We start from the raw sequence: 55,464 nt of genomic DNA, 5'->3' as shown, positions 1-55,464 counted from the left end.
CAAATTCGACACAATCTTGTCGTCGGAGAGAAGCCCTTCTTTCGTCGGGGCTGTTGTGTCTTAAAAACGCACTATTTCCAACTTGAGCAAAACCCTGGGTTTTATCGAATGAAGCGAGCGCGGGTCAGTATAGGGGTGGCAGGGATGCTGGTGAGCATCGCCGCCGGCGTCGCGCTGTGGCCGTATGCCAGCGACGCGTATGCCATGCTGGCCGCACAGGACGAGCCGGCGCAATTGGCCGACCTGCAGATCAGTTCTGCTTTACGGAATGACGAGCGCCTGATCGAGCAGAATATCGAACAGGCGCTGGCTGCTGATGACGCCGATCTCGCCAACAGCTTTCTCGAACTCGCGCGTGAGAAGAATGTCGCAATCAGCGATGGACTGACCACGCGCGTGAACGATGCGGTTGCGGAAGCGAGCTCGACCTCGCATGTCGCCAAGCGCTTTGCCACGGGTCTCGTCACCGGCACCGCGGACGATCTCGCCAGCCTGTCCGGCACGGTCGCGGGTGATCTTTTTGTTTTCGGCGATGTCAGGGATGTCGTGCGCGAAGGCAAGCATCTGGCGATGGGCGAGGAGACCGATCATCTCATTCTTGGCCTCGCCGCCGCCGGCCTTGCAGTGACGGCTGCGACCTATGTTTCCGTCGGCGGTGTCGCGCCGGTGCGCGCCGGGCTGTCGCTGGTGAAGGATGCGCGCAAGGTCGGCCGGATCAGCGAGGGGCTCTCGGCCTGGGCCGGCCGCTCGGCGCGCCAGGTCGTGGATGCGCCGATGCTGCAGGAGGCGGTGGCCTCGGCTTCCGCGCTCCGTCCGGGCCAGACCATGACCGCGATCAAGGCGGCGTTCCGCGTGGAAAAGGCCGGGGCCCTGGTTCGCCTTGCCAAGGATGTCGGGCGCATCGGCGAAAAAGCCGGCACCCGCGGCGCGCTGGAGACGCTCAAGATCGCGGAGGGACCGAAAGATGTCGCGCGCGCCGCGCGGCTGGCGGAAGCGAAGGGCAGCCAGGCTCGCGCGATCCTGAAACTGTTCGGCCGCGGCGCGCTGCTGCTTGCCGCCGGCGCCTTCAACCTCACTATGTGGCTGTTCGGCGCGCTGCTGACGCTGTTCGGCTTCCTGTCCTCAATCAAGGCAACCACCGAACGCCTGACGCTGGCATGGCTGCGCCGCAGCAAGGCGCGGCGCTTGCGGAAACAACTCGCGATGGCACAAGCGCCATCCGAGGCTGCGGTGGCGGGCGCTACCGCCTGCCGCTAAGCTCTGCGATCGTTCGCCGGTCGTCAATTCAAGAAAATCCCTCAAACAACGGAAGGCGCGATGCCGAGTTTTCATCACGGCGCTGTTGAGATCGCCTATCTCGACGAAGGCGAGGGCGATCCGATTTTCCTCGTGCACGGCTTTGCCTCGAGCAAGAACGTGAACTGGGTCTATCCCGGCTGGGTCTCGGAACTGCGCAAGGATGGCCGCCGCGTGATCGCGCTCGACAATCGTGGCCACGGCGAATCTGCCAAGCTCTACGATCCCGCAGAGTACGACATCGCCGTCATGGCAAGCGACGTGATCGCGCTGATGGATCATCTCGGCATCCCGCGCGCGGATATCATGGGTTATTCGCTGGGCTCGCGGATGACGGCGGTGCTGGCGCACAACGAGCCGCAGCGGTTGCGCTCGGCAATTCTCGGCGGCATCGGCATCGGCCTGATCGAGGGCGGCGGTCCCGGGGAGAATGTCGCTGTCGCGCTGGAGGCGCCCTCGCTGGAGGATGTCACCGATCCGGTCGGTCGCACCTTCCGTGCCTTCGCCGATCAGACCCGCTCCGACCGCTCTGCGCTCGCCGCCTGCCTGCGCGGCTCGAGGCGGCTGATGACACGGCAGGAGGCCGCCGACATCGACGTGCCCGTCCTGATCGCGGTCGGCAGCAATGACGAGATCGCGGGCTCGGCCGAAGCGCTCGGCCGCGTCATCCCGCAGTCGCAAGTGCTTGCGATCCCGAACCGCGATCACATGCGGGCGGTGGGCGACAAGGTCTACAAGACCGGCGTGATCGACTTCCTGTCGCAAAGAGAATGATCTTCTACGCCAGGAGAATGTTCTTCTACGGAAATCGAACTTAAGCCTGCTTGATTTCCGGCAAATGCCGACCAATTGGATGTGACGTCTCCGCATAGCGGTTAAGCGAGGCTTATCCTTTGCCGAACCGCACCGGGACAAGCGTCGCTCAACCGTGCTATAGCGCACACCGAAACTGGGGCATGATCCGGAAAAGTGGGGACCGGTTCTCCAAGAAGATCATGCTCTGCAAAGATCACGCGAGGCCAGCCATGGCAGTGCATCAGGTCAATCCGCAAGGCGGCAAGCTCGCCGCGCTCGATCCGATCTGGGACCGGATCAGGAGCGAGGCCGAGGAGATCGTTCGCCGCGAGCCGGAGCTTGCCACCTTCATCTATTCCGCGGTGCTGCATCACGAGCGCCTGGAAGATTCGATCGTGCATCGGCTGGCCGAGCGGCTCGACCATTCGGCGCTGTCGGGCGATCTGATCCGCCAGACCTATGACGAGGCGTTGCGTGATGAGCCCGATATCGGCAACGCCTTCCGCGCCGATCTCGTCGCGGTCTACGACCGCGATCCCGCGACCTCGCGCTTCATCGACCCCTTGCTCTACTTCAAGGGCTTCCATGCGCTGCAGACGCATCGGCTCGCGCACTGGCTCCATGTAAAGGGCCGCAAGGATTTTGCTTCTTATCTGCAGAGCCGCTCGTCGGAAGTCTTCCAGACCGACATCAATCCAGCCGCCAAGATTGGCCGCGGTATCTTCCTCGACCACGCTACCGGTTTTGTCTGCGGCGAGACCGCCGTGATCGACGATGACGTTTCGATCCTGCATGGCGTCACCCTCGGCGGCACCGGCAAGGAGAACGAGGATCGCCATCCGAAGATTCGCCATGGCGTGATGATCGGCGCCGGCGCCAAGATCCTCGGCAATATCGAGGTTGGTCATTGCGCGCGCATCGCCGCGGGCTCGGTCGTCGTCAAGCCGGTACCGCACAACGTCACGGTTGCGGGCGTGCCGGCGAAGATCGTGGGGGAGGCCGGCTGCGCCGAGCCGTCGCGCACCATGGACCAGATGCTCAACGCGATCGGGCTTTGATTTCACTCGTGTTTCGCGATCGTTTCGACTGCAAATATTAGATTGTGCCAGAGCCGAAAAGGCTCTGGCGATTGCCGCCGTCCCGTCCTAAAACTCCGTCCCAAATCATCGATCCGATTGGAGACCGCCCGTGGACGTTCAGGAAGTCAGGAAACTTGACGCATATCTCAAACGCGTCTTCGGCAATCCGAAGATCCGCGTCGTGCCGCGGCCCAAGAAAGACGACTCCGCCGAAGTCTATATTGGCGAGGAGTTCGTCGGCGTCCTCTTCGTCGACGATGAAGACGACGATCGCTCGTTCCAATTCCAGATGGCGATCCTCGAAGAGGATCTGGCTGAGTAGGCCTGCGCCGGCCTGTAGTCCGTAGGGCGGGCAAAGCGCAGCGTGCCCACCATCCACGGGCGATGCAGAAAGGTGGGCACGCTTCGCTTTGCCCACCTTACAAGATTCTACGAAATCACCATTACCCTCTCGGGCCGCGCAATTGCGTCGTCAGGCGGTCCATGGCGGCGGCGACGTCGCGCCATTGTGAGAGCCAGCTTCGCGGAAAGCGATAAGTGAAGTCGGCGCCGTCGACGCGGTGTTCGCTCAGGCACATGCCGGGCGTCGGCGCGTCGCGCGTGCAGCGGGCGCTGAAGGTGGGCGACGTCGACGTGAATAAATCCTCGCCGCCATAGGGCGAACCGTCGCGGAACGCGCGCATCGTCAGGTCGTCGTCCGTGCTTGCCGCTTGATCGAGATAGCGCGGATAGATTGTGCGCAGGCGGGCGTCGGGCGCAAGTGAATCGTGATGTGCCGCGATCGAAAGAAAGATCCTGTCGATCGGCTGCACCTTGTCCTCCACCGTCTCGGCGGTGACATGCTTGCGCGCCGGCGGTTCGAGCGAGGGATAGGCAAAGCTGAGATCGACGCGCTCCTGCGCGCCCGAGTGGCGCTGGATCTTCATGCGCACCGCCGCCGTCGGCACGTTGAACAGCGTGCCGCCGACACTGACCGGCAGCCTCGACGGATCGCTCAAGGGTACGGTGGTCCAGGTCGGCCACAACAGGTAGGTGACCAGCGCGATCGCGCAGCAGGCGAGGGCGGCTGCAACCAGGATCGGCAGGATGTGCGCGCGCGGATTCCTGCGCGTGTCGCGCGCAAGGTGCTGGGCCGTCGAGAGCAATGTCATCGAACGAGAATGGATGGGTTCGCGTGATGCCGAATCATCCGGCGAATATGCCACGCGGCGGCCAATTTCCGTATGATTTCAGGGAATCCGGCGAGCGGTGAGCCATGCGTAAAGGTAGCAATGTAGCTTCCATGTTAACCCTTTCTTAAGGATGATGTGGCGGCGGAGCGGCAATTTTGCCAAAGGAAGCGCGCGGTCTGTTGAGTAGCGGAAGTTTGCCATGTCGCCCGATGCGCTGAACTCGTTCTTCGCCCTTTGCCTCGGCTTCGCGCTCGCCGGCGCACTTACCAGCGGCTATCAGGCGATGGCGCAGCGGCCGGCCGGCTTCGGCCTGTTGCAGGAAGGCGCGGCGCCAAGGACTTTCGCCGCGGTGCCGTTCCTGGTGTTCGCCGCGCCCTTCATCATCATGCGCAACACGCTGCGCGGGGCCAAGATCGAAAGCCGCCGCTTCGAATTCGTGATGATGGCGACCATCATCGCCGGCTTCTGGAGCCTGATGTCCGGCACCTTCTTCCTGATGACATTGCGCGCCGCCGGCGTTCTCGTCTGAGCGCTGCTTTACCGTTGTTCCCTAGAGCTTCGGCTCTGATGGAATCAGAACCGAAGCTCTGGATTTTTGTTTGACGCGTTTTCTTCACGCGAACCGGTATCCACTTCGCTCGAAAACGCCTTGGTCGCTCGCTTGAAAAGCCTTTGACCGCTGTGCCAATGTCGGCTCGAAAGAGGAGACATCCATGGCGATCTATGAACTGGACGGGCAGGGGCCCGATCTGCCGGCCGACGGCAACTATTTCATCGCGGACACCGCAACCGTAATCGGCAAGGTGCGCCTGCTCAGCGGGGCCAGCGTGTGGTTCGGCGCGGTGCTGCGCGGCGACAATGAGTGGATCGAAGTCGGCGAAGGCGCCAACGTCCAGGACAATTCCACCTGCCACACCGACCTCGGCTTTCCGCTCGTGATCGGCAAGAACGTCACCGTCGGCCACAATGTGATCCTGCACGGCTGCACTCTGGAAGAGGGCGCCCTGGTCGGCATGGGATCGATCGTGATGAACGGCGCACGCATCGGCCGCGAGAGCATCGTCGGCGCGGGCTCTGTGATCACCGAGGGCAAGGAATTTCCGCCGCACTCGCTGATCATCGGTTCGCCCGCGCGGGTGATCCGGGCGCTGGATCCTGCGCAGGTCGCGAAGATGGGAAGCGCGGCGAAGTTCTATCAGCTCAACGGGCCGCGCTTCAAAAAGGGCCTCCGCAAGATCGGTTAACGGTCCGAGCGGCGTCACGCTTCGGAACGTCCTTTCCTTGACTTCGGCGCTGCGGACTTGGCGGTATCTGTCTTCGACTTCGCGGCGCTTTTACGTAACGCGTCGCGCAGATCGATCGGAATGCCGTGCTTCTTGAGCAGGTCTGCGAACGCTTCATCGGCCAATTCCTGAAATGTCGCCATCCTGTCGCGCCCGAGCTGCTTGAGCTTGTCGAACGTATCCTCGTCGAAAGCGATCAGTTTGCGCATCCTCGCACCTTGCACTGCGCCGGGCCCAATGGCTCCCGGAGCGTTTGGTTCCGGTAAGGAACGGCCGGCTTATCCCATCGTTAGCACGACAGGATAAGGGAGACGCTCATGACCAGGAAATCGCTTGCGATCTTCATCACCGCTCTCGCGGTTCTCGCGGCGCCCGCGATGTCGCTTGCCCAAGGCGGAGGAGGCGGCGGGGGCGGGGGCGGTGGGGGCGGAGCAGGTGGTGGCGCCGGTGGCGCAAGCGCGGGAGGTGCGGCGGGCGGAGCTTCCGGAGGCACCGGCAGCGCCACAGGGACCACCGGCACCGGTGGCTCGCCGTCCGGTTCGGTCGGCGGCCAGAGCAACCAAGCCATCAACCCCGGCAACACCAACACCACTGCGAACCCGCCGCCAGGGACCAACAGCGCTGGCACTGCACAATCCTCCTCCGGTCCGGGGACCACGACCGGCTCTGCAGCCGGCCGGCAGAGGACCGGGGAAGATTCAGCGATCGATGCTGAGGACGCGCCGCTCGATCGCAAGATCAAGGGCATCTGCAAAGGCTGCTAGATCACTTCTGCCCGGCCTTTCGGTCGCGCAGAAGTGAGCGCATTGTTCAACCGCACTCCCGGAACTCGCTCTAGATTGTGGCGGGCGCTTGCGATGGCTGGCGCAGGCCGCGCCGGTATTGGCAGGCCGTGATGGAGGTGCAGTGATGTTGCGTAAAACGATGGTTGCCTTGCTGGCGGTAGCCTCGCTTGGAATTTTGACGATAGAGACGGCGTCCGCGCGCGGTGGGTTTGGCGGCGGCGGTGGCTTTCACGGAGGCGGCTTTGGCGGCGGTGGCTTTCGTGGTGGCGGTTTTGGCGGCGGTGGTTTCCGCGGCGGCAGTTTTGGTGGTGGAGGCTTCCGCGGCGCGGCCTTCGGCGGAGGCGGCTTCCGTTCGGCCGCGATCGGCGCCGGCGGCTTCCGTGCGGCCGGATTTCGTGGCGGCTTCTACCGGCCGGGCTGGGGGTATCGTTCCGGCTGGGGGTATCGTCGTGGATTTCCGTTCGCCGCCGCAGCGGTTGGTGTTGGCCTCGGCTACGGGCTCTATGGCGACTGGCCTTATGACTCTTACGACTACGGCGATCCCTACTACGGCTATTACGACAATTCCGGCTACGGCGGCTGCTACGTCGCCCAGCAGCGCGTCTTGACGTCATATGGCTGGCGCATCAGGTCGGTTGATGTCTGTGACTGAACCTGGCGCGCTGTAGCGAATTTATCGGGATGATGATTGCAGCCTCGGTGTTTTCCACATCGAGGCTGCATCGTTTCTGCATAGGGGCTGGAACGTCGATTGCCGCGATTTCGAAATGCTGAACACGCTCACCACCGCCGCCTTCACCTTCGTCTTCCTGGGCATCGTCATCGGCCTGGGCGCCGCCTTTGTCCTGATGTTCTGGGAAGTCGAACGGCAATTGACTAAGCCGCGCAACCGCGATCGTCTCGGCTAGAACTCGTCGAGGTGACGTTGTGGCGACCGCCAATTCCTACAGACTGCGTGTCGAGGGCATGGATTGCGCCGCGTGTGCGCTCAAGATCGAGAACGCGATGCGTCGGCTGCCTGGAGTCACCGACATAGAGGTCAGCTTTACGACCGGAACGCTCGCCTTCCGGCTCGACGAGGACCGCACTGCGCCGCGTCTCATAGAGGATAAGGTCAGGGCGCTGGGCTATACGCCGGCCGGCATGCCGTCCTCATTGGGAGGGAAGGCGCCGCGGAAGCAGGAACGGCAACCCCTGTGGCGGGGAGCCAAAAGCAGGCTCGTCCTCGGGACTGGCGTCCTGTTTGCTTTGGCATTCGTGCTTGCCAGCCTGTTCCCGGAGCTGGAGCGTTGGCTCTATTCGGCGGCGGCGGTTGTCAGTGTCCTGCCTTTTGCGCGGCGTGCGCTTGCCGGCGCCTTGTCCGGCTCGCCCTTCACCATTGAGACCCTCATGACGACAGCGGCGCTCGGCGCGGTTGCCATCGGCGAAGCCGAGGAGGCGGCTGTTGTCGTCTTCCTGTTCGCGGTGGGCGAGTTGCTCGAGACGGTCGCCGCCCGCCACGCGCGGGCCGGGATAGAAGCGTTGATCGATCTCGTGCCGCGCAATGCCAGACGTCAGCGCGCGGCTTCTCTCGATGTCGAGGAGGTTCCGGTCGATGATCTCGCGGTCGGCGATGTCGTGATGGTTCGCCCCGGTGATCGCGTGCCCTCGGACGGCACCGTGATCGACGGCTCCTCGGAGGTCGATGAGTCGCCGGTGACCGGCGAGTCCGTCCCCGTTCTCAAAGAAATCGGCGCCAACGTGTATGCCGGCAGCATCAATGCCAATGGCGAGCTGCGCGTCGAGATCGCGCGTGTCGCCACCGACAACACCATTGCCCGCATCATCCACATGGTGGAAGAAGCGCAGGAGTCGAAGGCGCCGACGGCACGCATGATCGATCGTTTCAGCCGGTGGTATACGCCCGCCGCCATGCTCGTCGCGCTGCTTGTCGTCCTGATCCCGCCGTTCGGCTTCGGTGGTGACTGGATGACCTGGATCTACCGTGGCCTTGCCACGCTGCTGATCGCCTGTCCCTGCGCATTGGTGATCTCCACCCCGGCCGCCATCGCGTCCGGCCTCGCCTCCGGTGCCCGGCAGGGATTGTTGATCAAGGGCGGAGCCGCGCTCGAGACGCTGGGCAAGGTCAGAACGATCGCCTTCGACAAGACGGGCACACTCACGCGTGGTCGTCCGCAGGTGACGGATGTCGTCGCGACGGTTGCGGACGAGCACACAGTTCTGGCCAGGGTCGCGGCGATCGAACGCAGCACCAATCATCCTCTCGGGCGCGCCATCATCGAGGAAGCCGAGAGACGCGGGCTGGAGCTTCCCGCCACCTTCGGCGGCGGTGTCGTGACGCCTGGCAAAGCGGTGACGGCACGTCTGAGAAGCGGCTTTGCCTCAGTCGGTTCGCCCCGGTTCGCGAGCGAGCAGGCGAACGTCGATCCCGGCGTCGTCGAAAGGATCAGCGCGCTCGAAGGCGAGGGCAAGACGGTGGTCGTCCTGCTGTCCGGCAAGGTGGTCGAGGGGCTGATCGCGCTCCGCGACGAGCCGCGAGAGGATGCGCATGAAGGCGTCAAACGGCTGACCGATAGCGGTCTCCGCGCGATCATGCTGACCGGCGACAATGCCCGCACCGCCGATGCCATCGCCGGTCATCTCGGGCTTGAGGCGCGTGCCGGGCTTCTGCCCGACGCCAAGCTCGCGGAGATCGGGCGGCTCAAGGAGGCCGGTCCGGTTGCGATGGTCGGCGACGGCATCAACGATGCGCCGGCACTCGCTGCGGCTTCCGTCGGCATTGCCATGGGCGGCGGAACGGACGTGGCGCTGGAGACCGCGGACGCGGCCCTGCTCAAGAACCGTGTTGTCGGTGTTGCCGAGCTGATCGCCCTGTCGCGAGCGACGCTCGGCAACATCTGGCAGAACATCACGATCGCGCTCGGCCTGAAGGCGGTGTTCCTTGCTACCACTCTGTTCGGCGTGACCACCTTGTGGATGGCCATCCTCGCCGATACCGGCGCCACCGTGCTCGTCACCGCCAACGCGCTGCGCCTCTTGGCGCACCGCTTTGCGGATGGCGGCCTCAGCTCAGCACGCCGTATTTCTTGAACCAGGCCTGCATCTGCGCCCACGCGTCTTCGGCGGCTTCCTTGCGATAGCTCGTTCGATAATCGGCATGGAAGCCGTGCGGTGCGCCCGGATAGATCTTGAACTCTGCGGTCTTCTTGTCCGCGGCGAGCGCCGCCTTGAAGGCTTCGACCTGCGAGACCGGGATGCCGGTGTCGGCTTCGCCATAGAAGCCGATCACCGGCGCCTTCATCTCGGGTGCAAGCTGCATCGGGCTCTTCGGCCAGGCCGGGTTCTGCGGATCGACCGGCGGACCATAGAACGAGGCGCCCGCCTTCAGCGCGGGGTTGTGAGCGGCATATTCCCAGACCGTGCGTCCGCCGCGGCAGAAGCCGACAATGCCGAGGCGGGAGGTGTCGCCGCCTTGCGATTTCGCCCAGGCCACGGTGGCGTCGAGGTCGGACAGGAGCTCGGCGTCCGGCTTGGCGTTCACGAGCGGCAGGAGCTGCTGAATGTCGGTGATCTTGGTGAGATCGCCCTTGCGGAAATAGTAGTCGGGCGCCACCGCAAACGCGCCGAGCTTGGCGAGCCGGCGCGTCACGTCCTTGATGTATTCGTGCAGACCGAAAATCTCCATCGCGACCAGGATGACCGGCGGATTGCTGACGCCGGCTGGCCGCGCGAAATAGGCGGGCATCTCGCCATCGGCCACCTTGATCTTGGCCTCGCCCGCAGTGAGGCCGGCGGGATCGGTCTTGATCACGTCGGCCCGCACGGGACCGGCGGCGAGGGTGTAGCCGGCTGCAACGGCGGCCGAAGCCGTCATGAAGCCGCGGCGCGAGAAGGGGGCGGTTTTTGTCAGTCCGATGACATCCGAAGGCAGGGATTCAGCGCGCATGCGGGGCCTCATTTCAAAATGTTTTGCAGACCATCGACCCGATCGAGGGGTGGGCGAGACCGGGTTCAAAAGCGGCGGCATTCAGCAAGCAAAGCCTGCCGATGGCAAGTCACCAGCGTGAGAGGCGGCCAAAGCGATCGGTGAAAAAGGCCACCCGTGGCGGAAGCGGGGCCCTCTAAAAGAACAAGGCCGTTGACGCAGTATACCGCCAACGACCTTGCCAGCCCCGGATATTGAAATCGGCTCACGCCATCCGGTGGGCGGCACCTTGCCCCGGAATCGGGTTCCCGAATGTGAACTAGTTCACAAAGTCGGCGAAAAAAACCGTATCGAGATTCGGCAGCGACGGTGGATATGTCCCGCCGGTCAGGGGTTTTGCGGTGATTTCGACCGACTCAGCCGCGGCGCTTGCGTCCGCTGCGAATCGCGTGCGACCGGGATCGTTTGCGGACGGGTTCGGCCGCCGGCTCATTGGCCTGGGCGCTGGCGAAGGATTGCCTCAAGCCCTCGACCGCTTCGGTCAGTGCCGTGACCTGCTCGGACAGCTTCTTCGTATCGGCCTGCTGGGAGGCAAGCATCCGGCGCATGGCCTGCAACTGGTCCTGCACCATCTGGAGCTGGTCGATGGATTCCTGCTGGGTCGCTTCCAACCCCTTGGTTTTCTCGACGAGCTGCTCGGACACCTGCGCGGTGCGGGCCTGCAATTGCCGGCTGGCGATGACCCGATCGGACTCCGGCGATGTGCCGGTAGTGACCCGGTACAGCGCGATCGTCCCGATCCCGAACAGGACCAGAAAGAGCCCGACGGCGGTGACCGCAATCGGCTGCACACCAATGCGCAAGGCGCTGGTGGAATTCCCGGGGGTGAGGTCCATCATTCGACACCAAACCGGACTAATTCTAAAGGTTCCGAATACCACAACCTCAGCGCGCCTAAAACCCCGTGATTTGTCCCGTATTGGTACGCATTGGCGCTAAAAACCTGCGAAATCGAGGTTTTTTGGCTCAAGCGACCACCAGACGCGCTATGCCAAACGGGCACGGATGAATTGCCCCGCCCTGGAAAGGGCGTGGCGGCCGGAGCTAAGCTTCGCATTCCATAGCGGCCACGCGTGGATCATGTGGGGCCAGATCTCCAGCGTCACCTCGACCTCGGCAGCGCCGGCCGCCTCAGCGAGCCGCGTGGCATCCGCCAGCAACGTCTCCGCCGATCCGACCTGGATCAGCATCGGGGGATAGCCGGTGAAATCGCCAAACACGGGCGAGATCAGCGGTGAACTGCGATCGATGGTGGCAGGCACATAGGCGTCCGCAAGCTCTTCCAGATAGGTCTTGTGGATGAGCGGATCGACAGCGTCCTTGTGCCAAGGGTTGCGCCAGACATCGTGAGATCGGTCCATGGCGAGAGCAGCCAGGCGCAGCCGGGCAAGTCCTCGCGGTCTCTCAGCAAGTGGCCGATCAGTCCGAGCGTAAGATTGCCGCCGGCACTGTCGCCGCCGACGGCGATGCAGTGCGCCGGAATGCCCTGCCTGCGCAGGAAGTGCCAGGCCTTCATCGCATCCTCATGCGCGGCGGGATAGGGGTGCTCGGGCGCGCGGCGATAATCGATGGCGAGCGTTCGAACGCGCGCGGCGCGCCCGGCTTCACTGACCAATCTGCGGTGGCTCAGGATCGATCCGGAGCAGTAGCCGCCGCCATGGAAATAGAGCAGCACGCGCGATGGCTCGCTGCCTGGCGTCAGCGACCATTCGCCTGCCACGCCATCGCAATCGACTGTTTCAAGCTTCACGTCATCGGCCACCGGCCAGACCGAACCCACTTCATCGAGGCGTTCGCGCCGCTCGGTCCATCCGAGCGGCCGCGGTTTTGACGAAAGCAGCACGCGAATGGCTTCGATTTCATTGGTTGCCACGGCTTGTTTCCTGCTGATTGCGCCGACCACGTCTATGGTTGGTCACGCCAGCGCCGGAAAGGTTGCTCACCGGAGCGGCATCGCGCAGTCGCAGACGGGATTGCTCACGTGATCGAAGCTGTCGGTACGCTCTGGATGAACTGCGCGATCACATGGATGGTCACGCTGTATGACAGACCTTTGATGCTTGCCGGCATTAGCAAGCCATGACGAATGTGCGAGAGTCAGTTGTGCACGACACCATTCATTGCACTGGACGGAGCAGTGACTTTCGATAATAGTAATAACGTTATTACCTGACGTTGTACTATTCCCTAAGGTATTGTTATACAGGTGGACCCGGGCGTCGTGTCTCGCCGAGTCCACAATGATTCATGGCGAGACGTTGCATGGCTGATCGCGCACGTAATCAGTATGGATTGGGCAAAGCCGTAACTTTCAACGTGATAACGCCGATGACGCGCTTCGGCACCCTTGTCGTCGGAGTGTTGCTGTCGATCTTCGATCGCTTCAAATCGACCCAAGTCACGGCCAAGGAGCTGGCGTTTCTGCCCTTTGTTCACTGGGTTGTCGTCAAGCGCGACAGTTTTCCGCGGGTGAGCGACAGCCAGCCGGCGGAAGATTTGCACTACGATTATTTGTTCTTTCTGAGCACCTTCAACGGTCCCTGGGGACCTTACATCGAAGCCTTCGCCGACGTGCTCTACAAACCGCTCGACCTGGTCTGGTTCTGGAGCGTCGGATATCCGTTCGCCCGTCCGGTCGGGCCGCTCAAGGCCTATATCCAGCGCAATCAGATCGAGTCGGATCATTCCTATAGCGCCTATCCGGGCGCATCCGTGCGCGATGTGCGCGCAGCACTCGAACTGCGCAACGAAGTCGAGAAGCTTTTTCAAAATTCGAGCGGACTGTCTCCCGAACGGTTTGCGGTCGAGTTCGATCGCTTGCTGATCAGCGTGCAGAACAAGCTCGGTACATTTGGACCAGTGTAGCAGGCCGGTCGAACGGAGTTCGCGACGTGGCTAATCAAAACGGTGAGAAGTACGGCTTCACAGGCCTGTTTCCGATTGCAACCAATCAATCGGACGATCTGAGAGCGTTCCTGCGCACGCTGGATGACCCGCGAGCCTATCCGCGCGGCTCGCCTTTGAGCCATGTGCCGATCATCCACATGGCGCGAATGTTCATTGTCGACCGTCTCGCCTATCAAGGGACGCCGGCGAAGTTCGATGCGCTCAAGTCGGACTATCTGGTGTTCATGTGCGAATTCGATGGCGAGAGCGTCGATGCTTTGGTCCAGGCCCTGGCCGGCAATATCCCGAACGAAGTCGCGACCATTTGGGGACGCTGCCTTGGCTTCCCGGGTATCCATCGGCGCGATCTGCTCTCCGGATATTTCGAGCGGTGCCAGCTCAAGACCACTCTGTTTCTGGCGGACCAGCCGGAGGCGAGCGTAAGCGAGATTCTCATGGCGCTGCTGTGCCGACGGCGCCTCGGCGAGTTCGTCAGGCTTGTTCAAACCAATCCACGGCCTCCCGAAGTGCTCCAACGAGAGTTCAGGCAAATGTGGGAGGGTCTCCAGAACGAGAGGCCGTCCCCGGGAGATTTGTGAGTACGCAACGATCAGAGCAGGGGTCTGGCGATGCTCAACCTTACCAATATTCAAGGCAACATTCTTCGCGGTTACGCCTCGTTTCCGCACGCGCAGTTCTTGTTCTTCGAGATCCAAAACGCTGATGATGCCAGGGCGTTCATCCAGCGGCTGCTCGAGACCAACGCCGTCACGCCGGCACTGTGGCGCGCAAAGCCGGACGCCACCCTCAACATCGCCTTCACCTTTGAAGGCCTCCGCGCCCTTGGCCTGCCTACGGAAAGTCTCGCGACGTTTCCTTGCGAGTTTCAGGAGGGCATGAAACCTCGTGCGAACGAACTCGGTGACATCGACGAAAGTTCACCGGAGCACTGGGACGATCCCTGGAAGACGCATCGCGTTCATATGCTGATCTCGATCTACGGCCGGACAGAGCCGGCGCTCGCGGCGCACTGTCAACAGCTCAGGGATTCGCTGCCGAACGGCGTGCAGGAATTGAAGGACAGTCAGCCGGCGGGGCTGCTGCACATCAACGGCGAACAGACTCGAAAGGAGCACTTCGGTTTTCTCGACGGCTTGAGCAACCCCGCGATCGAGGGAGTGCCTGACGACGGTGGCAGGGACCGTCAGGACGTTGGCAATCCGGATGAGAAGGGGCGATTTCGCAAGATCCCGCTTGGGGAGTTTCTTCTCGGCCACCCGGGTGAGGGCGGCGAGATGGCTCCCATGCCGCTGCCGCACCTTCTCGCGCACGATGGCACCTATCTCGTGTACCGCAAGCTGGAGCAGGACGTCGTTCGTTTCCGTCGCTACCTTGATGATCAGGCGGACGCATTTGCCCGAACCATTCCCGGTCCTCTGCCGGATGGAATCAGCCCGCAGAAGTTTCTTGCCGCCAAGATGATGGGGCGATGGCAGGATGGCTCTTCGTTGATCGAACACCCCGACGCCCCTCGCGAGGACAGGCGCAATACATTCGGCTACGCTGGGGATCCCGCAGGCGCACGCTGTCCGCTTGGTGCACATGTGCGGCGTGCCAACCCGCGCGATGCGTTTGGCTTCGGCGGCAAGACGATGAGCCGACACCGCTTGATCCGGCGCGGAATCGCCTATGGCAAATTCCTGCCAAAGGGCGAGGAGCAGAGTCCGCAGAGCCAGGAAAAGCGCGGCATCATTTTCATTGCGCTCAATTCCGGATTCGACCAGTTCGAGTTCGTGCAGCAGAAATGGATGAATTTTGGCGACGATTTCGAGCAGGGCAACGATACCGACCCGATCGCCGGCAACCGTCCAACCGTCGGCGGTCGTCAAAGCGCGCAAATGATGATCCCGGGCGACGAAGCCACGGGACGACGCCCCTTCATCTGCTTTGACATCCCGCGCTTCGTCACGACCAAGGGCGGCGACTATTTCTTCGTTCCGAGTCTGGCCGCGCTCGGCCTATTGGCGTCTGGCCGAGTCGTCGCATGAACCGGGACACGATCCAACACTGGCTGCGCGGCCGCCGCCGAGACGGTGAGGTTTTTTTCGCGCAAGCGCCGCGCGAAGATCCGATTGTTCAGTCGTTCCGGGTGGTGCGCGATTTCCAGCGATTCTGGCAAATGCTCCGCGGATCAGCGCAATCCGCTCCGGCGCCGGCGCGGAGCTCGGAGGCGACGCCGACAAGATATGAAGAGCTCGCGAACGCGCTGGAGCTGCAGGATCGACCGATGCCGCTCACGAAATTCGAGCGCGCCGTGCCGGGCGAGGCAACCCTGATCGCCAACATGGCGCGTATTGCCGCAAACCTTGTCATCAAGAACTACTGTGAGATGAAGGCATCGGACGCTTCCGCCTGTGCGATGCGCGATCAGCATGCAAAGGCCCATGGTTGCGTCGATGCGGAGTTTATTATCCGCGACGATCTTCCGGCAGAGTTCTCGACACCGCTGTTTCGACCAGGCGCCCGGTATCCGACGATTGTCCGGTTCTCCAACGGACAGGGCCAGCCACAGAGCGACCGCAAGCCTGACGGTCGCGGCATGTCCATCAAACTCTTCGATGTCGCGGGCGAGTCCATTCTGCGCGGTCTCGAGCCCGGCAGAACGCGGGCCGGCGAGCACGATTTCTTGCTGAGCAGCTTCCCGGTGTTCTTCTGCAAGAATGTGGTCGATTATTCCGAGTTGATGGAAGCCGTTGCGGCGCCGAGCGGGACCTCGCGCGAAAAGTTCAAGCGGCTCCTCAAATGGATTGTGTTTGCCATTCGCAATCGTCGCCAGTTCGCCACGTTTATTCGCACCGCTCTCGTCAGGATCGGCAATCCGCTGACTGCGACCTATCACAGCATGTCACCCTATTTGTTAGGTGAGGAGCATGTCGTGCGCTATGTCGTCGGTCCGGTGCAGCGTCAGGATGACGTCCCGTCGTGGTGGCGTCTCCTTTTCGGATCGCTATCGGAGAAGTTTCTCCAGGAGGCGATGCTTCGCGATCTCAGCCCGACGCCACCTGGAGGTGATATCGTGTTCGATTTCTCGGTGCACGTGCGCCATTCGGCCAAACCGGAAGAGGTCGAGAACGCTCTCCTGCAGTGGACCCGTCCCCAGGATCGGACCGTGTCGATCGGAGAGATCAGGATTCCAAGGCAGAATTTCCTAACGCCGGATCGGGTTTTCGATGGCGAACGCATGATGTTCAGCCCGTGGAACTGCTTGCAGCAGCACCGACCTCTCGGTAGCATCAACCGGATGCGGCTTGCCGTGTACCTTGCGTCCCTGCAGGTACGGCGGAAGCTTAACATGGTTGGACCTTGAGCGGGCAGGCGAAACCGGACCAATTTGATGGACCTCGGCTGGTTGCGGCGCTGCCAAACAACGAAATGGCAGGGCTCCACGCTGAGCGCCGACAGCTTACCGTCGTGTTTGTCGATCTCATCGGCTCGACGCCGCTGAGCGAGCGGATCGATCCCGAGGAGTTCTTCGCGGTCATCCGAACCTATCGCGATCTCTGCAACGAGCAGATTTGCCGCTATGGCGGTCACATCGCCAGAATGATCGGCGACGGGTTGCTCGCCTATTTCGGCGTCCCCCAGGCGCACGAAAACGATCCCGAGCGCGCCGTGCGCGCTTCGCTCGCCATCACCGCCGCCATCAAGGAGCGGGAATTCCAGATGTCGGATGGCAGCTTCCTCCGGCTGCGGGTGAGGATCGGGGTCAACACCGGGCCGGTGGTCGTCGGCAGCGTGCCGGGCGAGCCCTCCGAGCGGCGGGAAGTGTTCGGCAGCTCGGTGCACGTCGCGGCCCGGCTTCAAGGTCTTGCCGGCGAGAACGCGGTGGTCATCGGTTCAGGCACCCACGAGTTGATCCGCGGCATGTTCGATTGCGAGCCGCTGGGCAAGCGCCGGCTGAAGGGCGTCGAGGAGCCGGCCGAGGCTTGGCGCGTGAACGGCGTTTCGCCGGGCGAAAGCAGGTTCGACCGCGCGCGAACCTTGCCGCTGCCGCCGATGATCAACCGATACGATGAGCGCGCGCTGCTGGCCGAGCTGTGGGAGCAGAGCCTCGGCGGCGCAGGGCGCGTCGGCGTCATCTCCGGCGAGCCGGGCATCGGCAAGTCGCGCCTGATCCGCGAGTTCAGAAGCTCGCTCGACCGGTCCGCGGTTGATGTTCTCTCCGTTCAGTGCTCGCCGTTCCACGTCAATTCGCCGCTTGCGCCGGAAATCGAGCGGCTGAAGCGCGCAACGGGCATCCACGAAACCGACGACCCGCGGCTGTCGCTGGCGAAATTGCGTCACCTGCTGGGAAGAGCCGGTTTCGATGTCGGGCAGGCGCTTCCCTATTACGGCTCATTGCTGTCGATCCCGCCGTGCGAAGGATACGAGCCTGCCGATCTCCGTTCTCCTTCCGAGCGTGCGCGTGCCTTCCAGGTGATAACAGAAGTTCTCGTTGCGGCGTCACGAAGGAAGCCCGTCCTGTTCATCGTCGAGGATGTCCAGTGGATCGATCCGACGAGCGTCGACCTTCTCTCGCGGGTGATCGCCCGCTGCGCGCGCGAGCGAGTGCTGTACCTGGTCACGCATCGCGACGACTACGAGGCTGGCTGGCTGTCGGGTCCATCCATCAAGCGCATCACTCTGCAAAAACTTGCAGCAGACGAATGCGAGCGGATGGTTGCCGCCGTTGCCGGCGTCGCGTTTCTTCCCCGGATCACCAGCCAGATCGTCGAGAGGACCGACGGCGTGCCGCTCTTCATCGAGGAGTTCACGCGGGCGGTGGTGGATTCCGGGGCGATCGAGAGCGCCACCGACCATGGCAAATTGCCAGGGCCGCTGGTGCCGGCGAGCGTCCACGATTCCCTGATGGAGCGTCTTGACCGGCTGGGTACCGCCAAGCGCGTGGCCCAGATCGCCTCCGTATTCGGGCGGCAGTTCGATTATCGCGGCATTTTCAGCCTGCTTCCGGATCAGGACGAGTCGCTGATATCAGCGCTTGAGGCTCTGGAGCGGGCCGGGATCGTGTACCGCATCAACGAAGACGAAGGCACGCTATACGCTTTCAGGCACGCGATGATTCAGGAAGCGGCGTATTCCTCGCTGCTGAAGGAGGATCGGCGCAAGCTGCACGCGCGCGCAGCGTCCTGGCTGCGTCAGCAGGCCGACATCGGGGAGAGCAGCGATCCCGCCGTGTTGGGCTATCACTACGCGCAGGCAGAAAACATTCCGGAAGCCATCGACGCCTGGCTGCAGGCGGGCAAGTCTGCGCTGAGCCGATCGGCCACCAAGGAGGCGGTGGCGCATCTGCGCGAGGGCCTCTCTTTGCTGTCGAAGCTATCAGCTTCGTCGCGCCGCTACGAGGCCGAGATCGCGCTGCAATCCAACCTTGCGATGGCCTACACCGCGATTGCGGGCTGGTCCGATCCGAACGTCTACGAGCCCTATCATCGGGCGCTGAAGCTCTCCGGCAGCCATGGCACGATCCGCGAGAAGACCGCTGTCCTCTGGGGTGTCGCGGTGGCCGAGCTGGTCAATTGCGAACTCACCAAAGTGCTCGAGCATTCGCAGGACTTCCTCCGGCGAGCCGAGGAGTGGCGGGACGGTGAGGCCATCCTCATGGCGTCCACCGCGGCGCTGATCGTCAATTTCTTCACCGGCCGTTTGAAGGAAGCACACGAATTGGCTGTCGCGATTGAAGCGCGCTACAATCCGCGTGAGCACGGCAAGCTGGTTCAAACCTATCAGCACGATCCTCTGGTCGTTGCGCTCGTCTATTCCGGACATATCGAATGGCTGCTCGGCCGGCCCAACCGGGCCAGGGAGTGCTGTGAATCGGCAAGGCGGCTGGCGAACGAGATCGGTCATCCCTTCATGATCGCGCTCGCCCACATCCTTGGCGTCGGCGATCACTGGTATGACGGAGACCTCGCAGCCAATCTGGCCTGCGTCGAGCACGGGATGAAGGTCGCCGCCGACTACGGCTATCCGATGTACCAGGTCATCGGTCCGCTATGGGCGACCTCGGCGCTGGCGGCGCGCGGCCCTGCGCCGGTCGTGCTCGAGAAGCTCTCCGGCCTGATCGGCAGACTGCCGGCGGAGAATCGATGTATTCAGATGCCGCTCTATAAAGCTCTGCTCGCCACCGAGTTCGGACGGATCGGGCAGAAGGACAGGGCGCTTGCATTGGTGACTTCGGCCGAGTCCCTGATCAAGCAGACCGGCGAACGCTGGCTCGCCCCGGAGATCTACCGGATCCACGGTTCGCTGCTGCACGCCGAACCACATCGCGACGACGCTGCCGCCCTCCGCCTGTTCAGGCGCTCGCTCGCCTATGCGAAGAAGCTCGAAGCCGTCGGCTGGGAATTGCGGACCGCAATCGACCTCGCGCGCCTCCTGATGGACCGAAAAGACAGGCGGCGCAGCCTGGCCGAGGCACGCGAGGTGCTTTCATCAGCGCGAGCAAAGTTCCCGTCTGCCGAGACATCGGCCGATCTGCGACAGGCGGATGAGCTGCTGCAGCGGTTGACGTAGGGCTTGAATCCATAAACGCTAAGTGACGGCCGACATCTGCCCTGGCGTGCGCTTCGCACGTTGCCCGGCGTGGCGAGCGCATGGGCTCGCCGCGATGCATGGCATCAACCGTACAACCTCGCGCAGTCGAAAAGGAACCCTTGAAGGGACCCTTGTGTTCTCGGAGAAACTGTATACGTTGTTGTCGTTCGATTAGCCGTTGTGCCTTGTTGAATGGTCCAGGCGGCCCTTTTCCAGAGACATCGTCGGATTGAATTCGGGATTCGTGCGAATGCACGCGAGACGCGCGTTTGCGCTTTGGAGAAATGTTATGGCTACAGGTACGGTGAAGTGGTTCAACGGGCAAAAGGGTTTTGGATTTATTCAGCCCAATGACGGCGGAAACGATGTGTTCGTTCACATCAGTGCGGTCGAGCGGGCCGGGCTTTCTGGACTCGCTGAGGGGCAGCGAGTGAACTACGAAGTCAAGACCGACCCGAAGCGTGGCAAGGTCAGCGCCGAGAACCTCTCGCTGGCGTAAGTAGCTTTCGTCATTCCACGGACGTGCTGGGATGACTGTGCAGCCCGCTCGATCTCGGGATTGAGCGGGCTTTTGCGCGTGCTAGATGGTCGGGATTTACCTCGACGGAGTCGTCGTAACGCTTCGGCTGCCGCGACTTCGGCCAACTTGGCGCAGCAACTCTGATGGAGCAATAACCGTGCAAGTAATCGTTCGCGACAACAACGTCGACCAGGCGCTTCGAGTTCTGAAGAGGAAGATGCAGCGCGAGGGCGTGTTCAGGGAAATGAAACGTCGTCGTTCTTACGAAAAGCCCTCGGAAAAGAAGGCCAGGGAGAAATCTGACGCCGTGCGTCGTGCCCGCAAGCTTGCTCGGAAACAGGCCATTCGCGAGGGGCTCATTGCCGCGCCACCTAAAAAGGAAAGAGTCCCGAGCAAGCATCCGCAAGTGCTGCCCGCCACTACTGGCGGCACGCGAGGGACCTGACAAGCGGGCGAGGTGGATCATCGTCCGCTAACGCCAGAGGCGACTGAGCTTGAGCCGAGAGGCCGCCGGATACTGGATGCCCCGCCTTCGCGGGGCATGACGATGGAGTGTGTGAGCGGTGGCCCCGGGGCGGCGATCACGTCAACGCAAGACGGTGTCTCACAGTTTGACGTAGCTCCAGCCTTGTTCCTGCAGCTCCAGGACGCGGACGACGCCGGATTTCACAATCGTCGCCTGTGGAACGAGATTGATATCCTTGTTCTCCGCCTTACGCATGTTTTCCCGGGTATTGCCGCAGGCTTTAAAGGAGATTTCCGGGTTGCTCATTGCGAGCCCCTCGATGCGCGCCTTCACCGGAGAGGTGTCATCGCGCAGCATGTGAAGGCCAGGGCCAAATGTGACAACCTCAATCGACACGTCTTCACCGAGATTGCGGTAGTATTGCGCGACGTTGGTCGCATTGTTCAGTGCGAGATTCATCATCGCAGGGTCGTTGGAATTGACCTGCAGCAGGAGCTGATGCGGCTTCTTGGGGATCTCGGTGGGTTTTGTCATCAGCACCAGTTTCTGCTTGCTCGCCTGCTTCTGCGTGCTCAGCCGGTACTGCTTACTTGCTTGCGGCCTCACCTGATCGTCTGGCTGCGCTTGCGTGGTCGGCGCGATCAGGAGCGACATCGCCAAGCTGGCAATGGCTGCTACCGCCAGATTTCCAATTCTGATCATCTTGCTTCTCCCTGTCCCACGACCATCAGTCGCCTGGTCTGGCGACGGCATGTGGCCATCTGCACGCCGCCGCGAGTTTTTCGCGCACAGTCTTCAATCCTCCGAGCAGGAAATGCGCCTCCTGAGCCGCGCCGGTGCGGGTGGAAAGACGGACGGCGATGTCGCCCTCTTCGGGCAACGATTGCAGCAGGCGCACGACGTCACCCCGGAAAGCGGCACCGGGCCCGAATGATGGCGAGGCGGCCGCAAGCTGCACCGGCGGATTCGCATTGACGCGGTAGGAGATGGTGTATTCCTCGGCACGGCCTGATACCGCCGGTCCTGCGAGCACGAGCTCGGTGCGGCCTTTGCGGCAGTGGATCGCGAGTTGCATCGCGGTGCTATCCGACTCACCGCGAGCGGATGTGGCGGCGGTGACGATCGGCGAATAGTCCACCGGCGATGTGGTCTCGCTGAGCAGCCAGTTGTCGTACGGCGCCGGGCGACCAGGCGGCGCTATCTTACGTGATAGATCGTCCAGACATTGTAGCCGGGCCGGCCCCTCCATCACCGAGCACGCCCGAAGATTTATCATCGGATCGTTCGTGCTTTGAGCGTAGGCGATGCCGCAAGCCATTTTGCAAGCCATTTTGAACGTGACGGCGAGGGGAAAAGCAGCGGCCTTCATGGAGGCGCCTGTGCGCTGCGCGCCTTGTGATTCAGCCATTCCTGCGCGGCCGGGAAGCGGGTTAGTCCGGGGACGGTCGCTGCGAGATTGATCGACTGCCATTTCGGGTCAAAGCCTGGCGCCTGCAGGCGGTCTATTCGCGAGAACAGGTAGTCGACGAAGCGCGCGACGCGTTGATAATGGTTCGACCGCGGCGGCCAATTAAACGCGACAAGCGCGGTCGGCACCGCGATCGTCGACACCCGCTCGCCCTGCTTGATCAGATTGGGATACTCATTTGTCTCCAGTGTCGCGGGCAGGTAGTAGTCCTCGAACTTGCTGTCGTATTGGACCGGGAGAAACCTGAATCCTGCCTCCCAGCGCCCGCGCACGAAGGCGTCGACCGGTTTCGACGTGATGAACACCACCGCCGCCATCTCACCTTTGCGCATCTGTTCCAGGGCGAGCTGATGGGGAATGAACGTCTTCTCGACCTCGATACCGAGACGACTGAAGATCAGCGGTCCCGAATAGGCGGCCGCGGTGCCCTTCGTGTTGAAGTTCACTTTCTTGCCGGCGAGATCTTGCAGGCCTGTGATTTCCGGTCGGACGAAAATATGCAGTTCGGACGGGAAGAGATTGAGCAGGTAAGTGATGCGGTTTCGGATCTGCGGCACTTGAATCTTGTACTCTTCGAGCGCGTCCGAGTTGATGATCGCGGTATCGACGCCGCGGAGATAGAGCAGCGAGTTCAGATTCTCGGTGGCGCCCCGGGTGACGATCGGTAGCAGATGCATGTTTGCTCCGTCATCGACGACGCGGGCCATTTCCGCAGCCAGGCGAATTGGTGCTCCCTCCAGCAAGCCGCCAGCGAGCCCGACGGTCCAAGCGTTCATGCGGTCTTTTTCGGTCCCCGGCGGCAAGGACCGTCGAACCACTTGTGCATTGCCCTTCGAGGGTTGCGCGGTCTGTGCGTCCACGTCAGCCGGTTGAAGCATCATGGCGGCCAGCACCAGCGCGGCGAGCAGGAGCAACGAGCGTGGCGTTGACAGTGTGTTCATGTCAGTCCCCCTCTTGATCACCAACTGCAGCAGCCAGCGTCATCATGTGGAACGCAACAATCTCATCCGCTCACCGGGGCAACGCGTCGAGCCGGTCCTTGGCTTCGCGAATACCGCCGCTGTGTGCCTTCGCGTAGAACTCTCGCGCCCTGGCCGCTTCGCCGCGTGTTCCATAGGTGCCCCAGGCGGATAAAACCGCGGGATCATATGTCTCCGCGAGCATAAAACTTGCCCGCGCATTGTCGTTCTCGGCGGCACGCTCGAGCACTATCCTTGCTGCGCCGATATTGCCCTGGCCGAGCAACGCACTGGCGCGCGCGATCAATCGGGCCGCCTCCGTCTTGTCCTGGTCTGCGGCCGTTGGGGACTCCGATACGGCGGCTGCCACGGTCTGTGTCACCGGCACCAGCGGGCCTTCAGTTGCGCGGCCCACGGTTACGCGCTCATCGACGGGGCGCCGCGTCGATGCAAGATCCCGTGCCATGGCTTCGGTTCTGCTCCGCTCCTGCTGCAGAGACTGCCGCAGTTCCGCAATCTCTCGCTCCGCTGCCTGTCTCTGCTGCGCGGCTGCATCGTTCGCCTTGCGCGACTGTACGTCCCTGGCCTCGATCTCGCGGCGCGTTCCGGTAAGTTCGTTTGTGAGCGCCGCGGCGCGGGCCTGCGCCTCTTCGAGCGCGCGACGTTGTTGCTCGGCGCTTGCCGTTGCCGCGTGCGCGGTCTTGGCCTCCTCCACGATACTGGCCGTCTTTTCCCGCTCCTGCTGCAGCGATTGCCGCAGTTCCGCGATGGTAGCCTCCGCCGTCTGCTTCTGCTGGACGGCTTCATCAACTGCCTTCTGCGACTGCGCGGCCTTGGTCTCGATCTCGCTGCTCGTTCCGGCAAGCTCACTCGCGAGTGCCGCGGCACGCATCTGCGCCTCGTCGAGCGCGCGGCGTTGCTGCTCGGCGCTCGCCGTCATCGCCTGCCGCGCCGCGCTGACCTCCTGGGTGAGGGCGGCGGTCTTTTCCTGCTCCTGCTGCAGCGACTGTCGCAGTTCCGCGATCTCGCGCTCCGTCGTCTGTGTCTGTTGCGCGGTCGCATCGTCAGGGTTGGGCGACTGTATGTCCCGGGTCTCGGTCTCGCGGTGCGTTCCGGCAAGTTCGTTCGCAAGCGCCGCGGCGTGGGCCTGTTCCTGTTGAAGCGACTGGCGCAGCTCCTCTGCTGCAATTTCCGCAGCCTCCCAGCGCTGTATCGCATCGTGCTGAAACTTGCTCGACAGCGCCAGCATCGTCTCCAGGTCGCCGCGGACTTTTGTGAGTTCGGCTGTCAGTGCGGCGGATCTGTCGCGTTCTTGGTCAAGCGACCGCTGCAATTCCGCGGACGTGGCCGCCGCAGGCCCGCCCGCCGGTGCGTCCCTGTACGAAGTCTCATCGTCGAGTGCTTGGCGACGCTGCACTGTGCCCGCCAACGACTCCTGTCGTGAAAGATCGGTCTCCTGCATGAGGACTGCCGTCGTTCCGCGCTGAACGAGCGTTTGCCACCCGGCGACCTCAGGCTTCAGCCCGACGGCGCGCCCGGCTTCGACCGTCTTCGAAATTTCGGTTCCGCTGAATTGGTCGAACACACCGATCAGCGCAGCCGCAACGAGGATTGCGGCGATCAAAGAACCCGCTAACCATTGGCTCGCACGACCGATCTGGAGCCGACCGCTCGATCGATCGTCTTGAAACACATCCTCGGTTATCGGGTACCAATGCGCTGGCGCGATTCTGATGGGATGCCCATTTTTCCAAACCCATTCGCCCGCTTCACGTGACCAATGAGCGACATCAAAGGCCCCGGTCGCACTCTCGACCCAGATATCCTGTCCGTCCCTTGGTGCAGTATCAATTGGCCGGCGCATGTATGACGCCTTCGCATGTCTTCGTATTCAATCAGACCACGTGCAATCGGACTGTCGCCGCAGCAATTCGAGCGGTCGCGGCACCCCTAATGTCGCAAGGAGAAAAACATCATTTAAATATAATTTAAAGTCAAATTAAATCACGCAGATCTCGGCGTGGGCTGCTGAGCTGTGCGTCCGGACGCCGGCTTGGCGGCTTCAGGCCGCTGACTGAGCCTTGGAATTCCAACGGAAAGGTGCGCCGCCAGATATATTGCCGTGAAACCAAAGTTCCGTCGGTTGGCGTTTATTATTATAAAAATAGCATTTAATTGTTTAATGAAAAGAAAGAGGTAATAAATATTGCCACCCCGAAGGTTGCTTTTATTGGGCTGGCCGTATCAGGAATTGCGACCGCCAGTCTTCGCGGGACAAGCGGTCATTTCCTGCAATCAATGGCGGCCTCAGCTAGGCGCTATCGTGCGCAAGCCCGCCAAGCCGCCTGGTTGAGTCCGGCAGCATCAAAGCACGGGTTCGCACGGCGATGGTTGGCACGGGGGGCAGACGCATCTAGCTGGCGCCATCGACCCCCGAGCCAAGGCGGCCAGCGCCAATCATGTCAGCGCAAGCGCAACAAGGCCCGAGCACAACAGGACGATCCCGGCAATGGTGACGGCGAGAAAGCTGTAAGAGGCAAATTCTTCACGCATGGCGCACCTCAAAAAGCAGTCCCCGCAATACCTTCTGATCGTCATTCTCCAGCACCCGACACCAACATAGTCCGCGCCCGTTTCCGCAGAATTTCGATCAACCGGAAAACGGTTTCGTCACCCGTACCGATTGTTTCGTGATCGTTACACACGTGCGGGCCAAAAAGGTGCGGCCAGGCTTTGGGGGAAGCCTGGCCGCGCGCGAACCGGTCTGGGACGGGGAGGGGTGGGGATGTGACCGGGTCGCGTGTTCGATGGTCCCTTATTGCCGCGAGCTGGCGGTGGCGACCGCCGGGCGGTTGTCGCCGAGCGAGACCCAGACGTTAGGGTCGCTCTGCGACTGCCGCTTGACGAAGCGGTAGCCGGTTGCAGTCCAGGCGACGACGTCCTCGTTCTGGTTGTCGAGGATGAACTCGCCCTTGTCGGTCTTCACGGTCAGCACCGCGTGGCCTTCGCCCTTCTTGTCGCGCACGACCGTGATCAACAGCGCCTCGCGCGGCCAGCCGGCATCGATCAGCATCTTGCGCTTCAAGAGCACGTAGTCCTCGCAGTCGCCGTAGCCGTCGGTCGGCAACGACCATTTCTCGATCACGCCCCAATGATCCATGTCGGTCATCGGCTTGATGGTCTCGTTGACCCATTTGTTGACCCGGAGCAGATCGCGCCACGCCGTCTGCGACAGCACGATGTCGCGCGGTTGTGTCGCGCCGCCGCGGCAATCGACCGGATTGTCGGCGCAGAATTCGACCCAGCCGATCGGCGAACGCGTGGTGTCGCCGAGGCTGGCATAGACCACGTCGCCCGCTTTCGCCGCGACGCTGGTAGTGACGCTTAGTCCGAACAGGATGGCCGCAACCGCCCATCCTTTCCCCTGTCCCCTGAAAACCATTGTGGCCCCCGTTTTTCTCGTTGGGACCACGTTTCGCACAAAGGTTTTGCGGTGCGGCTAAGTCAGCAAAGGTAATTTGACGTGAATGCGAGTAAAGCTAGCAGCAAATTCGATCTATACTTGAAGAAAACTCGACTAAAATTCGAGACAACTGCAATTGATTCAAATTTTACGCGTTAACATCCTGACGCTATGCCAGAAGGTCTTTTGCGTCTCCAAATCCGCCCGCGTTAACCGCGTGCAGTGGGCGCCAGACGAGGCAAAGGCGGCGTCCGCCATCGCGGATGCCGCCTCGTTCGAGCTGAAAATCAGGGGATTTGAGCCTCGCGCGCTTTACCGCGCGGTAACTGCGTCTTCGAGCGTCTCGGCGGCCTGCTCGTGGACGAACTCCAGCGCGAAGCCGTCGTCGAGGTTTCGCACCACGCGCGACTGCACGCGGCCGAGCATCACCAGCGATTTCACCGGCGGCCGGTTCTCGGCGGCGATCGCAGCACCCGACAGCGAGAGGTCGATGATGCGGCAGGTCATCTTGCTGCCGTCCTCCAGCGTGAGCAGCGCGATCGGATTGCGCGGCACGATACGGTCGTGGCGGCGGTCTTCCGGCAGATTGAGGATGTCGCGGTTGGCGAGCCAGGTGAGCTGCGCGGCGAGCTTGTCGCGCTTGCGCGGCGTCGAGACGATGGTCATCGCAAAGCCGTTGTCGATGATGCGGGTGATCTTGCCTTCGACGCGGCCGATATGGTCGAGATAGGCGATCACGCGGTCGCCGACATTGCCGATGCCGGGCGCCAGCAGCGCGAGCCCGCCGGGAGACATATTAATAATCTGGCAAGGAAATTCGCGCCGATCGGGCAGCATGTAGCGGCCGAGCAGGTGCACCTTGACGCGCTGGAAGCGCCGCCGTTCCTCCTGTGCCGGGAAGACCGTAGGTTTCTTTTGTGCAAACGACATCACCGCCACCCGACAACCGGCCTTCCGGCGCGGCACGACCCTACGGCTGACAGGGTTAATGAGCGGTTAGCCGCGGTTGCATCAAGTATGGGCACGCACGCGACCGATGGGCGCAATCCGCGCCGCCGGCGAGCGCTCGCGACCGCGCGGATCGTGACCGTTTTGTGTGAAGGCGGCGGCTTACTCATATGCAAATTCTCTTTGCGCATGGGGGCCCGCCACTTCGTCCGGGCTCGGAGGCTGTTCCGATGGCAAGCCGGCGTGTAGTCTGCTCGCGAGGCCCCGTAGAGGGCAGGCAACGAAGAACGAGGGAGGCATCGGACACGAGCATGACCGATATCCGATACGTCGCGCCGCGGACGCTTGATGAAGCGGTCGGCGCTTATGCCGCGGCGGGCAGCGCCGCGCGTATCCTGGCCGGCGGCACGGATCTCCTGGTGCAGATGCGCTCGGGCGCGGTGCAACCGGGTCTGATCGTCGACATCAAGAAAGTCAAAGAACTCACTGCCGTCGAAGAACTTTCCGATGGCGGTTTCCGCATCGGCGCTGCGGTGCCGGGCGCCGTGCTGGCCGAGCATCCGCGCTTTGGCAAGATTTGGCCCGGCGTGTTGGAGGCGGTGAACCTGATCGGTTCCACCCAGGTGCAGGGCCGCGCCTCCGCCGGCGGCAATCTCTGCAACGCCTCGCCGGCCGGCGACAGCGTCCCGGCGATGATCGCTGCCGGCGCCGTCGTCACCGTGCAGGGCCCAAGCGGCCGCCGCGAGTTGAAGGTGGACGATGTTCCCGCCGGCCCCGGCCGCACCAGTCTCAAGCCGGGTGAGATCCTGGTCTCCTTCACGCTGCCGCCGCGCCCCCCTCGCTCCGGCGACGCCTACCTCCGCATGATCCCGCGTACCGAGATGGATATCGCAGTCGTCGGTTGCGGCGTCAGCCTGACACTGAAGGACGGCGTCTGCACTCACGCCCGCGTCGGCTTAGGCGCCGTGGCGCCGACCGCGCTGCTGGTCGCGCCGGCGGCGCAGGCGCTGATCGGCTCGCGCCTCGATGACGCCGCGCTGAACGCCGCCGCCAATGCCTGCCGTGCCGCCTGCCGTCCGATCGACGACAAGCGCGGCACCATCGCCTACCGCACCCAAATCGCGGGCGTATTGCTCAAGCGCACCGTGAAGATCGCCGCAGAACGCGCGCAAGGGAAATGACAAATGGCAAAGCTGCACGTCTCCACCACCGTCAACGGCGAGCCCTTGGAATTCCTCTGCGAGCCCTTTGAAACCATGCTGGACGCGCTGCGCAACCAGCTCGCGCTCACCGGCTCCAAGGAAGGCTGCGCCTCCGGCGATTGCGGCGCCTGCTCGATCACGCTGGATGATCGATTGGTCTGTTCGTGCCTGATGCTCGCCGCCGAAGCGGAGGGACGCGAGATCAGGACCATCGAGGGCATGGCGCGCGGCGGCCGCCTGCATCCGCTGCAGGAGAAGTTTCTGGAGCAGGCCGCGCTGCAGTGCGGCATCTGTACCTCCGGCATGCTGGTCGCCTCCGAGGCGCTCTTACGCAAGAACCCGCACCCGAGCGAGGAGGAAGTCCGCTTCTGGCTCGCCGGAAATCTCTGCCGCTGCACCGGCTACGACAAGATTGTTCGCGCGGTGCTTGAGACCGCCGCTGAAATCCGGGAGGCCGCGCAATGAACATTGTCGTCAACAACAAGTGGATCGGCCAGCGCACCATCCGTCCCGATGGCGTCGACAAGGTCACGGGACGCGCCGCCTTTGCTGCCGACACCACCATGCCCGGCATGATCTGGGGCAAGGTGCTGCGCAGTCCGCACCCGCATGCGCGCATCCGCTCGATCGACACCTCCAAGGCCGAGGCGCTGCCGGGCGTGAAAGCCGTCGTCACCTCGCGCGACGTCGTCGATTTCCCGCTGGATAAATCTGTGATGCTCGGCATCCAGGACATGCGCTGGATGTGCCGCAACGTGATGGCCCGCGACAAGGCCCTGTTCCCCGGCCACCCCGTCGCCGCGGTGGCCGCTACCACCGAGGCGATCGCCGCAAAGGCTTGCGAATTGATCGAGGTCGATTACGAGGTCTTGCCTTTCTCGATCGAGATCGAGGATGCGATCAAGCCTGACGCCCCGATCCTGCACGAGTTCAACACGTTCGAAGGCAAGCCCTCCAACATCGTCGGCACCCTCGAGCACAAGAAGGGCGACATCGACGAAGGCTTCAAACAGGCCGATATCATCATCGAGCGCAGCTTCACCACCCGCCCGGTGCACCAGGGCTATATCGAGCCGCACGCCTGCCTGATCTCGGTCACCGCCGACGGCAAGACCACGATCTGGAGCTCGAGCCAGGGCCAGTTCATGGTCCGCGCAATGACGTCGATGCTATCTGGCATCCCGCAGAGCGACATCCGCGCCATCCCCGCCGAGATCGGCGGCGGCTTCGGCGGCAAGACCATCGTCTATCTCGAGCCGCTGGCGACGCTGCTCGCCAAGAAATCCGGCCGCCCGGTCAAGATGGTGATGACGCGCGAGGAGGTGATGCGCGCCACCGGCCCAACGTCAGGCTCGAAGAGCACAGTGAAGATCGGCGCGAAGAAGGACGGCACCATCGTCGCCGCGCAAGGCACGTTCTATCTGCAGGCCGGCGCCTTCCCGGGTTCGCCGATCCGCGGTGCCGCGGGCTGCAGCTTTGCGCCCTACGACATCGCGAACGTGCTCTCGGTCGGCTTTGATGTCTGCTCCAACCGCTCCAAGGTCGCGGCCTATCGCGCGCCCGGCGCGCCGATCGGCGCCTATGCGGTCGAATGCGTGCTCGACGAGGTCGCCGAAAGCCTGAACATGGACCCGCTCGACTTCCGCCTGAAGAACGCGGCCAGGCAGGGCACCAAGGCCGCGCACGGCCCGGTTTTCCCCCGCATCGGCTATATCGAGACGCTGGAAGCCGCCAAGAACTCGCCGCATTACAGCACGCCAACAGGCAAGCTGCAGGGCAGGGGCGTCGCCTCCGGCTTCTGGTTCAACGCCGGCGGTGAATCCTCGGCGCAGGTCAACATCACCGAGGACGGCAACGTCGTGGTCACCACCGGCCATCCTGACATCGGCGGCTCGCGCGCCGGCATCGCCAATGTCTGCGCCGAACTGCTCGGCATCGACTATCGCCGCATCTCCGTCATCATCGGAGACACCCAGACCGTCGGCTTCTCCAATCTCACCGGCGGCAGCCGCGTGTTGTTTGCCTCCTCGATGGTGGTGACACAGGCGACCGAGAAGGTGATCAACACCTTGCGCGAACGCGCCGCAAAGATCTGGGAGATCGATCCCGAAGCGGTGAAATGGGAGAACGGCGCCGCGCATCCTGCCAGCCCGAACGCCGGCCAATTCGAGCCGCTCACGCTCGAACAGCTCGCCGAGAAGGCCCCCATGCAGGGTGGCCCGATCGGCGCCGGCGTGCAGCTCAACACCCAAGGCGCCGACGGCGGCTTCGGTACCCACATCTGCGACGTCGAAGTCGACATCGAACTCGGCATCGCCCGCGTGATCCGCTACACAGCGGTGCAGGACGTCGGCCGCGCCGTCCACCCGGGCTATGTCGAAGGCCAGCTCCAGGGCGGCGTCGCGCAAGGGATCGGCTGGGCACTGAACGAGGAATACATCTACCGCAGCGACGGCAAGGTCGATAATCCCGGCTTCCTCGACTACCGCATGCCGGTCTGCTCGGATTTGCCGATGCTCGACACCATCCTGGTCGAAGTCCCGAACCCAAAACACCCGCAAGGCGTCAAGGGCGTCGGCGAAGTCCCGCTGGTGCCAGTGATGGCGGCGGTAGCGAATGCGATCTACCGCGCGGTGGGCAAGCGCTTTTACGCCCTGCCGATGTCCCCGCCGAAGGTGCTCGCGGGTTTGGACGAGCCGGTGCAGCAGGCGGCAGAGTAGCTGGGGAGGGCGGTCAATCCGCTCGCACCGTCATTGCGAGCCACCGGGTCGGCGCATAGCGCGGCCCCATGACAGGCTCCGCGAAGCAATCCATTTCACCGCTTGTGGAGAGATGGATTGCTTCGTCGCTTGCGCTCCTCGCAATGACGCTGCGGCTATCATGCGCGTAGGATGGGTAGAGCGGAAGCGAAACCCATCAACCTCACGGCATCCGATGCACGGCACACAACTTGTTGCCGTCATGATCGCGCAGATAGGCGATATACATCTTCATCCCGTTGCCTTCGCGGATGCCGGGCGGGTCCTCACAGGTCGTGCCGCCATTGGCAAGTCCCGCTGCATGGAATGCATCGACCGCCGCGGGCGACTCCGCATTGAAGCCGATCGTTCCGCCATTGGCGAAGGTCGCCGCCTTGCCGTCGATCGGCTTCGACACCGAGAACGTCCCCGTCTTCGTGCGCCAGAACACCCGATGCCGGTCGACAAATCCCGGCCTCACGCCGAGCGTGCCGAGCAGCGCGTCATAAAACGCCTTGGACTTGTCGAGGTCGTTGGTTCCGATCATCACATGCGAGAACATTCTACCTGTCCCTCCCGTTGCGCGACGTTCATTCCGCTGCGGCGCCGCTTCGCAGAAGATGTTCCTAGCAGAAGGTTGGGCGGGGATGGAAGTCCGGGACGGGTGCCAGGCGGCGCAATCGAGACGTCCGCCGGGCGGAATAACCTTCTGCTTTCGCCTGACAAGCAATGGCGAAAGGCGCGATCCGCGAGCGCGAAGACGGCGGATGACGCCAGAGCGTGATGAGATCGGGTCGAGGTGGCGCCACGCTGGAGTGTTTTCACCTCTCCCATAGGGAGAGGTCGGCGCGCAGCGCCGGTGAGGGGTTACGGTCCCTCGATGGAGTTCATCCCCTCACCCGGATCGCATCTGGCGATGCGATCCGACCTCTCCCTGATGGGGAGAGGTCGGCACTGCGGTTACGGCGCGTCCTGCTTTCAGAAGACGCAGGCTCGGCGCGCCACGTTTGGACAGCACTGCTGCCTCAATATCCCTCCCGCTCCCCTTCCGCCGGTGGCGCCTCAAGAAAAGCCCGGCGCGAACGGAACCGGATGCGCAAGATCGCAATTCTAGGCCTGCAGGCACATAGCTGCGGCAAGTTGACCCTTGCACAACAACTTACAAAGGGTGCGAAAATGCCACGGGTGAACCAAGCTACAAAGCAGGCGCGTACAACCAAAGCCGCCGCCGTAACGGCGTTCGGTACGGCGGGCCTCGGTCTTTCGCTGGCGGGGAGCGCGTCTGCGTCCGCGATACCCACCGCTGACATCCCGCAGTCTGACGACTTCTCGCCCAATCAGCGCCTGGTCCTTGGTGAAGAGGAAATGGCCGACGTCAGTCTCGCCACGTTCTATCTGTTCGATAAGGAAAACGCAGACCCCGGCGTGCAACTGGCCGCCGTTGTCGTTCGCGGCTGCCGAGGTTGCGGTGGTTGCCGCGGCTGCCGTGGCTGCCGTGGCTGCGGAGTAGGCTGGCGTGGCTGCGGTGGCTGTGGAGGTTGCGGCGGCTGCTGCGCCCGCTGGGGCCGCTGCCGCTGGTGCTAGGTTCACGACCTCACCGCTAAACGACAAAGCTTGACGACCTGTCGGGCGGCGCCGTCCGCCCGCAAGTCGGCGACGATGTTCCGCATCGCCGATCGGCAGCGTTTGGCAAATCCTGAAAGGCCCGCGCACGGCTATCGAACGACAGCCGCCTCGCCGATCCAGCGTCCCTCCCAGAGATAAAAGCGATCAGTTGCCCCGAGCGCTTGCGCTGCCTCTTCGCGACACAAGAACACGAAACCCAGCCGCCTCCGCTCGCCCGGCATCATGGCGCGTTCGAGCAGCGGATAACCATCCCAGCCCTCATCGACACTCCTGTCCTTGGTGCACGGGCAGCCCCAGCCAAGACGAACCGGCCCAGTCCTGCCACCTGCCTCGACCGGATAAAGATAGAGGTCCGCAATCAAGTCAGGCGTTACGGCGTGCAAGGCTTCGCGGAATGCGGTCTCGCGTGTCACAGCCACACCTCAACGCGTAGGGCGGATCAGCCACCGGGTCCGCGCTTCGCGCGGCCCGATGACAGGCTCCGCGTAATCCGCCGTTCACGTACCACAAAACGGCGGATCACGTCTTCGGCTGATCCGCCCTGTGAGCTGCGACGCAGCTTCGCAGGAAGGTCTCAGTTCTTGGCGGGGCACTTGGCCCGAATCTCTCTGAGAAGCTTTCGCATATGCTCAAAGTAAATTTCGTCGAGAGTGGGGGGCATGTCTTCGCAGATGTATTGGTGATGGTACTTGATCTCTTCATCAAAGCTTTTGCGCCATTCCGGCTTGTCGAATGCTTCCAGCATCTCGTCGTACGCAAACAGCAGATGCGCGACGTAATTTTTGTATTGGGCGAATTTCTTTCGGTCTGCCTTGATCTCCAACAGGTCAGGCTCAGCGTACTCCGGGTGCCGCAACGCAGATTCGCTGTATGACATGTAGACTTGGCGGGCAGCTACTTCTTTGAAGTTCTTGCTGATGAAGTAGACTTGAGCAACGACGATGACGAAGGCGAAGCCAGCAATGACCGCGGATGCGATTTGCGCCCAGTTCGACTTCGGCCGATTGTTCTCAGATTGAGCGGACATGTTTGGACCAAGGGGAGTGGATAGGTGGTGAGTGAAGCTAGCCTCCGCGTAGTCCGCGGATTGGCGGGGGAAGGAGAGGGCAGTCCGTAGGGCGGATTAGCGCAGCGTAATCCGCCGTTCACATCCGCAAAGCGGAGCCTATGAGCAGCCGCCATCCAATCTGCTATCCACGACCTTGATGTCGCTCCCGTAATCGCTCGGCAAGAACGGTCGCTTAATAGGTGTGGCCGCGAGTCTGGTGGCGGTCACGCGGAATAGAACGAAACTTGCGCAACCTCCATTACCGATGAACGACTTCATCTCGTCATCCAGTTCAGCATTTCGGTATGAGACCGCGTCAAACGAATAAGGACCAAACGCGTATTTGTAGCTACCATCCTCAGTGGGCCCAGCCTCCCTGGGGCGAATGCCCACAATGAGGCGATACTTCGCGCGATCTGCTTTCTGCGTATATCTCTCGACGTCGATGTCGTCGCGGGACAGGCTGAAGGAAGCCGCCTCAGCGGTCTTGATTGCTGCCCAGGTGTTGAAAGAGGCGGTTTCTCTTGATGCGGGATCAAGGCCGGAAATGTGTCCCTCGGCCTTGCTCCAATAGGTGGTGAAGCCCGTTATCAGGGCAGAGATGATGGTAGCCAGGAACGGGAGCAAGATGGCTAACTTTTTCCAACGGTCGGCCTCCGCCTCAACCTTCGTTTTTTCATTCTCCGGGATGAGCGTTTCGGGAATGACGATATCCGCAACTATCTCGGTTGGAGGACGTTGGATCACCCAACGTATCATGGGAGGTCCAAGAAGTTTTTCCCAGTTCTTGGAATCTACTCGATTCCCATTGACGTAGACGTTCTTCACATCGGCTGACGGGATGCCGAGCGCGGGACAATGCCATGCCTTCTTCGAAGGATCCCAATCGTCTTCTGTCAGTCGCGTTGAGAAAGCGATCTCAGGCATGTCGGCCACTCCAGCAACCTGCTGAAAAACACGAATCGGTTTGCAATTTCCTGCAACAAGCGGAGGTTGATGAGTGCGAGAGCATGCCGGCCTTGTCAAGCATTCGTGCTGAATGTCGGCCGTGTCGGGGGTAGCTCTGTCGGTGGGGGCGACTGTTGGAGGTAAGATCTGCGCGGCTATGGGAAGGCGGAGGCAGCCGCTATTTGCGATCCAGATACCAAGTACCATCCAACTCCGGCGGCGGAGTCTGCCTGTAAATTGCCGCAGCGAAAACCGGCGTCGTCCGTGGGGTCAGCGCAGCGTAATCCGCCGTTCACGTACCACAAAGTGGCGGATTACGCCTACGGCTAATCCGCCCTACAAGCTTATCTTCGAATATCGATCAACTGTTCTCGCGGCTGAACGGAGGCTCAGAGAGTCGCGACGGGCGTCAGCGATTCCAGAATTTTTTCGGAGGACTGCACTTGGCCTGCACGCAGCTTAGTTAGTACCAGAAATTTTGCTTTAACTGGCTTGAGCACTATCGACAACGGATTGGCTAAGTAATGCTTGTCTAAGTCCTCGGAAACCGAGCCGTATATGACCGGGCCATCACTACCAATGCGAAATTCGTATTGTTGGCGATCGGGAAATATGCCCAATACGACACCGGTCTGCTCCTCATTGTGCTCAAGGACTTCAACTTCATTGAGACGGGAATGAAGGGTAGCAACATTAGCTTGAGCTAGCTTCAGTTCTTGTTCGGCGCCGACAATCCTAGCTTCTGCTCCAGCATCGTTCAGCGTCTTGGCAATCTTTTTGACTGCGCTCATCGCCCGAGGGCTAAGACTATCCGCTCGCGATTGAAAGCGCGCTGGATCGTTCGACGAGAGGTCCCTTAGCGCTACGGTCGCTTCCTCTACTGCCTCTTTCAAAAGAGTGGGAACTATGGAGCTTTGAGCTTGTACGGGCTCCTCCAATAAAAAGCCGACAGACCCGCGCAACATATCTTTAATGAAGAGCTTGGAACCAAAGCCATTCGGAACTTGGCCTTTCGCTTTCAGTTCGGCGCCACCCTTTTCTGCTGCAATCACTGATACAAAATTTTGGTAAGTGTCGAGTATTCGCGTTGCGAACTGCAATCGTATCTCTTCTGATCCAAGAACTGGTGCTCCTTCAAATAAGAGGGCGACCTCTGCATGCGCATCGATTGCACTTTCCTCGGAGGCAATCTGCCGCTCGAGGTCCTTCTTTCTCTGGCGCCACATGAAACCCACTGTATCGTAGGGATCAGTGAATTTGCGCAGTTGCTCTTCGACGAAAGCTAGATCGTCCTTTAGCCCTTTTCCTCTCAGAAGTGTTGCCATTCAGGATCCCGTGAGTGCGGCCATCGCTAGGGTGTCATCTGTTGGATCCAACGGAATGCATAAGAAGCCCTTCCAGTCATGCGTAATCCGCTTGTGCGAAAAAAGACTATACCAATATATAGTATCCTGGATTAGCCTTAAGGGACCGTGTTGATCGATGGCTACGCCGTAAGTGTCGAGGCTGAACCGCTTTTTATTTTTGTCTCGGTCCATCAAATAGGTAGACCAGACCGGGAATCCAACAGTTGCCCAGCGTACTTGGTCGCTCTGGAAAGAGGCTGGCCGCACCAAAAAGCTAAACACGTCTATATCCCCTGGATCACGATTTTCCCGGCGTTCGACGTCTTCAACGAAGCTGCCATCTATAAATTGTATGCCTTGAACGTACCCTGCGGACTTCAGCAATTCTCGGTACTTTAGCAGGCCGAACAACAGATTTTCTCGAACAGGTGTCGTGCCGAGCGCTGCAAGCAATTCGCTTGCTTTCGTCAAATACGGCGATCTGTCGGGCGTCGTCCCGTCCGCACCGAGAAACGGTGGCAGCAAGCTTCGTGCATCGAAAGCGGGGATCGGCATCAGATTGGCCGCCACCAACCTGCCGTGCCCAAGTCGGCACGGGTGTTCCCGCCACTCTCAGCCATCGTATCCCCCAGAGCCCATTTCATTCAAGCGCCGCCCCCGCTGGAGCGCAAGTCCCACGAACCCGGCTTGACCCGAAGTACGCGGGCTACCTTTGTTGAATTGCGTACCTAGAACCGGGAAGCCTGCTCGTCGCTAAATAGGGCGCTTCTCATGTCTGGCGAACCACCCTGCGATACCTTGGCTTTGGCCTTGAAATCTCGCCCCCTCAATCCGCAAACTGCCCCGTCGCCTCGATGATCGGCCTCCACCGGTCCACCTCGCTCACCAGCTTCACCTTCAGCGCTTCGGGCGTGGCTTCGTCCTGGGCGACCGGCTCGGTGTTGATCTCGTTGAAGCGCTTCACGAGGTCGGGGGCGCGGAGGGCTTCCTGCAGCGTCTTGGATAGTTTTCGCACGATCTCGTCGGGCGTGCCCTTGGGCGCGTAGAGGCCGTGCCAGGCGCCGACTTCAAAGCCCTTCAGGCCGGCTTCGTCGGCGGTGGGCAGGTCGGGCATGGAGGCGAGGCGGGTTTTCGTGGTGATGGCGTAGCTCTTCACGAGCTTGGAGGCGATCGGGCCTGTGGTGTTGGTGGTCTGGTCGCAGGTGAGGTCGATCTGCTTTGCGATCAGGTCGTTCATCACGGGAGCGTTGCCCTTGTAAGGCACGGTGAGCACCTGCTTGTCGATCGCGGTCATGAACAGCATGCCGCAGAGATGCGAGGCGGCGCCCAGGCCCGCATTGCCGAAGGTCATCTTGTCGCCATTGGCCTTGATGTAGGTGATCAGCTCGGCGAGATTGTTTGGCGGCAGGTCGGGGCGGGCGATGATGGTCATCGGTGCGTTGGTGACGAGGCCGATGGGCGCGAACGCCGTCTTGGTGTCGTAGGGCAGCTTGCGGTATAGCGTTGCCGCCGTCGAGATGCCGATGTGGTGGACCAGCAGCGTATAGCCGTCGGGCTCGGCGCGGGCGGCGCGCGCGGTCGCGATGGTGCCGCCGGCGCCGGTGGCGTTCTCGACGATGATGGTCTGGCCCAGGAGTTTCGACATCGATTGCGCCGTCATCCGCGCCACCGTGTCGGTCGGCCCGCCGGCCGCAAACGGCACCAGCAAGGTGATGGGCCGGGCCGGATAGGTCTGCGCGGAGGCCGCCGAGCTTGCCATCGCAAGAACAGCGGCAATCATGGCCAGTCGTTTCAAGTCGAGCCTCCCTTTGAGCTTGTTCTTCTTTGGTCGTGCATCTCTACACGTTTTGCGCTGCCGCACAAAAGCGAAAGATGTCGCGCGGTACGGCCGGACCAAGCGCTCGGCAGAACTATTGACTTAGATCAACAAAGGCTCCGCCAAGTCGTCGCACTCGGATACTGCGCAAAAGCGATCCGAAAGGCCACGTCGGGGTGCTACGCCCGTCCGCGTCGAAGAGACGATTTGGCGACGATTCCACGTCCGATCGAACGGGCTCCCGGTCACCTACAGCATGATCCGGAAAAGTGGAGACCGGTTTTCCGAAGAAGATCATGGTCAAACAAAGAGCGAGAGCGGGATGACGGTTCGAAGAAAAGTCATCACGCTTGTAACCATTTAATCGGAGAGTCTCATGAGAACCTTCAATCGATTGGTGCTGTCAGTCCTTCTCGTCACGCTATCGGCCGCGACCCAGGCTGCGGATTTGAACGGAGCCTGGACGATCGACGCCTCGGCCTGCGGTGACGTGTTTACCAAAGAGAATAACAGGCTTGCTTTCAAGCCGGATGCCGATCTCCACGCGGGCGGCATCATCGTCCAGGGAAGGCAGATCACCGGCACATTTGAAAAATGCACGATCAAGTCGTTGCACGATGATGGATCGAATGTGCGAATGATTGCGGCGTGCTCGGACGGCGTCGCGATTTCGGACGTAGAGTTCGACGTGAAAATCTCCGGAGAGAACAAGATCACCCTCAGCTCCAAGCAGCCGGTGCCGGTGGAAATGCCGTATGTTCGCTGCTCCATGTGAAGTCGGCGCGGCGGCGAAGGTTGAACGACGAGCCGGGCGTCCGGCGCAAGACACCCGCCCTGTGCTCACTGGGCTGCAAGGCCGTAGGCGGGCTTCATTCGCGCGAGCGCTTCGTAATGACGGAGATATTCCTTCGCCATCCGCTCGGAGGTGAACCGCTCCTCGAACCGCGCGCGCACTTTGCGGCGGTCGAGTTCGCCGAGCCGGCCGATTGCTTCGATGGCTTCAGCTTCGCCGTCCACGACGAAGCCGGTGATTCCGTCGTCGATCACCTCCGGCACCGAGCCGGAGCGGAAAGCGATGACCGGGGTGCCGCAGGCCATCGCTTCGATCATGACGAGGCCGAACGGCTCGGGCCAATCGATCGGAAACAATAGCGCCGAGGCGCCGGCCAAAAATTTCTGCTTGGTCTCGTCATTGACCTCGCCGGTCAGTCGCACCTTGTTGCCATCGATCTGGGGTTCGAGCCGCTCCTTGAAATAAGCGCGTTCGCCGCGCGGCACTTTCGCCGCGATGCGAAGCGGCATGTTCGCGGCGCGCGCAATGCGGATCGCGACCTCGGGCCCTTTCTCGGCGGTGAGCCGGCCCAGGAAGGCCAGATATCGCCCTTCATCGAAGGAGGGACGGAACAGGTCGGCGGGCAGCCCGTGATAGACGGTGCCGATCCAGTTGGCCTCGCGCAGCGCCGTGTTCTGGTTGTTCGAGATCGAAACGTAGGGCGCCTCGGGAAACAGGCGCGCGACATCGGCAAGGCCCGGAAGATCCAGCCGTCCATGCGTGGTCGTGAGGAAGGGCACGCCGAGGCGCTTCAGGAGCGGCAGGGGCAGCCAGTCGATGTGAGCGTGGATCACGTCGAACTCGCTTGCGCGCCCCGCGACGGATTCCAGAAGCACCGTTTGGGCCGCCACAGGGTCGACGCGCGGCCGGCCAAGCCGCAAGGCGCGCGGGCAGGCGGGCTCGAGCTCGGCCAGCGTTTTTGAATCGCCGCTGGCAAACAGCGTCACCTGATGTCCGAGCCTGACCAGTTCGTCGACCAGCCACGCAACGACGCGCTCGGTGCCGCCGTAAAGTTTCGGGGGAATGCTCTCAGCCAAAGGCGCGATCTGCGCAATCCGCATGTTGCGTCCGACTCCAGCAATCCCCGGGGTCCGCCGTCAAAATTCCGAAGCGTCAACTGCACGAACCAGATGCCGTTCCAGCGCTTACCGATATTTTCGGGAATTATTGGCAAACCGGCCGTTCGTAGCGTGTGAGCAGATCGAGCCAGTCCTCCAGCAGGCGGCTCATCAGAAATTTCTCGCGCACGGTTTCCTTAGCGCGCGCCCCGAGCCGCTGGCGCAACTGCGGATCGTTCAGGAGTTGCACCATGCGATCGGCGGCCTGGTCCACCGTGCTGACCAGGAAGCCGTTCTCGCCATCCGTGATCTGGTGGCGGATGCCGCCGACATCGCCGCCGATCACGGCGGCGCCTTTCCACATCGCCTCGGTCACGGTGAGGCCGAACCCTTCGCGTGTCGATTTCTGCAGCACCACAGCGGAGTGGCGTTGCAGCGCATTCACCAGGATCGGATCATCGACAGCGAGCACAATGACGCGATCGTCGATCGAACGCTTGATGGTTTCGAGAATGACGTGGCCTTCGGGATCGTCGCTCGCATTGTTGCCGACCAGCACAAGCGTGCAGTCCACCTGCCGGCGCGCTTTCCGGTGCGCCTCGATCACGCCCATCGGATCCTTCCACCGGTCGAAGCGCGAAATCTGCGTCACCAGCGGGCGATCGGTCGGAATGCGATGGTACTTCAGCGTCTCCCCGATCTCCTGCTCGGACAGTTCGGCATTCTTGGCGGAAAACGGATCGATCGCCGGCGTCATGAACCGCTGATCGGTGCCGAGGCCTTGTCCGTATTCCGGCAGCGAGAAGATGGCGGCGTCGTACGGTTCGACGAACCCACGCAGATAATCCCACACCGGCGGGTGAGGCGAGGAGAGATCGACGTGGCACTGCCACAACCATGGCATTTCCCGCTCGGCAAAGTGTCGCACCAGCGGCAGCGGCTGCGGATCATGCACGATGACTGCATCGCATTTTTCCAGATGCAGCCTGGTGGCATTCTCGAACACCACCTCCTCGTAGATCGCCTTTTCCTGTTCGGAAAACTCCAGCTCCTGTCCCTGCAATGCATTGTGCAGCTTCTTGGTGCAGGCGAAGAAACCCGGCGTGCCCTGCACCAAATGCCAGTCGGTCTCGATCCCCATCGCATTCATCATCAGCGTCAGCGGCGTAAGAATTTCCGTGACGCCGCCGCCATAGAAGGTCGAACTGATATGCGCGACCTGCATCATGCGCACGCGGTCGGCCTTTCGTTCGATCCGTTCCGCCGTCGCGGCGCCGATGAGCGGCGCGTAATGTTCGAGTGAATGCAGACCGAGAGTCGAGCGATCGATGGCTGGGGGGAGCAGAGACATAGCTGCGCGCACCTTGGCTGAAGAGTTGAACCGCATCATCTTCCGATCGCGCTTCAGGCGTGCCTTGCGCGCTGGCCTTCAACTGCGGCTGCAGCGGCGACGTTCCAACCACGTCAGCAATTTTATCGAGCTATGCAACGAGTTATGCAAAAAGTGCCCGTCGAGGCTGGGCAAGTATTCAATCAGCCTTGAACGGCGCAGAAATGCATTCGCCGTTGCGGGCGATTGCACGTAGAAAATTCCATCCTCATTGCCATGCGCGTCGCGCAAAGAAAGGACGTTCTACGAGGACGCGCCCGCGGCGAATACTTGCCCAGCCTCGTCGGGCAAATCAGTCGAAAGTCTGTCCATCCCTCGCGCGAAAAATATTCAGCTTCCGTCGTCGGGCAAATCAGTGATTTAACTCCGCGCGTCTCACGCGAATGAGGGGCGCGTCGCGATCGTCACGAACGTTGCGGTGAGATGCGGTGGACGCGGGTGCTGCGACAGACGAACGCAGCTATCCGTGGACGGCGAAGTCGTGTGGTCCTGGCGCCCCGACGCTGGCGCTAAGCTTCGTGCGAACAAGTTCGCACTAGGCGACGGTGGCAAGAAAGCCCGGTCACCGGGGAGAGCGCGAAGTAAGCTGTAAAACCATCGCGCAGGGAAAGCCGGTGTGAATCGGTTGAACCTGTGGTCCTACCCCCGTGCTTTTTTTGCACGGGACCCACGGGTGCAACCAGCACCCGGCTTTCCCTGCGCCCTCTGTGTTTCGAGAGGGCGGAACGTGATGCAAAACTCGGACGCAAAGCGCCGCGAGAATGCGAACGCACATCCTCTCGCTGTTTGAAATTTGTATCGGAACTCACCACCCGTCATTGCGAGCGGAGCGAAGCAATCCATGCCTCCGCAAGTGGCGAGATGGATTGCTTCGCTCCGCTCGCAATGACGGCGTCAGCGAGCGCGCCGCTCACCGCCAGAACCGCTGCAGCACATGCTCCCACAGCCACGCCCACGCGATCCCGCCGATGTCGCCGAGTTGGAGCAGCACCGCGACCCAGATGAACGCCGAGACGAAATTCGCGATCTGGAACGGCTGCTGAGGCATTCGCAGCATGCCGGCGACGATCGGCACCGAGGCGCGCAAGGGGCCGGAGAAGCGGCCGATGAAGATCGCGAGCACGCCCCATTTCTTGAGGAAGGCCTCGCCGTGGACCAGAAGATGAGGATACCGCGAGAACGGCCACATCCTGGCGATCGAATGCTCGAACTTGCCGCCGATCCAGTAGGACAGCCAGTCGCCGAACGCTGCACCAAGCGCGCCGGCGAGGAGCATCGGCAGGAAGGCGATGCCGCCGCTCCGCATCATCGCGCCGATGGCGACCAGCACCGCCCAGGCCGGCACGAGCAGCGAGAGGAAGGCGAGCGATTCAGCGAAGGCGAGGGCGAACACGATCGGCGCCGCCCAGGCGCGGTGATCCCTGACGAACTCGACGACATGCCGGGCGGAATCTTCGAGGGACATCGTACCGCCGCTTCCGATCCGCCTTCGCCGTCACCGCCACTGGAAATCCGCGATGGGGACGCCGGTTCCAGGAACATCACTCTAACCTGCGGAACGCGTCGCGGCATCCGCAGTTTGGAATTGCGGTAAAGAGAACCATGGCCCGGGTTTCGTCGCGATCAAAGAAAATTGTCTATGCGGCCCTGGCGGGCAATCTCCTGGTGGCCGTGACAAAGTTTGCCGCGGCGCTGTTCACCGGCAGCTCCTCGATGCTGAGCGAAGGGGTGCACTCGCTGGTCGATACCGGCAATGAAGCGCTGTTGCTCTACGGCTACCATCGGTCCAGCCTGGAGCCGGATGCAAGCCATCCGCTCGGCTATGGCCGCGAGCTGTATTTCTGGAGCTTCGTGGTCGCGATCCTGCTGTTCGCGCTGGGCGCCGGCGTCTCCCTCTATGAGGGCGTCTCGCATGTGATGACCCCGATCCCGATCGAGAATGTGATGGCGAGCTATGTCGTGCTGGCGCTGTCATTTCTGTTCGAGGGCGCCTCATGGTGGTTCGCGCTGAAGGGATTTCGCGCTTCCAAGGGCGGCAGCAGCTATTTGGAGGCAGTGCGGAAAAGCAAGGATCCGCCGTCTTTCATGGTGCTCTTGGAGGATACGGCCGCGCTGGTCGGCATCTCGATCGCCGCGCTCGGCATCTATTTGTCGGTCCGCCTGCAACGGCCCGAAATCGACGGTGTCGGCTCGATCCTGATCGGCCTGGTGCTGGCGGCAACCGCCTGGCTATTGGCTCGCGAAACCAAGGAGCTCCTGATCGGCGAACCCGCACACAGTGCGATCAACGCATCGATCGTGGCGCTCGCCGAGAAGGAGCCGTGCGTTGAGGGCGTCAACGGCGTCACCACCGTTCACCTCGCCCCGGACCAGATTGTGGCAAGCCTCAGCCTGGAATTTTCCGACGAATTGCGCACTCCGGACATCGAGCGCTGCGTCGAGGCGCTGGAGAAGCGGATCCGCGCGGCGCATCCCGAAGTGGTCTCGCTGTTCATCAAGCCACAAACCCGCCACCGTTATGAGGCGGTGCGCCGCGGCCGGTTCGGCGGTGGCTAAAATTGAGGCGATCATGCCGGCGTGCGAAATCGAAAGGTCTCTCGCGACTTTGCACTGGCGCAGTCGGAACTTTCGCCCTAATCTCTCATTAGCTTTGCAGTTTCATCCAGCAAGGGAGTGCGGGGATGGCGACGCAAATCGTGATGGATCACACTGGCGACAGCCGGCACAATTTCAATCCCGCCGACGAGAAGGCCCTGCGCGAAGCGCAACTGCGCTTCGACGCATTGATGAAGAGCGGTTACACCGCTGCGGTGCGGGACGTGTCGGGACAGCCGACCGTGGTCCGTTCCTTCGATCCGAAGGCCGAAGAGACGCTGTTCTATCCGCGACTTGTCGGCGGCTAGGCCGGTCCGTCATGTCCGGCAGGCTGTCGCGGGCGTTCGCCGAGGCCGCGCGGCTCTCGCGCGCTGCTTGGCGGCGGTTCGTCGAATATTGCGTACTGGATGACAGCCAGTCGCGCGGTCTGGCGCTGCTGAAGGAATGGCTGACGCCCGAGCAGCTCGTGCAGTACGAGACGAGCGGCTATTTCGACGTCGTTGGCTGCCACTCCGGCAAACGCTACCGGATCCGGCACGGTACCGGCATGAACATCTATGAATTGGACGAACTCGGCCGGCTGCATGCGGGCTGGTGTTTCGTGCCGAGGGATACGCTGGTGGCCGGAGACGTCATGCTGGCGCAGAAGATCGCGCTCGAGGCCAACGAGCGCTCGGCGCTTGCGGTGGCGCGGAGCTTCCCCGTGCGCTGGCGGCCGACATAGCCGGCCGTCGCAGCTTAGCGTCGCGACAGCGGGGCTGGTGGCGGCGGCTCGGTGGTGCCGGGGCCGAGCGAGCGCTGCACCATCACGGTGTCGGCCCAGCGGCCGAAGCGATAGGCGACGCCCGGCAACAGGCCGGCGCGGGCGAAGCCGAAACGCTGATGCAGCGCCAGCGAGGCGGCGTTGTCGCTGTCGATATAGCCGATCATCTGGCGAAAGCCGGCCGCCGCGCAGGCGCCGATCAATTCGCCGAGCAGCAGGCGCCCGATGCCGCGGCCGACCTGGTCGTGACGGACATAGATCGAATGCTTTACTGCATAGCGATAGGCCGGCCGCTTCCGAAACAGCACCACATAGGCATAGCCGACCACCTCGCCGTCGCGTGTCGCGACCAGATGGGGCAGGCGATGGTTGCGGAAATTCTTGCGCCGGTCGCGGAAATCATCCGGCTCCGGCACCCCGCTGTCCTCGACGCTGTCGTCGACCCCGCGCCTTATGTGGCGGCGGTAGATCGACAGCATGGCTTCGACATCGGCCTCGCGCGAGGCCCTGACGATGATCCGCTCTTCGTTCATCGGCCGTCACTCGGAAATCACGTAGGTGAACAGGCGCACGTGGCCCGCATCGTCGATTTCCTTGTAGACGCCCTGGATCTCGACCTCGAAGCCCGGGAACGCATTGAACGATGCCTCGAACATCTTGAGGTAATCGATCATCGGCCGCGTCTGTTCCGACAGCCGTTCACCGGGCACGATGGTGGCGATGCCGGGCGGATAGACCACGAACGGCGTTGCAGCGATGCGGCCCGAAATTTCGCCGATCGGGAGATAATCGACGTCGTTGCGCACGAGGTAGCGTGACGCTTCGCGCGGCGACATCGCGATCTCGGGCAAATGCTCGGGCAGGAACTGCTTGCGCTGCAGCGCGCTCACATCGGCCGCGCGGAAGAAGCGGTGCATGTCGCCGCAGAGGTCGCGCAGGCGCACGCCGGCATAGCGGGCAGGCCGGCGGCGGAAGAATTCGGGGATCACGTCTTCGAGCAGCGCATTGTCGTCATGCAATTTCTTGAAGGCGACGAGCCCCGAGATCAGCGTCCCCGCCTTGCTCGCCTCGACGCCGGGGGTGAGCAGGAAAAGCAGGGAGTTGAGGTCGTTCTTCTCGGCGACGATGCGGTTCTCCCGCAGATATTGCGCCACCACCGGGGCGGGGATGCCGTGTTCGGCATAGGCGCCCGTGGCATGGTCGAATCCCGGCGTGAGCAGCGTCAGCTTGTTCGGGTCGGTCATGGCAAAGCCCGCCGTCATCTCCGGGAAGCCATGCCAGCTATCGTCAGGCTTGAGCTGCCAGAACGCAGGGTTGGTCGCGAGCTGGTCGGTAGAGATGGTTTCCCAAGCGACATTGTGCGCCCCGCCTTCGCGCGCGACGTCCGGGATCATCACGCGATCCGGCACGAATGGTTCGAAGAACCAGCGCCGCTCGGGACGCGCCTCGTTCTCCTCGAATTCGCGGCGGGTGGCGCGGATTTTCTTGCGCAGCTCGATGCCGAGCCGGATCGTGTCGTCCCACAGCACCTCGCCGGAGCGGCCCTTCATCATCTGCGCGCCGACGTCGAGCGAGGCGAACAGCGGATAGAATGGCGAGGTCGAGGCGTGCTGCATGAAGCTCTCGTTGAAACGCCGGTGCTCGACCCGGCGCTTCTGCCCCTTGATGTGCCGGTCGCGGACATGGATCTGCGAAGCCTGCGAGAAGCTGGCGAGCTGCTTGTGGGTCGATTGCGTGGCGATGATGCCGGGCGCCTCGGGGCCGAGGTCGGCAAGGCCCATCGCGAAGCGGCCGGCATAGATCGGATGGAACTTCATGAAGCCGGCCCAGGCTTCGTCGAACAGGATGTAGTCGCAGAGATGACCGATGCGCCTCAGGATCATCTCCGCACTATGAATGGTGCCGTCATAGGTGCACTGCTCGACCACGGCGACGCGGAAGGGACGGGGCCGCTTCCAGGCCTCCTTGTCCTTGACCAGCGGATGGTTGCGGATGCGCTCGCGCAGCGACGTCTCGTCGAGCATGTCCCAGCGCATCGGCTCGATCAGGCCCCAGGCGTTGCGAACGGTCGGCACATAGACCGGGATGCCGCCGCCGAGCAGCAGCGCGCCATGGTGGGCGGCCTTGTGATTGTTGCGGTCGAACAGCACGAGGTCGCCGTCGGTGACCAGCGAGCCGAGTGCGACCTTGTTGGACGTGGAGGTGCCGTTGAGCACGAAATAGGTCTTCTCCGCGCCGAAGATCCTGGCCGCTTCCTTCTGCGCCCGCAGTGCCGGGCCCTCATGGGTCAGGAGGTCGCCGAGGTCGAGCACGGAATTGTCGAGGTCATCGCGGAACACGGCCTCGCCGAGATGTTCGACGAACACGCGTCCGATCGGGCTGCGGCTGTAGAACACGCCGCCATTGTGGCCGGGGCAGGTCCAGAGCTGGTTGCCCTCTTCGGCATAGTCGACCAGCGCGCCGAAGAACGGCGTCTTCAGCGTCTCGGCATATTGCTTGAGGCGGCTGATCAAATTCTTGGCAATGAACGGCGGCGTTTCCTCGGACAGGAACACGTAGCCGTCGATGAAGTCGAGCACCTCAACCGGCAGGTCCTCGAACCGCTTGCGGCGGATCAGGAGGATGATCGGGAAGTCGAGGCCGCGCCGCCGCATCAAATTGATCAACGACGCGGTCTTGCCCTCCAGCCCCTTCTTGCCCCAGTCGACCACCATGCAGCCGATCGCCGCGTCCGTCTGCACCGCGATCTCGGCATCCTCGAGCTTGCGGGCGCGCACGACCTCGAAGCCGGAGCGCTGGATCTCGTCGATGATCTGGTTGAAGCGGATGCCCTCGAGATCCTCCGGATCGAATACGGGCGCCGCGAACAGGAAGGTGAAGCGTCGGAAATAGTCCATCGGTGTCCTCGAAATGGTCCGAGCGAGAAGTCGGCACATTTCGTGACAGGCAGATGACGGTGGCGCCGGCGGGGGAAAATTGTTGGTGGCGAGCCGACGCCGCTTCAATCCGGTACGCGTTGCCTCGGATATTCGAGCTGCATGGCGACGAAATCGGCCGTGCGCCCGCCATAGCGTGCCTCGATCCGCAGCAAGGTCTGGTCCAGCGCCTGCGCCGGCGCCAGTGATCCGACCGGTTGCAGCAATCGCTCGGTGGGCCACTGGGCCGCGACCTGATCGGGCAGGATGCGCAGGCCGTTGCGGCTTGGCTGCGCCTCCGCCGTCGCGGCAAAGGTCACGGTGCGCGAACGATAGGTCCGCGACCAGGCGTCGGCGGCGAGCGCGAGCGAGACTTCGTCGATGCCGGGCGCAAGCGCGATGCCGAGCTGCTCCTTGTTCCAGAACGCGAGCGTGTTCCCGATCGCCGTGAGCGCGAACGGTCGTGTGAACTGGAACGCGCCGCTGTCGTGGCGGGCATCCCAATGGGACAGGCCGATGTCGCGGGCAACGGCTTCTGCCTTCTCGCGGCCGGCGATCGCTTCGACCAGCGTGAGCGACATCGGCATCGAAGCTGTGATCCCCGTTGTGGTCGCAACGCCCTGGTCGACCACGATCCTGCGGTCCCTGATGTAATGGATCGTCGGATGCTTCTCGCGCAGGTCTTTCAGGGAGTACCAATGCGTCGTCGCGCGCTTGCCGTCGAGCAGTCCAGTGCTGGCGACCACCATGGTGCCGACGCAGACACCGATGACGATCGCGCCCTTTTGCGCCTGTTGCCTGATCCATTGCACGACGACCGGATCGTCGTCACGGCTCATGGCGGGGACGATGACATAGTCGGCGCCATCAGGGTGCTCGGCATCGAATGCTGCGATGGTGGCATCCGGCTCGACCTTCAGCACCGGAAACAGCGTCACCGGTCCGGGTCTCGTCGCAAGCGTCACCACGTCGGCGACGTCGGCGCGCTTGAGGATGCCATAGGGCATCAGATAGTCGGTGGTTTCGGTCTGCTCATTGATGCCGACGATCGCGATCAGCGGCCGCTGCCGTTTCGGCGGCTTCAACGCCGCGATGGTCGCATCACCCTCCTGGCTTGCGATCGGCGGCGCGTTTCCAGACGCAGCTCGCGAGGGCAGCGTCAGAAGCCAGCCACCACCAATGGTCAAGAAAAGCGCGGCGGCGGCAACACCGCCCCACGCGAAAAGCCGCCAGTTCATTGCTTACGTCGCTCGACGAATTCGTCACCTCGCCCCCCTCCGCGCAACTTACTCGCTCACGCCGCGCTCCGAAATGACGCAAATCCGGCAAAAACCGACACAGGGGGCAATGGATGGACAGGGGCGGATCGGTGAATTTCGCCGAAAGCCACTTGCCGAATTATTCCCCTCGTCAAGCAGACGTAGCGAAAAAATTCCTCGTGCTCTCCGGCGGAATAGAACGCGCCTCCGTATGTCCTACTCATGCAAGCTATTTCCTTACAGGAGCTATCATGAAGAACCCATCGATTGGTTTCGCACTCGCCACCGCCATTTCCCTGGCGACGGTCTCCGTGGCGTTTGCCGCACCGCCGACCAAGACCGGAACCACCGCGAAGGGAAGTGTGCTGACGGATGCGAAGGGCATGACTCTCTATACCTTTGACAAGGACACTGACGGCAAGTCTGCCTGCAATGGTCCTTGCGCGACAAACTGGCCGGTGCTGAAGGCTGAGGCGAGCGACAAGGCGGGCGAGGGCTACACCATCATCACCCGTGATGATGGCTCCAAGCAGTGGGCCTACAAGGGCAAGCCGCTTTACACCTTCGCCAAGGATCAGAAACCCGGCGACATCACCGGCGACGGCTTCCTCAACGGCGCCTGGCATCTTGCGCAGCCGTGATGAGCTGAGCTCGCAATAATGCGAGAGGCGGATCAGCGCAGCATGATCCGCCGTTCACGCTAGTTGGCTTGCACACCTGCCTCGCGCGGGGATGCAAAGAAGTCGGCGGCCCGTTATTTCGTGTGTCCCCACGCCTCGTCCCAGTCCGCACCAGCCGCGTCGACGACGCGGCCGTCGGCTTCGAAGAACTTGTTCGGCACCTGGAAGATCGCGAGGATCAATCCGCCTTCGGGGCACCAGGCGACGTGGCGGCTGCCGGCCTCACGCCAGATGAACTCGCCCGCTTTCGCGGCAATGCCCTGCGCGGGGCCTTCCTTGTCGACCAGCGAACCCTCGAGGACATAGGTCTGCTCGATATTGACGTGCTCGTGGTCGGGCAGCACCGTACCCGGCGCAAAGCGCATCAAGGCCGTCATCAAGCCGGTCTTGCGGTCGAACAGCAGCGTCTTGGCCTCGCAGCCAGGGAAACGGGTCTTTTGCCAGTCCATTTCCTGCGGGCGCACGAGATGGGAATGCGTGTCGGCAGTCTGATGCGCCTGCGGCGTAGCAGCGTCCATGGCGTTCCTCCGGTTTCGTTGAACCAAAGGGATGATAGCCGGATCGCGCAGCCGCGTCAGCGGTTACCGCAGTCCCTCATAGACCATGAATCCGCGCGCGATCGCGAGCTTTCGCAGCGCGCGCGGCACAAATCTTTCCGGCGGGTGCAGATAGCGCCACGAGGTCAGCGTGAAATCGGAGAGCGTGGTCGCAACGCTCTCGAATGGTGCCAGCAGTCCGGTGAGGCTCACCGGCACATGCGCTCGGTTGTTGAAGGGAAGCAGCAGCAATTCGAGATGCGCCGGCGTGCCCGCTTGGCTCGAGGCCGTGACGCCGGCGACGGCGGGCAGCATCTCCTCGGCGACGAAGGCGACGACATCCTCGACCTGGCGGCGGCTCTCACCGGTGAACAGCTCCGAAAAGCTCTTGTTCTTGAGGTCGCGGCCGAGCAGGGCGCAGACGCGCGTGCCGGCGACGCGAAAGGGAAAGCCCGCCTCATGCTCGTAGGACAGCACGAAAATGTCGCCGAGCCGCTCGCGAACGGCCTCGGGATCGAGGTCGCAGCGATCGGGGGCGCGCGCGTTGCCACGCGTCTTGTCCCAACAAGCGAAGAATTCGCGGCTTCCCGGATGCTTCATTCAAGAACCTTGCCTCGCGCTCGCCGCGCCGGGACACATCTGTCCCGGTTTTTGCGCAAGCGCATTCATTCTCAGTAGTGCAGGGGAACTTTTGCAGCGTCCATGCCGCGGCCACGTTTTCGCAAGCTTTCCGGCAGCTTTGCGGCGTTAACGTTAAGTTAACTATGAGCTTGGCGCCGCCCGCATGCCCCTCTACTGTCCGCTCATTCCCGTTCTTGCCGGCCGTTCTCCAGGGGCCAGCGGGTTGGTACACAGGTGGCGTCGAACAATCAGGTCATCGGGCGGGGAGGGGTGGGATGTGCTCCCGTTCCCTCTGGCGCGACAAGACCGACAGCAGCAGAGGGCGGGCCTTCTCAGGGCCCGCCCTTATTCCTTAGGCGATTGTTTTTCCTTGGTTTTTCGCCGCTTTGGCAAACCTGAGCCGCCCTGTTGGCAAATCCTGTTCTGTTCATGTTCGCGGTGAACGCGCGGATAACCTTCAGCTCATTCTCGACGTGCCGCGTGTAGTGGGCACCCATTCGCTTGTCGCGGTCACCGAGCGCTGCCGCCACTTCCTCGTCGGTGGCACCGGTCTCGCGCTTCCTTGCCGCGGCAAAGGTGACGCGCAGGCCATGCATCGTCAGGCCTTCGCCGACCAGCCCTTCCTTCTTCAACGCGCTGATGAAGTTGCTGAACTGCCGGCCAAGCTGGCGCGGTGTATCCCATCGACCTCCGGTGTGCTTCGTCGCGATGATGCCTTGACGGCGCAGAGCGGTGAGCGCGGTATCGACGGCGTTGCCGGCCCTGTGCCCATGTCTCTCAATTGCGAGTTTAAGCACGTCGATACTCTGCGGCCCCGCCATCAGTGCGCTAATGATGATGGATTTTTGCGGTGGTCGAGGTTGAGCGTGTCGCTCGTCTTCTCTTCCGTTTCGCTTGGCAGCGCCGCGGCGTGCCTTCAGCTTGTCGAAGTCGAGGTGAAACCTCGCCACGCCTTCTGTGTGGTGAAGCAGGCGCAACACCGCACCCACCTTTGGCTCCTCTACCTCGATCGTGATGGGGAATAGGGTTGTCATTGCGCTCCGCTCCGTTTCGTGAGGCGGATGCGTAAAGCGCATTACAGGGTTGTAACGCAAAACAACTAGTGCTGAAGGTTCGTGAGTCTGGCGCTCGCGTACCGCTAGAGTCTATTATTTGGCCACAACCAGTCGGCAATAAATAGATCATAAATAGAGATGCAAAGCGCCGCCTTTTCCTCGGTGTGAACTCGCCGGCTGGGCATAAATTTTTTTGGGTCCGAAATCATCAACAACGCGGCCGGCGCTAATCACGAAGCGCTATCGATATGTAGTCCGTGCCAGTGCTCACTTGACGATGCTCGCTTTCCATCCCTTCGAGTGAATGAAGGCGCGAGCCTCGTCGCCGGTCATCCCGACCAGCTTTTTGATGATCGGTGCCGCGCGCCGCACAACGCCATCGGTCTCAAAGCCCGCGACGAAGTGCGGCGCGACGATGCGAACGAGGATCAGTAGCCCCATTTGCCGACGGTGCGAGCGCAGCGGGCCTTGAACTGGCGTTTCACCTTGTTGTGCCGCCGGTGATCGCGTGCGGACCTAGACCGGCCGCGCTTGCCATAGAATTTAGTTTTCATCGCTCTTTCCCTTCTGATGCGCTCGCGAATAGCCGGCGCGCCAGAAGGCTTTCGATCTCGCTAGGTGCGAAGTCTATGTGGAAGATGTCCCAAAGAAATATTGATGCCATTTAGGTCGTGTACTCGCAAAGTCGTGGATGTCAGGGTTCTGACGAAAGCGGACATCTTGCGATCCGTCTGAGCATTACTGCTCGTGACCCCTTGCGGACATTTGATTTGACGCGAGTGGATGCAGCCCCCGATGCTGCCTCACTGGGGAGCGGCGTTCGATACAACTGGATCGGGAGACCGCAAATGGCGGCTTACATGATTTTTGACGTCGATATTCGTGACCCAAACCAATACCAGGAATTCATGTCGGGTGTGAAGCCTGCGCTGGAGATGGCCGGAGGCAAATATCTGGCTCGAGGCGGAGCTCACAAGGTCTACGAAGGAGATTGGGAACCTCGCAGGATTGTCTTGCTGGAATTCCCGTCGATCGCGGCATTTGAGGCGTTTTACAACGGCGCAACGTATCAAGGACTCAAAAGCATAAGAGACGCTTGCAGCTCAGCGCGTTTGGTCGGCGTGGAGGGCCTCGGCTGACGGCTCGCTGGGCAGCACGTTTGGTATCCGCTATTGGCCCCATGCAGCGGTTGGAGGATGTCTGCTATTCAGCCGCTGTCAGGGGAGAAGCAGACATCTGGGCCACTGGCCAAAAATGACGCGAATGACCCCGAGCCGACATAGAGCGGATCGAAATCTCGCAGCGCAACGAGCCCCTGACATGGTCCCGGCAATGCCGCTTGGGGCAAACAGCGCTCTGCGAATTTACCGCTCACAGGTCCGCAACAAAGTGCTAGGCTCTTCCTTGTCCCCAGCGGCGTGGTTAATCGAGTCGTGCGGAGGGGCTGTGACCGAGCAGCGGGTTCAAAGGCGACTGGCGGCGATCTTGGCCGCTGACGTGGTTGGTTACTCTGCGTTGATGCAACGCGCTGAGGAAGCGACGTACGCCGAGTTCGAGCGGCTCAAGCGAGAACTGATCGAGCCCAGCCTATCCCGCCACGAAGGGCGACTTATCAAGACAACGGGTGATGGCGCGCTCGTCGAGTTCGCGAGTCCCTTGGCCGCCGTGAGATGCGCGGTTGAGATACAGGATCATCTCGCCTCGGGCAGCAGTCCCTTCAGGTTACGCGTTGGGCTCAACCTTGGTGACGTTATCGTTGGGCAGGACGGTGAACTCTACGGCGACGGGATCAACATTGCGGTCCGGCTGGAGGGGATCGCCGATCCGGGCAGCATCCTGATTTCCGAAAAGGTGTACAGCGAGGTCGAGGGCAAGCTGGACGTTGGCTTCGAGGACCGGGGCGAACAGCAGCTCAAGAACATCTCCAAGCCGGTCCGCACTTTTGCTGTACGCGCGGGAGCGTTCTGCGCGCTGAGCGATAGGCTGAGTGCGGTCCCGCCACTCCCGGACAAGCCGTCCATCGCCGTGCTGCCATTTCAGAACCTGAGCGGCGATCCCGAGCAGGAATATTTTGCGGACGGAATGGTTGAGGAGATCACTACGGCGCTTTCGCGGTTTAAATGGTTGTTCGTGATCGCGCGAAATTCGAGTTTCACTTTCAAGGGTAGACCTATCGATATCAAAGAGGTCGGACGCAGGCTTGGCGTGCGCTATGTCCTTGAGGGTTCCGTGCGCAAGGCAGCCGGAAAAGTCCGCATCACCGGGCAGTTGATTGACGCGGTGACGGGCGCGCACATCTGGGCGGACAGGTTCGAGCGCGACCTGACTGACGTTTTCGCGCTGCAGGACGAAGTAACGGTCGCGGTTGTCTCAGCTATCCAGCCGAAATTGTTTCAAACAGAAATTGCAATAGCGGCGCGGCGGCGGCCGGAAAATCTCACCGCCTATGATCTTTTTCTCCGTGCTTTGCAGCAGTTTTACTTAACGACCCGCGAAGGGGTGGCCGAGGCGATAAGCTTGGCTCATCGCGCTTTAGAGCTAGACCCTCGGTTCGGCTTCGTCGCAGTGCTGGCAGGTATCTGCCGCATGCGAAACGTCCTTTATGGTTATGCTGTCGACCCTCAATTCGAGAGGAAGGAAGCAGTTCGGCTTCTTCGCATGGCGTTGAGCACCGACGTTGATGATCCAGATACGCTAGCATTTGCTGCCGTAATCTCGGCGTTCGTGGTCGGCGATAGTGAAACTGAAATCGAAATGGCCGACCGGGCGGTTGCGCTCAACCCAAATTCATTTAACGCATGGAACTGCAGAGGCTGGGTCTATATTATTGCGGGGGCAGCTGGAGGAAGCGGTCCGGAGCTTTGAATGTGCCATTCGTATGAGCCCGGTCGACCCGCTGCTACACACCACGTTGGCTGGGATGGGGCTTGCCTTTATTGGCCTTGGTCGCTTTGACGAGGCGATCGGCGCAGGGAAGAAAGCCCAACGTCAGAACCCTTCCTATCCGCCAACTTACAGCTGTCTCGCTGCTGCTTTCGGCCATCTCGGACGCTATGCTGAGGCGCGTGAGGCGGCGGCGCGTCTGCTTGAGGTCGATCCCGCCTTCACAATATCCGCACGGATCGCCCGGCGCGGGCAGACAACATCGAGGCTGTTGACGGAGGGTCTTCGGAAGGCGGGGTTGCCCGAATGAACCGGGCTCGCTCGCATCGACGGGCTGATCATAGGGCGCGATTTGCTGCGATGCATGAGTCCGAAAGTGTGAAGGGTTTCGGATGCCGGCCGCTTGAGGGAGGGCGCGGCGTATTCGGCGGCCGGCGTCCGAAAGCCTCCAAGG

55 protein-coding genes and 1 pseudogene are annotated in these 55,464 nt (G+C 62.1%); 28 read left to right on the top strand and 28 right to left on the bottom strand.

The features are described 5' to 3' along the window. Positions 1-108 precede the first annotated feature (108 nt). The 4 genes from AC5ZG5_RS36290 (at position 109) to AC5ZG5_RS36275 (ending at position 3,492) form a co-directional block, all read left to right on the top strand. Complete coding sequence (locus AC5ZG5_RS36290; protein WP_456645558.1) at positions 109-1,257, top strand: hypothetical protein; 1,149 nt, start codon at positions 109-111, stop codon at positions 1,255-1,257. A gap of 60 nt (positions 1,258-1,317) precedes the next feature. After that, a complete protein-coding gene (locus AC5ZG5_RS36285; RefSeq protein WP_456645557.1) occupies positions 1,318-2,070 on the top strand; it encodes an alpha/beta fold hydrolase in 753 nt (250 codons plus the stop codon). A gap of 251 nt (positions 2,071-2,321) precedes the next feature. Next, on the top strand, positions 2,322-3,149 hold the full coding sequence (gene cysE, locus AC5ZG5_RS36280; protein ID WP_456645556.1) for a serine O-acetyltransferase: 828 nt from the start codon (positions 2,322-2,324) through the stop codon (positions 3,147-3,149). A gap of 130 nt (positions 3,150-3,279) precedes the next feature. Continuing rightward, positions 3,280-3,492: a DUF3126 family protein gene (locus AC5ZG5_RS36275; protein WP_027583509.1), complete on the top strand. Its 213-nt coding sequence runs from the start codon at positions 3,280-3,282 to the stop codon at positions 3,490-3,492. Between the two features lie 121 nt (positions 3,493-3,613). Here AC5ZG5_RS36275 and AC5ZG5_RS36270 read toward each other — a convergent pair whose 3' ends face one another. Then, positions 3,614-4,321: a hypothetical protein gene (locus tag AC5ZG5_RS36270; RefSeq protein WP_456645555.1), complete on the bottom strand. Its 708-nt coding sequence runs from the start codon at positions 4,319-4,321 to the stop codon at positions 3,614-3,616. A gap of 220 nt (positions 4,322-4,541) precedes the next feature. Here AC5ZG5_RS36270 and AC5ZG5_RS36265 point away from each other — a divergent pair, with 220 nt between their 5' ends. Together AC5ZG5_RS36265 and AC5ZG5_RS36260 are read left to right on the top strand one after the other, a co-directional pair. Then, complete coding sequence (locus AC5ZG5_RS36265) at positions 4,542-4,871, top strand: DUF6949 family protein (RefSeq protein WP_028163204.1); 330 nt, start codon at positions 4,542-4,544, stop codon at positions 4,869-4,871. A 184-nt stretch (positions 4,872-5,055) separates the two neighbouring features. Continuing rightward, on the top strand, positions 5,056-5,586 hold the full coding sequence (locus AC5ZG5_RS36260; RefSeq protein ID WP_028163205.1) for a gamma carbonic anhydrase family protein: 531 nt from the start codon (positions 5,056-5,058) through the stop codon (positions 5,584-5,586). A 14-nt stretch (positions 5,587-5,600) separates the two neighbouring features. On the opposite strand, the gene AC5ZG5_RS36255 is transcribed toward AC5ZG5_RS36260, so the two are convergent. Further along, positions 5,601-5,834, bottom strand: coding sequence for a hypothetical protein (locus AC5ZG5_RS36255; protein WP_028163206.1), 234 nt, complete (start codon positions 5,832-5,834; stop codon positions 5,601-5,603). A 108-nt stretch (positions 5,835-5,942) separates the two neighbouring features. On the opposite strand from AC5ZG5_RS36255, the gene AC5ZG5_RS36250 reads away from it, so the two are divergent. The 4 genes from AC5ZG5_RS36250 (at position 5,943) to AC5ZG5_RS36235 (ending at position 9,500) form a co-directional block, all read left to right on the top strand. Next, a complete protein-coding gene (locus AC5ZG5_RS36250; protein ID WP_456645554.1) occupies positions 5,943-6,389 on the top strand; it encodes a hypothetical protein in 447 nt (148 codons plus the stop codon). 145 nt (positions 6,390-6,534) lie between these two features. Continuing rightward, positions 6,535-7,062 (top strand): hypothetical protein, encoded by a 528-nt coding sequence (locus tag AC5ZG5_RS36245; RefSeq protein ID WP_456645553.1) that lies wholly within the window; start codon positions 6,535-6,537, stop codon positions 7,060-7,062. Between the two features lie 115 nt (positions 7,063-7,177). Further along, on the top strand, positions 7,178-7,318 hold the full coding sequence (locus AC5ZG5_RS36240; protein ID WP_165435485.1) for a hypothetical protein: 141 nt from the start codon (positions 7,178-7,180) through the stop codon (positions 7,316-7,318). A gap of 19 nt (positions 7,319-7,337) precedes the next feature. Further along, the gene (locus AC5ZG5_RS36235) at positions 7,338-9,500 is read left to right on the top strand and encodes a heavy metal translocating P-type ATPase (protein ID WP_456645552.1); all 2,163 of its coding nucleotides are present in this window, start codon (positions 7,338-7,340) and stop codon (positions 9,498-9,500) included. Here the strand turns inward: AC5ZG5_RS36235 and AC5ZG5_RS36230 are convergent. The 3 genes and pseudogenes from AC5ZG5_RS36230 to AC5ZG5_RS36220 all read right to left on the bottom strand — a co-directional run bounded on the left by AC5ZG5_RS36230 (position 9,475) and on the right by AC5ZG5_RS36220 (position 12,268). Then, positions 9,475-10,284: a dienelactone hydrolase family protein gene (locus tag AC5ZG5_RS36230; protein WP_456645571.1), complete on the bottom strand. Its 810-nt coding sequence runs from the start codon at positions 10,282-10,284 to the stop codon at positions 9,475-9,477. The two genes, AC5ZG5_RS36235 and AC5ZG5_RS36230, sit on opposite strands and share 26 nt — an antisense overlap. 467 nt (positions 10,285-10,751) lie before the next feature. Then, on the bottom strand, positions 10,752-11,234 hold the full coding sequence (locus AC5ZG5_RS36225) for a hypothetical protein (protein ID WP_456645551.1): 483 nt from the start codon (positions 11,232-11,234) through the stop codon (positions 10,752-10,754). 147 nt (positions 11,235-11,381) lie between these two features. Beyond that, positions 11,382-12,268: pseudogene (locus AC5ZG5_RS36220) on the bottom strand (alpha/beta hydrolase). Positions 12,269-12,657: 389 nt separating this feature from the next. On the opposite strand from AC5ZG5_RS36220, the gene AC5ZG5_RS36215 reads away from it, so the two are divergent. The 7 genes from AC5ZG5_RS36215 to rpsU all read left to right on the top strand — a co-directional run bounded on the left by AC5ZG5_RS36215 (position 12,658) and on the right by rpsU (position 20,840). After that, the gene (locus AC5ZG5_RS36215; RefSeq protein ID WP_456645550.1) at positions 12,658-13,260 is read left to right on the top strand and encodes a hypothetical protein; all 603 of its coding nucleotides are present in this window, start codon (positions 12,658-12,660) and stop codon (positions 13,258-13,260) included. A gap of 26 nt (positions 13,261-13,286) precedes the next feature. Continuing rightward, positions 13,287-13,880, top strand: a complete 594-nt coding sequence (locus tag AC5ZG5_RS36210; protein ID WP_456645549.1) for a hypothetical protein — start codon at positions 13,287-13,289, stop codon at positions 13,878-13,880. Positions 13,881-13,910: 30 nt separating this feature from the next. Continuing rightward, positions 13,911-15,329 (top strand): Dyp-type peroxidase, encoded by a 1,419-nt coding sequence (locus tag AC5ZG5_RS36205; protein ID WP_456645548.1) that lies wholly within the window; start codon positions 13,911-13,913, stop codon positions 15,327-15,329. Between the two features lie 239 nt (positions 15,330-15,568). Next, positions 15,569-16,648 carry a catalase family protein gene (locus AC5ZG5_RS36200; RefSeq protein ID WP_456645547.1) on the top strand — a complete coding sequence of 360 codons (1,080 nt, stop codon included), beginning with the start codon at positions 15,569-15,571 and terminating at the stop codon, positions 16,646-16,648. Positions 16,649-16,713: 65 nt separating this feature from the next. Beyond that, entirely contained in the window at positions 16,714-19,854 is a 3,141-nt protein-coding gene (locus tag AC5ZG5_RS36195) for an AAA family ATPase (protein WP_456645546.1), read from the top strand. A 310-nt stretch (positions 19,855-20,164) separates the two neighbouring features. Then, positions 20,165-20,374 (top strand): cold-shock protein, encoded by a 210-nt coding sequence (locus AC5ZG5_RS36190; RefSeq protein ID WP_028163216.1) that lies wholly within the window; start codon positions 20,165-20,167, stop codon positions 20,372-20,374. A gap of 178 nt (positions 20,375-20,552) precedes the next feature. Further along, the gene (gene rpsU / locus AC5ZG5_RS36185) at positions 20,553-20,840 is read left to right on the top strand and encodes a 30S ribosomal protein S21 (protein ID WP_130229026.1); all 288 of its coding nucleotides are present in this window, start codon (positions 20,553-20,555) and stop codon (positions 20,838-20,840) included. Between the two features lie 159 nt (positions 20,841-20,999). Here rpsU and AC5ZG5_RS36180 read toward each other — a convergent pair whose 3' ends face one another. The 6 genes from AC5ZG5_RS36180 to AC5ZG5_RS36155 all read right to left on the bottom strand — a co-directional run bounded on the left by AC5ZG5_RS36180 (position 21,000) and on the right by AC5ZG5_RS36155 (position 27,681). Next, positions 21,000-21,614: a DsrE family protein gene (locus tag AC5ZG5_RS36180; protein ID WP_456645545.1), complete on the bottom strand. Its 615-nt coding sequence runs from the start codon at positions 21,612-21,614 to the stop codon at positions 21,000-21,002. Beyond that, complete coding sequence (locus AC5ZG5_RS36175; RefSeq protein ID WP_456645544.1) at positions 21,589-22,137, bottom strand: hypothetical protein; 549 nt, start codon at positions 22,135-22,137, stop codon at positions 21,589-21,591. The genes AC5ZG5_RS36180 and AC5ZG5_RS36175 overlap by 26 nt, the downstream gene beginning before the upstream one ends. 89 nt (positions 22,138-22,226) lie before the next feature. Next, positions 22,227-23,270, bottom strand: a complete 1,044-nt coding sequence (locus AC5ZG5_RS36170) for a TAXI family TRAP transporter solute-binding subunit (RefSeq protein ID WP_456645543.1) — start codon at positions 23,268-23,270, stop codon at positions 22,227-22,229. A 70-nt stretch (positions 23,271-23,340) separates the two neighbouring features. Next, a complete protein-coding gene (locus tag AC5ZG5_RS36165) occupies positions 23,341-24,873 on the bottom strand; it encodes a coiled-coil domain-containing protein (protein WP_456645542.1) in 1,533 nt (510 codons plus the stop codon). 1,230 nt (positions 24,874-26,103) lie between these two features. Then, positions 26,104-26,730 (bottom strand): transglutaminase-like cysteine peptidase, encoded by a 627-nt coding sequence (locus AC5ZG5_RS36160; RefSeq protein ID WP_130229022.1) that lies wholly within the window; start codon positions 26,728-26,730, stop codon positions 26,104-26,106. 333 nt (positions 26,731-27,063) lie between these two features. Next, complete coding sequence (locus tag AC5ZG5_RS36155) at positions 27,064-27,681, bottom strand: PilZ domain-containing protein (RefSeq protein WP_130229021.1); 618 nt, start codon at positions 27,679-27,681, stop codon at positions 27,064-27,066. Positions 27,682-28,019: 338 nt separating this feature from the next. Between AC5ZG5_RS36155 and AC5ZG5_RS36150 the strand changes: the two genes are divergently transcribed. The 3 genes from AC5ZG5_RS36150 to AC5ZG5_RS36140 are packed head-to-tail and all read left to right on the top strand — an operon-like array spanning position 28,020 to position 31,621. Continuing rightward, positions 28,020-28,880, top strand: coding sequence for an FAD binding domain-containing protein (locus tag AC5ZG5_RS36150; protein WP_456645570.1), 861 nt, complete (start codon positions 28,020-28,022; stop codon positions 28,878-28,880). 3 nt (positions 28,881-28,883) lie between these two features. After that, a complete protein-coding gene (locus tag AC5ZG5_RS36145; RefSeq protein ID WP_456645541.1) occupies positions 28,884-29,366 on the top strand; it encodes a (2Fe-2S)-binding protein in 483 nt (160 codons plus the stop codon). Then, on the top strand, positions 29,363-31,621 hold the full coding sequence (locus AC5ZG5_RS36140) for a xanthine dehydrogenase family protein molybdopterin-binding subunit (RefSeq protein WP_456645540.1): 2,259 nt from the start codon (positions 29,363-29,365) through the stop codon (positions 31,619-31,621). The genes AC5ZG5_RS36145 and AC5ZG5_RS36140 overlap by 4 nt, the downstream gene beginning before the upstream one ends. A 202-nt stretch (positions 31,622-31,823) precedes the next feature. On the opposite strand, the gene AC5ZG5_RS36135 is transcribed toward AC5ZG5_RS36140, so the two are convergent. The 7 genes from AC5ZG5_RS36135 to AC5ZG5_RS36105 form a co-directional block, all read right to left on the bottom strand. Then, on the bottom strand, positions 31,824-32,201 hold the full coding sequence (locus tag AC5ZG5_RS36135; protein ID WP_130230162.1) for a VOC family protein: 378 nt from the start codon (positions 32,199-32,201) through the stop codon (positions 31,824-31,826). A 1,153-nt stretch (positions 32,202-33,354) separates the two neighbouring features. Continuing rightward, positions 33,355-33,678, bottom strand: a complete 324-nt coding sequence (locus tag AC5ZG5_RS36130; protein WP_456645539.1) for a hypothetical protein — start codon at positions 33,676-33,678, stop codon at positions 33,355-33,357. Between the two features lie 161 nt (positions 33,679-33,839). Continuing rightward, positions 33,840-34,292 (bottom strand): hypothetical protein, encoded by a 453-nt coding sequence (locus tag AC5ZG5_RS36125; protein ID WP_456645538.1) that lies wholly within the window; start codon positions 34,290-34,292, stop codon positions 33,840-33,842. A gap of 138 nt (positions 34,293-34,430) precedes the next feature. Then, a complete protein-coding gene (locus tag AC5ZG5_RS36120; protein WP_456645537.1) occupies positions 34,431-35,240 on the bottom strand; it encodes a hypothetical protein in 810 nt (269 codons plus the stop codon). 410 nt (positions 35,241-35,650) lie between these two features. Next, positions 35,651-36,586 (bottom strand): hypothetical protein, encoded by a 936-nt coding sequence (locus AC5ZG5_RS36115; protein WP_456645536.1) that lies wholly within the window; start codon positions 36,584-36,586, stop codon positions 35,651-35,653. Further along, positions 36,587-37,177 carry a DUF6932 family protein gene (locus AC5ZG5_RS36110; protein WP_456645535.1) on the bottom strand — a complete coding sequence of 197 codons (591 nt, stop codon included), beginning with the start codon at positions 37,175-37,177 and terminating at the stop codon, positions 36,587-36,589. Positions 37,178-37,433: 256 nt separating this feature from the next. After that, complete coding sequence (locus AC5ZG5_RS36105; RefSeq protein ID WP_456645569.1) at positions 37,434-38,387, bottom strand: tripartite tricarboxylate transporter substrate-binding protein; 954 nt, start codon at positions 38,385-38,387, stop codon at positions 37,434-37,436. A 412-nt stretch (positions 38,388-38,799) separates the two neighbouring features. Here AC5ZG5_RS36105 and AC5ZG5_RS36100 point away from each other — a divergent pair, with 412 nt between their 5' ends. Further along, entirely contained in the window at positions 38,800-39,198 is a 399-nt protein-coding gene (locus tag AC5ZG5_RS36100; protein WP_028163234.1) for a hypothetical protein, read from the top strand. 65 nt (positions 39,199-39,263) lie between these two features. On the opposite strand, the gene AC5ZG5_RS36095 is transcribed toward AC5ZG5_RS36100, so the two are convergent. The 3 genes from AC5ZG5_RS36095 to AC5ZG5_RS36085 all read right to left on the bottom strand — a co-directional run bounded on the left by AC5ZG5_RS36095 (position 39,264) and on the right by AC5ZG5_RS36085 (position 43,168). After that, positions 39,264-40,316 (bottom strand): glycosyltransferase family 4 protein, encoded by a 1,053-nt coding sequence (locus AC5ZG5_RS36095; RefSeq protein ID WP_456645534.1) that lies wholly within the window; start codon positions 40,314-40,316, stop codon positions 39,264-39,266. A gap of 103 nt (positions 40,317-40,419) precedes the next feature. Then, positions 40,420-41,664 carry a glycosyltransferase gene (locus tag AC5ZG5_RS36090; protein ID WP_456645533.1) on the bottom strand — a complete coding sequence of 415 codons (1,245 nt, stop codon included), beginning with the start codon at positions 41,662-41,664 and terminating at the stop codon, positions 40,420-40,422. Positions 41,665-42,613: 949 nt separating this feature from the next. Next, positions 42,614-43,168 (bottom strand): DedA family protein, encoded by a 555-nt coding sequence (locus AC5ZG5_RS36085; protein ID WP_456645532.1) that lies wholly within the window; start codon positions 43,166-43,168, stop codon positions 42,614-42,616. A gap of 137 nt (positions 43,169-43,305) precedes the next feature. Between AC5ZG5_RS36085 and AC5ZG5_RS36080 the strand changes: the two genes are divergently transcribed. The 3 genes from AC5ZG5_RS36080 to AC5ZG5_RS36070 all read left to right on the top strand — a co-directional run bounded on the left by AC5ZG5_RS36080 (position 43,306) and on the right by AC5ZG5_RS36070 (position 45,022). Further along, positions 43,306-44,259 (top strand): cation diffusion facilitator family transporter, encoded by a 954-nt coding sequence (locus tag AC5ZG5_RS36080; RefSeq protein ID WP_130229774.1) that lies wholly within the window; start codon positions 43,306-43,308, stop codon positions 44,257-44,259. Between the two features lie 125 nt (positions 44,260-44,384). After that, positions 44,385-44,606, top strand: a complete 222-nt coding sequence (locus tag AC5ZG5_RS36075) for a hypothetical protein (protein ID WP_130229773.1) — start codon at positions 44,385-44,387, stop codon at positions 44,604-44,606. 11 nt (positions 44,607-44,617) lie between these two features. Next, on the top strand, positions 44,618-45,022 hold the full coding sequence (locus AC5ZG5_RS36070) for a hypothetical protein (protein WP_245287252.1): 405 nt from the start codon (positions 44,618-44,620) through the stop codon (positions 45,020-45,022). A gap of 14 nt (positions 45,023-45,036) precedes the next feature. Here the strand turns inward: AC5ZG5_RS36070 and AC5ZG5_RS36065 are convergent, their stop codons facing one another. From AC5ZG5_RS36065 to AC5ZG5_RS36055, 3 genes are all read right to left on the bottom strand, one after another. Next, positions 45,037-45,594, bottom strand: a complete 558-nt coding sequence (locus AC5ZG5_RS36065) for a GNAT family N-acetyltransferase (protein ID WP_456645531.1) — start codon at positions 45,592-45,594, stop codon at positions 45,037-45,039. 6 nt (positions 45,595-45,600) lie between these two features. Then, positions 45,601-47,958 carry an Orn/Lys/Arg family decarboxylase gene (locus AC5ZG5_RS36060; RefSeq protein WP_456645530.1) on the bottom strand — a complete coding sequence of 786 codons (2,358 nt, stop codon included), beginning with the start codon at positions 47,956-47,958 and terminating at the stop codon, positions 45,601-45,603. 104 nt (positions 47,959-48,062) lie between these two features. Beyond that, positions 48,063-49,214: a DJ-1/PfpI family protein gene (locus AC5ZG5_RS36055; RefSeq protein WP_456645529.1), complete on the bottom strand. Its 1,152-nt coding sequence runs from the start codon at positions 49,212-49,214 to the stop codon at positions 48,063-48,065. A 272-nt stretch (positions 49,215-49,486) separates the two neighbouring features. On the opposite strand from AC5ZG5_RS36055, the gene AC5ZG5_RS36050 reads away from it, so the two are divergent. Then, on the top strand, positions 49,487-49,876 hold the full coding sequence (locus tag AC5ZG5_RS36050; protein WP_028163244.1) for a COG4315 family predicted lipoprotein: 390 nt from the start codon (positions 49,487-49,489) through the stop codon (positions 49,874-49,876). A gap of 113 nt (positions 49,877-49,989) precedes the next feature. Here the strand turns inward: AC5ZG5_RS36050 and AC5ZG5_RS36045 are convergent, their stop codons facing one another. The 4 genes from AC5ZG5_RS36045 to AC5ZG5_RS36030 all read right to left on the bottom strand — a co-directional run bounded on the left by AC5ZG5_RS36045 (position 49,990) and on the right by AC5ZG5_RS36030 (position 52,568). After that, a complete protein-coding gene (locus tag AC5ZG5_RS36045) occupies positions 49,990-50,433 on the bottom strand; it encodes a cupin domain-containing protein (protein WP_456645528.1) in 444 nt (147 codons plus the stop codon). Between the two features lie 63 nt (positions 50,434-50,496). Then, positions 50,497-51,051 (bottom strand): PAS domain-containing protein, encoded by a 555-nt coding sequence (locus AC5ZG5_RS36040; RefSeq protein WP_456645527.1) that lies wholly within the window; start codon positions 51,049-51,051, stop codon positions 50,497-50,499. 353 nt (positions 51,052-51,404) lie between these two features. Next, positions 51,405-52,106, bottom strand: a complete 702-nt coding sequence (locus AC5ZG5_RS36035) for a site-specific integrase (RefSeq protein WP_456645526.1) — start codon at positions 52,104-52,106, stop codon at positions 51,405-51,407. Between the two features lie 288 nt (positions 52,107-52,394). Continuing rightward, on the bottom strand, positions 52,395-52,568 hold the full coding sequence (locus AC5ZG5_RS36030) for a hypothetical protein (protein WP_456645525.1): 174 nt from the start codon (positions 52,566-52,568) through the stop codon (positions 52,395-52,397). A gap of 407 nt (positions 52,569-52,975) precedes the next feature. Here AC5ZG5_RS36030 and AC5ZG5_RS36025 point away from each other — a divergent pair, with 407 nt between their 5' ends. The 3 genes from AC5ZG5_RS36025 to AC5ZG5_RS36015 all read left to right on the top strand — a co-directional run bounded on the left by AC5ZG5_RS36025 (position 52,976) and on the right by AC5ZG5_RS36015 (position 55,320). Beyond that, positions 52,976-53,266: a DUF1330 domain-containing protein gene (locus tag AC5ZG5_RS36025; protein ID WP_456645524.1), complete on the top strand. Its 291-nt coding sequence runs from the start codon at positions 52,976-52,978 to the stop codon at positions 53,264-53,266. 307 nt (positions 53,267-53,573) lie between these two features. Continuing rightward, positions 53,574-54,992, top strand: coding sequence for an adenylate/guanylate cyclase domain-containing protein (locus tag AC5ZG5_RS36020; RefSeq protein WP_456645523.1), 1,419 nt, complete (start codon positions 53,574-53,576; stop codon positions 54,990-54,992). Positions 54,993-55,005: 13 nt separating this feature from the next. Continuing rightward, entirely contained in the window at positions 55,006-55,320 is a 315-nt protein-coding gene (locus AC5ZG5_RS36015) for a tetratricopeptide repeat protein (RefSeq protein ID WP_456645522.1), read from the top strand. The last annotated feature ends 144 nt before the right edge of the window (positions 55,321-55,464 follow it).

This window comes from Bradyrhizobium sp. Ses1, assembly GCF_059512365.1.
Note: the sequence above shows the minus strand (reverse complement) of the source record. Positions and strands in the feature narration are given on the sequence as shown.

Bases quoted from the DNA above. Each gene is read 5' to 3' on its own strand.
- AC5ZG5_RS36290 (WP_456645558.1), top strand. From the start codon at position 109: ATGAAGCGAGCGCGGGTCAGTATAGGGGTGGCAGGGATGCTGGTGAGC.
- AC5ZG5_RS36285 (WP_456645557.1), top strand. From the start codon at position 1,318: ATGCCGAGTTTTCATCACGGCGCTGTTGAGATCGCCTATCTCGACGAA.
- cysE (WP_456645556.1), top strand. From the start codon at position 2,322: ATGGCAGTGCATCAGGTCAATCCGCAAGGCGGCAAGCTCGCCGCGCTC.
- AC5ZG5_RS36270 (WP_456645555.1), bottom strand. From the start codon at position 4,321: ATGACATTGCTCTCGACGGCCCAGCACCTTGCGCGCGACACGCGCAGG.
- AC5ZG5_RS36265 (WP_028163204.1), top strand. From the start codon at position 4,542: ATGTCGCCCGATGCGCTGAACTCGTTCTTCGCCCTTTGCCTCGGCTTC.
- AC5ZG5_RS36260 (WP_028163205.1), top strand. From the start codon at position 5,056: ATGGCGATCTATGAACTGGACGGGCAGGGGCCCGATCTGCCGGCCGAC.
- AC5ZG5_RS36255 (WP_028163206.1), bottom strand. From the start codon at position 5,834: ATGCGCAAACTGATCGCTTTCGACGAGGATACGTTCGACAAGCTCAAG.
- AC5ZG5_RS36250 (WP_456645554.1), top strand. From the start codon at position 5,943: ATGACCAGGAAATCGCTTGCGATCTTCATCACCGCTCTCGCGGTTCTC.
- AC5ZG5_RS36245 (WP_456645553.1), top strand. From the start codon at position 6,535: ATGTTGCGTAAAACGATGGTTGCCTTGCTGGCGGTAGCCTCGCTTGGA.
- AC5ZG5_RS36240 (WP_165435485.1), top strand. From the start codon at position 7,178: ATGCTGAACACGCTCACCACCGCCGCCTTCACCTTCGTCTTCCTGGGC.
- AC5ZG5_RS36230 (WP_456645571.1), bottom strand. From the start codon at position 10,284: ATGACGGCTTCGGCCGCCGTTGCAGCCGGCTACACCCTCGCCGCCGGT.
- AC5ZG5_RS36225 (WP_456645551.1), bottom strand. From the start codon at position 11,234: ATGATGGACCTCACCCCCGGGAATTCCACCAGCGCCTTGCGCATTGGT.
- AC5ZG5_RS36215 (WP_456645550.1), top strand. From the start codon at position 12,658: ATGGCTGATCGCGCACGTAATCAGTATGGATTGGGCAAAGCCGTAACT.
- AC5ZG5_RS36205 (WP_456645548.1), top strand. From the start codon at position 13,911: ATGCTCAACCTTACCAATATTCAAGGCAACATTCTTCGCGGTTACGCC.
- AC5ZG5_RS36200 (WP_456645547.1), top strand. From the start codon at position 15,569: ATGCCGCTCACGAAATTCGAGCGCGCCGTGCCGGGCGAGGCAACCCTG.
- AC5ZG5_RS36195 (WP_456645546.1), top strand. From the start codon at position 16,714: ATGGCAGGGCTCCACGCTGAGCGCCGACAGCTTACCGTCGTGTTTGTC.
- AC5ZG5_RS36190 (WP_028163216.1), top strand. From the start codon at position 20,165: ATGGCTACAGGTACGGTGAAGTGGTTCAACGGGCAAAAGGGTTTTGGA.
- AC5ZG5_RS36180 (WP_456645545.1), bottom strand. From the start codon at position 21,614: ATGCCGTCGCCAGACCAGGCGACTGATGGTCGTGGGACAGGGAGAAGC.
- AC5ZG5_RS36175 (WP_456645544.1), bottom strand. From the start codon at position 22,137: ATGATAAATCTTCGGGCGTGCTCGGTGATGGAGGGGCCGGCCCGGCTA.
- AC5ZG5_RS36170 (WP_456645543.1), bottom strand. From the start codon at position 23,270: ATGAACACACTGTCAACGCCACGCTCGTTGCTCCTGCTCGCCGCGCTG.
- AC5ZG5_RS36160 (WP_130229022.1), bottom strand. From the start codon at position 26,730: ATGGTTTTCAGGGGACAGGGGAAAGGATGGGCGGTTGCGGCCATCCTG.
- AC5ZG5_RS36155 (WP_130229021.1), bottom strand. From the start codon at position 27,681: ATGTCGTTTGCACAAAAGAAACCTACGGTCTTCCCGGCACAGGAGGAA.
- AC5ZG5_RS36145 (WP_456645541.1), top strand. From the start codon at position 28,884: ATGGCAAAGCTGCACGTCTCCACCACCGTCAACGGCGAGCCCTTGGAA.
- AC5ZG5_RS36140 (WP_456645540.1), top strand. From the start codon at position 29,363: ATGAACATTGTCGTCAACAACAAGTGGATCGGCCAGCGCACCATCCGT.
- AC5ZG5_RS36135 (WP_130230162.1), bottom strand. From the start codon at position 32,201: ATGTTCTCGCATGTGATGATCGGAACCAACGACCTCGACAAGTCCAAG.
- AC5ZG5_RS36125 (WP_456645538.1), bottom strand. From the start codon at position 34,292: ATGTCCGCTCAATCTGAGAACAATCGGCCGAAGTCGAACTGGGCGCAA.
- AC5ZG5_RS36120 (WP_456645537.1), bottom strand. From the start codon at position 35,240: ATGCCTGAGATCGCTTTCTCAACGCGACTGACAGAAGACGATTGGGAT.
- AC5ZG5_RS36115 (WP_456645536.1), bottom strand. From the start codon at position 36,586: ATGGCAACACTTCTGAGAGGAAAAGGGCTAAAGGACGATCTAGCTTTC.
- AC5ZG5_RS36105 (WP_456645569.1), bottom strand. From the start codon at position 38,387: ATGATTGCCGCTGTTCTTGCGATGGCAAGCTCGGCGGCCTCCGCGCAG.
- AC5ZG5_RS36100 (WP_028163234.1), top strand. From the start codon at position 38,800: ATGAGAACCTTCAATCGATTGGTGCTGTCAGTCCTTCTCGTCACGCTA.
- AC5ZG5_RS36095 (WP_456645534.1), bottom strand. From the start codon at position 40,316: ATGCGGATTGCGCAGATCGCGCCTTTGGCTGAGAGCATTCCCCCGAAA.
- AC5ZG5_RS36090 (WP_456645533.1), bottom strand. From the start codon at position 41,664: ATGTCTCTGCTCCCCCCAGCCATCGATCGCTCGACTCTCGGTCTGCAT.
- AC5ZG5_RS36085 (WP_456645532.1), bottom strand. From the start codon at position 43,168: ATGTCCCTCGAAGATTCCGCCCGGCATGTCGTCGAGTTCGTCAGGGAT.
- AC5ZG5_RS36080 (WP_130229774.1), top strand. From the start codon at position 43,306: ATGGCCCGGGTTTCGTCGCGATCAAAGAAAATTGTCTATGCGGCCCTG.
- AC5ZG5_RS36075 (WP_130229773.1), top strand. From the start codon at position 44,385: ATGGCGACGCAAATCGTGATGGATCACACTGGCGACAGCCGGCACAAT.
- AC5ZG5_RS36070 (WP_245287252.1), top strand. From the start codon at position 44,618: ATGTCCGGCAGGCTGTCGCGGGCGTTCGCCGAGGCCGCGCGGCTCTCG.
- AC5ZG5_RS36065 (WP_456645531.1), bottom strand. From the start codon at position 45,594: ATGAACGAAGAGCGGATCATCGTCAGGGCCTCGCGCGAGGCCGATGTC.
- AC5ZG5_RS36060 (WP_456645530.1), bottom strand. From the start codon at position 47,958: ATGGACTATTTCCGACGCTTCACCTTCCTGTTCGCGGCGCCCGTATTC.
- AC5ZG5_RS36055 (WP_456645529.1), bottom strand. From the start codon at position 49,214: ATGAACTGGCGGCTTTTCGCGTGGGGCGGTGTTGCCGCCGCCGCGCTT.
- AC5ZG5_RS36050 (WP_028163244.1), top strand. From the start codon at position 49,487: ATGAAGAACCCATCGATTGGTTTCGCACTCGCCACCGCCATTTCCCTG.
- AC5ZG5_RS36045 (WP_456645528.1), bottom strand. From the start codon at position 50,433: ATGGACGCTGCTACGCCGCAGGCGCATCAGACTGCCGACACGCATTCC.
- AC5ZG5_RS36040 (WP_456645527.1), bottom strand. From the start codon at position 51,051: ATGAAGCATCCGGGAAGCCGCGAATTCTTCGCTTGTTGGGACAAGACG.
- AC5ZG5_RS36035 (WP_456645526.1), bottom strand. From the start codon at position 52,106: ATGACAACCCTATTCCCCATCACGATCGAGGTAGAGGAGCCAAAGGTG.
- AC5ZG5_RS36030 (WP_456645525.1), bottom strand. From the start codon at position 52,568: ATGGGGCTACTGATCCTCGTTCGCATCGTCGCGCCGCACTTCGTCGCG.
- AC5ZG5_RS36025 (WP_456645524.1), top strand. From the start codon at position 52,976: ATGGCGGCTTACATGATTTTTGACGTCGATATTCGTGACCCAAACCAA.
- AC5ZG5_RS36015 (WP_456645522.1), top strand. From the start codon at position 55,006: ATGAGCCCGGTCGACCCGCTGCTACACACCACGTTGGCTGGGATGGGG.